General features: G+C 71.1%; 50 protein-coding genes. 28 read left to right on the forward strand and 22 right to left on the reverse strand.

Features of this window, described 5'->3' with window-relative positions:
* Positions 1-258 precede the first annotated feature (258 nt).
* Positions 259-2,958 carry an N-acetylmuramoyl-L-alanine amidase gene (locus ACIREE_RS00555; RefSeq protein ID WP_404144464.1) on the reverse strand — a complete coding sequence of 900 codons (2,700 nt, stop codon included), beginning with the start codon at positions 2,956-2,958 and terminating at the stop codon, positions 259-261.
* 200 nt (positions 2,959-3,158) lie between these two features.
* On the opposite strand from ACIREE_RS00555, the gene ACIREE_RS00560 reads away from it, so the two are divergent.
* The 4 genes from ACIREE_RS00560 (at position 3,159) to ACIREE_RS00575 (ending at position 6,194) form a co-directional block, all read left to right on the forward strand.
* A complete protein-coding gene (locus tag ACIREE_RS00560) occupies positions 3,159-3,758 on the forward strand; it encodes an RNA polymerase sigma factor (protein WP_404144466.1) in 600 nt (199 codons plus the stop codon).
* Positions 3,755-4,057, forward strand: coding sequence for a hypothetical protein (locus ACIREE_RS00565; RefSeq protein ID WP_404144468.1), 303 nt, complete (start codon positions 3,755-3,757; stop codon positions 4,055-4,057). The genes ACIREE_RS00560 and ACIREE_RS00565 overlap by 4 nt, the downstream gene beginning before the upstream one ends.
* Positions 4,058-4,377: 320 nt before the next feature.
* Positions 4,378-5,040 carry an RNA polymerase sigma factor gene (locus ACIREE_RS00570; protein WP_404144470.1) on the forward strand — a complete coding sequence of 221 codons (663 nt, stop codon included), beginning with the start codon at positions 4,378-4,380 and terminating at the stop codon, positions 5,038-5,040.
* Positions 5,040-6,194, forward strand: coding sequence for a hypothetical protein (locus ACIREE_RS00575; RefSeq protein WP_404144472.1), 1,155 nt, complete (start codon positions 5,040-5,042; stop codon positions 6,192-6,194). The genes ACIREE_RS00570 and ACIREE_RS00575 overlap by 1 nt, the downstream gene beginning before the upstream one ends.
* A gap of 274 nt (positions 6,195-6,468) precedes the next feature.
* On the opposite strand, the gene ACIREE_RS00580 is transcribed toward ACIREE_RS00575, so the two are convergent.
* Positions 6,469-7,062 (reverse strand): L,D-transpeptidase family protein, encoded by a 594-nt coding sequence (locus ACIREE_RS00580; protein ID WP_404145279.1) that lies wholly within the window; start codon positions 7,060-7,062, stop codon positions 6,469-6,471.
* 493 nt (positions 7,063-7,555) lie between these two features.
* Between ACIREE_RS00580 and ACIREE_RS00585 the strand changes: the two genes are divergently transcribed.
* Together ACIREE_RS00585 and leuE are read left to right on the forward strand one after the other, a co-directional pair.
* On the forward strand, positions 7,556-9,136 hold the full coding sequence (locus ACIREE_RS00585) for a methylmalonyl-CoA mutase (protein ID WP_404144474.1): 1,581 nt from the start codon (positions 7,556-7,558) through the stop codon (positions 9,134-9,136).
* A 65-nt stretch (positions 9,137-9,201) separates the two neighbouring features.
* On the forward strand, positions 9,202-9,861 hold the full coding sequence (gene leuE / locus ACIREE_RS00590) for a leucine efflux protein LeuE (protein ID WP_404144476.1): 660 nt from the start codon (positions 9,202-9,204) through the stop codon (positions 9,859-9,861).
* Positions 9,862-9,928: 67 nt separating this feature from the next.
* Here leuE and ACIREE_RS00595 read toward each other — a convergent pair whose 3' ends face one another.
* The gene (locus ACIREE_RS00595; protein WP_404144477.1) at positions 9,929-11,395 is read right to left on the reverse strand and encodes an FAD-dependent monooxygenase; all 1,467 of its coding nucleotides are present in this window, start codon (positions 11,393-11,395) and stop codon (positions 9,929-9,931) included.
* A 74-nt stretch (positions 11,396-11,469) separates the two neighbouring features.
* Between ACIREE_RS00595 and ACIREE_RS00600 the strand changes: the two genes are divergently transcribed.
* Positions 11,470-12,219 carry a TetR/AcrR family transcriptional regulator C-terminal domain-containing protein gene (locus ACIREE_RS00600; protein ID WP_404144479.1) on the forward strand — a complete coding sequence of 250 codons (750 nt, stop codon included), beginning with the start codon at positions 11,470-11,472 and terminating at the stop codon, positions 12,217-12,219.
* Here ACIREE_RS00600 and ACIREE_RS00605 read toward each other — a convergent pair.
* From ACIREE_RS00605 to ACIREE_RS00615, 3 genes are read right to left on the reverse strand one after another with little or no spacing between them, the layout of a single operon-like run.
* Positions 12,204-13,358 carry an acyltransferase family protein gene (locus tag ACIREE_RS00605; protein ID WP_404144481.1) on the reverse strand — a complete coding sequence of 385 codons (1,155 nt, stop codon included), beginning with the start codon at positions 13,356-13,358 and terminating at the stop codon, positions 12,204-12,206. The genes ACIREE_RS00600 and ACIREE_RS00605 overlap by 16 nt on opposite strands.
* Positions 13,355-14,749 carry a polysialyltransferase family glycosyltransferase gene (locus ACIREE_RS00610; RefSeq protein WP_404144482.1) on the reverse strand — a complete coding sequence of 465 codons (1,395 nt, stop codon included), beginning with the start codon at positions 14,747-14,749 and terminating at the stop codon, positions 13,355-13,357. The genes ACIREE_RS00605 and ACIREE_RS00610 overlap by 4 nt, the downstream gene beginning before the upstream one ends.
* A complete protein-coding gene (locus ACIREE_RS00615) occupies positions 14,746-15,723 on the reverse strand; it encodes a glycosyltransferase family 2 protein (RefSeq protein WP_404144483.1) in 978 nt (325 codons plus the stop codon). Before ACIREE_RS00615 ends, ACIREE_RS00610 begins: the two co-directional genes overlap by 4 nt.
* Before the next feature lie 198 nt (positions 15,724-15,921).
* Here ACIREE_RS00615 and ACIREE_RS00620 point away from each other — a divergent pair, with 198 nt between their 5' ends.
* From ACIREE_RS00620 to ACIREE_RS00635, 4 genes are all read left to right on the forward strand, one after another.
* Entirely contained in the window at positions 15,922-17,241 is a 1,320-nt protein-coding gene (locus ACIREE_RS00620) for a DUF6716 putative glycosyltransferase (RefSeq protein WP_404144484.1), read from the forward strand.
* 38 nt (positions 17,242-17,279) lie between these two features.
* Positions 17,280-18,590 (forward strand): cytidylyltransferase domain-containing protein, encoded by a 1,311-nt coding sequence (locus ACIREE_RS00625; RefSeq protein WP_404144486.1) that lies wholly within the window; start codon positions 17,280-17,282, stop codon positions 18,588-18,590.
* 12 nt (positions 18,591-18,602) lie between these two features.
* Entirely contained in the window at positions 18,603-19,571 is a 969-nt protein-coding gene (locus tag ACIREE_RS00630; protein WP_404144488.1) for an N-acetylneuraminate synthase family protein, read from the forward strand.
* Between the two features lie 70 nt (positions 19,572-19,641).
* Entirely contained in the window at positions 19,642-20,664 is a 1,023-nt protein-coding gene (locus tag ACIREE_RS00635) for a hypothetical protein (protein WP_404144490.1), read from the forward strand.
* 34 nt (positions 20,665-20,698) lie between these two features.
* Here ACIREE_RS00635 and ACIREE_RS00640 read toward each other — a convergent pair whose 3' ends face one another.
* The gene (locus tag ACIREE_RS00640) at positions 20,699-24,928 is read right to left on the reverse strand and encodes a CHAT domain-containing protein (RefSeq protein WP_404144492.1); all 4,230 of its coding nucleotides are present in this window, start codon (positions 24,926-24,928) and stop codon (positions 20,699-20,701) included.
* A gap of 161 nt (positions 24,929-25,089) precedes the next feature.
* Here ACIREE_RS00640 and ACIREE_RS00645 point away from each other — a divergent pair, with 161 nt between their 5' ends.
* The 10 genes from ACIREE_RS00645 to ACIREE_RS00690 all read left to right on the forward strand — a co-directional run bounded on the left by ACIREE_RS00645 (position 25,090) and on the right by ACIREE_RS00690 (position 36,350).
* On the forward strand, positions 25,090-25,449 hold the full coding sequence (locus ACIREE_RS00645; RefSeq protein WP_404144493.1) for a hypothetical protein: 360 nt from the start codon (positions 25,090-25,092) through the stop codon (positions 25,447-25,449).
* Positions 25,446-26,306, forward strand: coding sequence for a hypothetical protein (locus ACIREE_RS00650; RefSeq protein ID WP_404144494.1), 861 nt, complete (start codon positions 25,446-25,448; stop codon positions 26,304-26,306). Before ACIREE_RS00645 ends, ACIREE_RS00650 begins: the two co-directional genes overlap by 4 nt.
* Before the next feature lie 236 nt (positions 26,307-26,542).
* The gene (locus ACIREE_RS00655; protein ID WP_404144496.1) at positions 26,543-27,799 is read left to right on the forward strand and encodes an amidohydrolase; all 1,257 of its coding nucleotides are present in this window, start codon (positions 26,543-26,545) and stop codon (positions 27,797-27,799) included.
* A 218-nt stretch (positions 27,800-28,017) separates the two neighbouring features.
* On the forward strand, positions 28,018-29,079 hold the full coding sequence (locus tag ACIREE_RS00660; protein ID WP_404144497.1) for a BMP family protein: 1,062 nt from the start codon (positions 28,018-28,020) through the stop codon (positions 29,077-29,079).
* 224 nt (positions 29,080-29,303) lie between these two features.
* Positions 29,304-30,359: a BMP family protein gene (locus tag ACIREE_RS00665; protein ID WP_404144499.1), complete on the forward strand. Its 1,056-nt coding sequence runs from the start codon at positions 29,304-29,306 to the stop codon at positions 30,357-30,359.
* A gap of 208 nt (positions 30,360-30,567) precedes the next feature.
* Entirely contained in the window at positions 30,568-32,160 is a 1,593-nt protein-coding gene (locus tag ACIREE_RS00670; protein WP_404145281.1) for an ABC transporter ATP-binding protein, read from the forward strand.
* A 5-nt stretch (positions 32,161-32,165) separates the two neighbouring features.
* The gene (locus ACIREE_RS00675) at positions 32,166-33,290 is read left to right on the forward strand and encodes an ABC transporter permease (RefSeq protein WP_404145284.1); all 1,125 of its coding nucleotides are present in this window, start codon (positions 32,166-32,168) and stop codon (positions 33,288-33,290) included.
* Positions 33,290-34,558, forward strand: a complete 1,269-nt coding sequence (locus ACIREE_RS00680) for an ABC transporter permease (protein ID WP_404144501.1) — start codon at positions 33,290-33,292, stop codon at positions 34,556-34,558. Before ACIREE_RS00675 ends, ACIREE_RS00680 begins: the two co-directional genes overlap by 1 nt.
* Positions 34,555-34,953 (forward strand): cytidine deaminase, encoded by a 399-nt coding sequence (locus ACIREE_RS00685; protein ID WP_404144503.1) that lies wholly within the window; start codon positions 34,555-34,557, stop codon positions 34,951-34,953. The genes ACIREE_RS00680 and ACIREE_RS00685 overlap by 4 nt, the downstream gene beginning before the upstream one ends.
* A gap of 119 nt (positions 34,954-35,072) precedes the next feature.
* Entirely contained in the window at positions 35,073-36,350 is a 1,278-nt protein-coding gene (locus ACIREE_RS00690; RefSeq protein ID WP_404144505.1) for a thymidine phosphorylase, read from the forward strand.
* 92 nt (positions 36,351-36,442) lie between these two features.
* Here the strand turns inward: ACIREE_RS00690 and ACIREE_RS00695 are convergent, their stop codons facing one another.
* Positions 36,443-37,369, reverse strand: a complete 927-nt coding sequence (locus tag ACIREE_RS00695; protein WP_404144507.1) for an AEC family transporter — start codon at positions 37,367-37,369, stop codon at positions 36,443-36,445.
* Between the two features lie 91 nt (positions 37,370-37,460).
* Between ACIREE_RS00695 and ACIREE_RS00700 the strand changes: the two genes are divergently transcribed.
* Positions 37,461-37,889 carry an STAS domain-containing protein gene (locus ACIREE_RS00700; protein WP_404144509.1) on the forward strand — a complete coding sequence of 143 codons (429 nt, stop codon included), beginning with the start codon at positions 37,461-37,463 and terminating at the stop codon, positions 37,887-37,889.
* Here ACIREE_RS00700 and ACIREE_RS00705 read toward each other — a convergent pair.
* Together ACIREE_RS00705 and ACIREE_RS00710 are read right to left on the reverse strand one after the other, a co-directional pair.
* Positions 37,797-38,777, reverse strand: coding sequence for a sigma-70 family RNA polymerase sigma factor (locus ACIREE_RS00705; protein ID WP_404144510.1), 981 nt, complete (start codon positions 38,775-38,777; stop codon positions 37,797-37,799). The two genes, ACIREE_RS00700 and ACIREE_RS00705, sit on opposite strands and share 93 nt — an antisense overlap.
* 132 nt (positions 38,778-38,909) lie before the next feature.
* Positions 38,910-40,187 carry an MFS transporter gene (locus ACIREE_RS00710; RefSeq protein WP_404144512.1) on the reverse strand — a complete coding sequence of 426 codons (1,278 nt, stop codon included), beginning with the start codon at positions 40,185-40,187 and terminating at the stop codon, positions 38,910-38,912.
* A gap of 62 nt (positions 40,188-40,249) precedes the next feature.
* On the opposite strand from ACIREE_RS00710, the gene ACIREE_RS00715 reads away from it, so the two are divergent.
* Positions 40,250-41,233, forward strand: coding sequence for a LysR family transcriptional regulator (locus ACIREE_RS00715; RefSeq protein WP_404144514.1), 984 nt, complete (start codon positions 40,250-40,252; stop codon positions 41,231-41,233).
* Positions 41,234-41,277: 44 nt separating this feature from the next.
* Here the strand turns inward: ACIREE_RS00715 and ACIREE_RS00720 are convergent, their stop codons facing one another.
* Positions 41,278-42,036: an alpha/beta hydrolase gene (locus ACIREE_RS00720; RefSeq protein WP_404144515.1), complete on the reverse strand. Its 759-nt coding sequence runs from the start codon at positions 42,034-42,036 to the stop codon at positions 41,278-41,280.
* Positions 42,037-42,170: 134 nt separating this feature from the next.
* On the opposite strand from ACIREE_RS00720, the gene ACIREE_RS00725 reads away from it, so the two are divergent.
* Together ACIREE_RS00725 and ACIREE_RS00730 are read left to right on the forward strand one after the other, a co-directional pair.
* Positions 42,171-43,304 carry an adenosine deaminase gene (locus ACIREE_RS00725; protein WP_404144517.1) on the forward strand — a complete coding sequence of 378 codons (1,134 nt, stop codon included), beginning with the start codon at positions 42,171-42,173 and terminating at the stop codon, positions 43,302-43,304.
* A gap of 210 nt (positions 43,305-43,514) precedes the next feature.
* A complete protein-coding gene (locus ACIREE_RS00730) occupies positions 43,515-43,880 on the forward strand; it encodes an ATP-binding protein (protein ID WP_404144519.1) in 366 nt (121 codons plus the stop codon).
* Between the two features lie 69 nt (positions 43,881-43,949).
* On the opposite strand, the gene ACIREE_RS00735 is transcribed toward ACIREE_RS00730, so the two are convergent.
* The 5 genes from ACIREE_RS00735 to afsQ1 all read right to left on the reverse strand — a co-directional run bounded on the left by ACIREE_RS00735 (position 43,950) and on the right by afsQ1 (position 47,784).
* Entirely contained in the window at positions 43,950-44,150 is a 201-nt protein-coding gene (locus tag ACIREE_RS00735; RefSeq protein WP_404144521.1) for a PspC domain-containing protein, read from the reverse strand.
* A 90-nt stretch (positions 44,151-44,240) separates the two neighbouring features.
* Complete coding sequence (locus ACIREE_RS00740; RefSeq protein WP_404144523.1) at positions 44,241-44,783, reverse strand: VanZ family protein; 543 nt, start codon at positions 44,781-44,783, stop codon at positions 44,241-44,243.
* 102 nt (positions 44,784-44,885) lie between these two features.
* A complete protein-coding gene (locus tag ACIREE_RS00745; protein ID WP_404144524.1) occupies positions 44,886-45,497 on the reverse strand; it encodes a hypothetical protein in 612 nt (203 codons plus the stop codon).
* 32 nt (positions 45,498-45,529) lie between these two features.
* Positions 45,530-47,110 (reverse strand): ATP-binding protein, encoded by a 1,581-nt coding sequence (locus ACIREE_RS00750; RefSeq protein WP_404144526.1) that lies wholly within the window; start codon positions 47,108-47,110, stop codon positions 45,530-45,532.
* Positions 47,107-47,784 (reverse strand): two-component system response regulator AfsQ1, encoded by a 678-nt coding sequence (gene afsQ1, locus ACIREE_RS00755; protein WP_363196826.1) that lies wholly within the window; start codon positions 47,782-47,784, stop codon positions 47,107-47,109. Before afsQ1 ends, ACIREE_RS00750 begins: the two co-directional genes overlap by 4 nt.
* A gap of 214 nt (positions 47,785-47,998) precedes the next feature.
* On the opposite strand from afsQ1, the gene ACIREE_RS00760 reads away from it, so the two are divergent.
* Complete coding sequence (locus ACIREE_RS00760; RefSeq protein ID WP_404144527.1) at positions 47,999-48,781, forward strand: SigE family RNA polymerase sigma factor; 783 nt, start codon at positions 47,999-48,001, stop codon at positions 48,779-48,781.
* A gap of 210 nt (positions 48,782-48,991) precedes the next feature.
* Here the strand turns inward: ACIREE_RS00760 and ACIREE_RS00765 are convergent, their stop codons facing one another.
* A complete protein-coding gene (locus tag ACIREE_RS00765) occupies positions 48,992-49,627 on the reverse strand; it encodes a uridine kinase (RefSeq protein ID WP_404144529.1) in 636 nt (211 codons plus the stop codon).
* 127 nt (positions 49,628-49,754) lie between these two features.
* Between ACIREE_RS00765 and ACIREE_RS00770 the strand changes: the two genes are divergently transcribed.
* Entirely contained in the window at positions 49,755-50,156 is a 402-nt protein-coding gene (locus ACIREE_RS00770) for a hypothetical protein (RefSeq protein ID WP_404144531.1), read from the forward strand.
* A 25-nt stretch (positions 50,157-50,181) separates the two neighbouring features.
* Here the strand turns inward: ACIREE_RS00770 and ACIREE_RS00775 are convergent, their stop codons facing one another.
* Both ACIREE_RS00775 and ACIREE_RS00780 read right to left on the reverse strand, forming a co-directional pair.
* Positions 50,182-51,636 (reverse strand): DHA2 family efflux MFS transporter permease subunit, encoded by a 1,455-nt coding sequence (locus tag ACIREE_RS00775; protein WP_404144532.1) that lies wholly within the window; start codon positions 51,634-51,636, stop codon positions 50,182-50,184.
* Positions 51,637-51,674: 38 nt separating this feature from the next.
* Complete coding sequence (locus tag ACIREE_RS00780; RefSeq protein WP_404144534.1) at positions 51,675-52,268, reverse strand: NADPH-dependent FMN reductase; 594 nt, start codon at positions 52,266-52,268, stop codon at positions 51,675-51,677.
* A gap of 162 nt (positions 52,269-52,430) precedes the next feature.
* Between ACIREE_RS00780 and ACIREE_RS00785 the strand changes: the two genes are divergently transcribed.
* On the forward strand, positions 52,431-53,180 hold the full coding sequence (locus tag ACIREE_RS00785) for a TetR/AcrR family transcriptional regulator (RefSeq protein ID WP_404144536.1): 750 nt from the start codon (positions 52,431-52,433) through the stop codon (positions 53,178-53,180).
* 75 nt (positions 53,181-53,255) lie between these two features.
* Here ACIREE_RS00785 and ACIREE_RS00790 read toward each other — a convergent pair whose 3' ends face one another.
* The 3 genes from ACIREE_RS00790 to deoC are packed head-to-tail and all read right to left on the reverse strand — an operon-like array spanning position 53,256 to position 56,612.
* Positions 53,256-54,197 carry an aldehyde dehydrogenase family protein gene (locus ACIREE_RS00790; protein WP_404144537.1) on the reverse strand — a complete coding sequence of 314 codons (942 nt, stop codon included), beginning with the start codon at positions 54,195-54,197 and terminating at the stop codon, positions 53,256-53,258.
* Entirely contained in the window at positions 54,190-55,644 is a 1,455-nt protein-coding gene (locus ACIREE_RS00795) for an aldehyde dehydrogenase family protein (protein ID WP_404144538.1), read from the reverse strand. The genes ACIREE_RS00790 and ACIREE_RS00795 overlap by 8 nt, the downstream gene beginning before the upstream one ends.
* A gap of 5 nt (positions 55,645-55,649) precedes the next feature.
* Complete coding sequence (gene deoC, locus ACIREE_RS00800) at positions 55,650-56,612, reverse strand: deoxyribose-phosphate aldolase (protein WP_404145287.1); 963 nt, start codon at positions 56,610-56,612, stop codon at positions 55,650-55,652.
* Positions 56,613-56,725: the final 113 nt, after the last annotated feature.

The raw sequence follows: 56,725 nt of genomic DNA on the forward strand, positions 1-56,725 counted from the left end.
ACCTGCACTTGCACGGATCCACTGCACTTGCACGGATCCACTGCACTTGCACGGATCCACTGCACTTGCACGGATCCACTGCACTTGCACGGATCCACTGCACTTGCACGGATCCACTGCACTTGCACGGATCCACTGCACTTGCACGGATCCACTGCACTTGCACGGATCCACTGCACTTGCACGGATCCACTGCACTTGCACGGATCCACTGCACTTGCACGGATCCACTGCACTTGCACGGATCCAACTGGATTGCTACGGCGCCAGGTTGGTGCCCAGGCGGGCGCCCGCCGGAGTGCCGAGCGTGGTGTTGTTGAAGGTCTTGGTCGAGGTCAGACCAGGACCGGAGCTGTTGCTCGGTACGTACATCAGGGTGCCGTTGCCCGTGTCCTCGCCCGCCGTGCCGATGACCAGGTCGGCGCGGCCGTAGCCGGAGAAGTCGCCGAGCGCGACCGCCGTGCCGAGGTTGTCGTTCGTCTCGGTCGAGCCGGGGACGCCTTCGGTGTCCTGCGTGATGGCGATCGCGCCGGTGCCGGTCAGACCGGTCGACGAGCCCTTCAGGAGCAGCGACGTGCCCGCGTTGGAGCGGTTCGAGGTACGGGTGATGTCCTCGTTCGGGGCGCCGGTCAGGACGTCCGCATAACCGTCGAGGTTGTAGTCGCCGACCGCTACCGACCAGCCCATCGCGTCGCCGGACTCGGCGGCGCCCGGCACGCCGGACGTGGACTGGCTGACGGTCTTGGCGCCCGTCGCGGTCAGGCCGGTGGCGGCCACGCCCTTGACGAAGGTGACCTGGCCGCCGGCCGCCGCGTCGGACTCGGCCGTGTAGGGCTGGCCGATGACGATGTCGTCGACGCCGTCACCGTTGATGTCGCCTGCGCCGATGGAGCGGCCGCCCTTGACGGTCAGTGTGGCCGCCTTGCGCAGGCCGCCCGCGCCGCCCTTGTACCAGGTGACGCGGCCGACGCCGGTGGAGTCGCGGTAGTTGAGGGCGACGTCCGCGTAGCCGTCCTGGTTGAAGTCACCGGAGGTGGCGTCCGCGTTGGCCAGGTTCGCCTCGGATGACGTGATCGTCGAGTCGCTGTCCCAGCCGTCGCCGTAACGGGCCATCCAGGTGCCGCCGAGGCCGGTGGAGGCGGCGAACACGTCGGCCGTGCCGTCCGCGTTGAAGTCGCCGACGGCCACCGCCGAGCCGAACCGGGCGCCCGTCAGGTCGTAGCTCGCGTCCATGTTGATGCCGAAGCCGGTGGTGAAGCCGGGACCGTACAGAACGGTGGCCGCGCCGCGGTTCGCGTGGCCCGAGGTGTCGTCCTCGCCGGGCTGGCCGACCACGAGGTCGGTGTAGCCGTCGCCGTTGATGTCGCCGGTCGCGGTGGCGGCGCCGAACTCGTCGCCGGACTCGGCCGCGCCGGGCATCTCCCCGGCCTGCGAGATGACCTTCTTGCCGGTGGCGCTCGGACCGCCCGAGGTGCCCGGGACGACGACGACCTGGCCGCCGCTCGCGCCCTTGGGCACGCCCGTCACGATGTCCGCGGTGGCGTCACCGATGACGTTCTGCGAGGCCAGGGAGTGCGAGATGCCCGGCGTCGCGGCGAGGGCGGCGATGCGGGAGAGCTTCGGGTACAGGTTCGCGCCGGGGCACAACGTGGCGTTGGTGTCCTTGTGGCCGAAGACGCGCGGCAGGGTGATGGTCTTGCCCAGGGCGACCTTGTTGCCGTCGACGTTCAGATCACCGGCGGACGTCAGCGTGACGTTGCCGGTCGGTGAGATGCCGTATTGGCCGAACTTCCAGGCCACGACGCGGGCGATCGCGTCGAGCGCGGCCTTGGTGGGCTTCGCCGTCTCGAAGTTGCCGATGTAGGAGATGCCGACGGTGTCCGTGTTGAAGCCGTAGTCGTGGGCGCCGTGCACCGGCAGGTCCATGCCGCCGGTACGACCCTCGAAGATCTGGCCGCAGCGGTCGACGACGAAGTTGTAGCCGAGGTCGTAGTAGCCCTTGGAGACGTGGTCCTGCTGGATCTGGCGCAGGCGCTCGGCCGACTGGGAGCAGGGGAACTGGTTGTCCGCGTCGACACCGGTGTGGTGGACGACGGCGGCCTTGATCTCCGTGTCGTACGTGGGAGTTCCGTCGTGCGCGAGGCCAGGCCCCCACACCGACTGGGGGATGATCGCCGGCTTGACGACCGTCGAAGGGCGGGCGGTCGGGACCGTCTCGGTCGGCGTCGGCGTCGGGGACGCCGGGTCGGACGAGGCGGGGGCGGTCGGCGTGGTGGTGCCGGTGGCGGTGGGCGTGGTGTCCGGCGCCGTCGGGGTGCCTGCCGTGGTGGGGGAGCCCGTCGGGGTGGCGGTGTCCTCGCTGTACGCGGCCGGCCGGGCGAGGTCGGCGGCGGTGGGCCCGGTGCCGGGGTCGATGAGCTTGACGTCCATGCCGGCGGGCAGGTCGGAGGCGCTGCCGTCCTTGGCGACCACCCGGACCTCGACGCCGTCCGCGTCGTCCTCGGTCGGCACCGACGCGGTACCGCCACGGAGCGCGGAGTTCTCGCGCTCGGCGCCGTCGGCGTCGTTCGTCTCCTTGGGCAGGGTCGTCCAGCCGCCCCAGTCGCCGCTGGCCGCGTCGCGCGCCCGGAACTGCGCCGTGCCGTCGATCTCGGCGTCGGGGTCCTGCCACGTCACCGACACGGCACTGAAGGTCCCGGTCGACTTCTGCGGCACGACCTTGCGGTCGCCCTTCGTCTCCATCTTCACCGTGTGGACCGCCGCCGCCCGGTGCGCGGCGGCCTTGGCCGGGACGACCGGGTCGGCGGCCATGGCGTACGTCGCCGCGCCGGCACCGCCGAGCACGACCGCGCCGACCGTGATCCACGCTCTGCGCTTGAGACTCAACGGCTTGTACGCGTGCGAATTGCTCGCGTTCTGTTGATTACCGCGCGAATGTCGCGGGCTCAAATACCCCACCCCTTGCAGAAGTTCACAAAAGCCCCGCGCTCCGCGGGTAGATGTCCTGTACAGCGCAGGACCAACGAGCGGCGTCACACGTTGCACAACTGTGTCGCGCGTCACAGCGGTACCTCGCGGCGGGGGCCGCCGGAGCGACTGTGACGTTTCCGCGGGTGGGGGCGCAGTTCATCGTGGGAACGCGGACTCCGGATGCGTGGGTGTCCTCGAAGTCGTACGAAGAGGGAAGCGGTAGGAAGCGGTTGGGCCAAGGAGACGGGGAGCTGGGCGCGGCCGTGGCACGGGCCCAGGCCGGCGACGAGGCGGCCTTCGCCGTGGCCTACCGGATGGTGCAGCCCGGGCTGCTCGGATATCTGCGCGGGCTCGTCGGTGACGAGGCGGAGGACGTCGCGGCCGAGGCCTGGCTGGAGATAGCGCGGGATCTGGGCCGCTTCCGCGGGGACGGGGCCGGGTTTCGCGGGTGGACGGCGACCATCGCCCGGCATCGCGCCCTCGATCTGCTGCGCCGTCAGAAGGTGCGGCCACAGCCCTCCGCGCTCGAACGGGACGTGCTCGACCTGCCCGCGGCGCAGAACACCGCCGAGCAGGTCTTCGAGATCCTCTCCACCGAACGCGCCCTGGCCCTCCTCGCCGCTCTCCCGCGCGACCAACGGGAGGCGGTGCTGCTGCGCGTCGTCGTCGGCCTCGACGGACCCGCCGCCGGCCGTGTCCTCGGCAAGCGGCCCGGTGCCGTGCGCACGGCGGCGTATCGCGGGCTGAAGCGGCTCGCGCGACAGCTCGGGGTCGAGGGGCGCGGATGACGGACGAACCCTTGCCCACGGACCTCGCCCCCGGCGGACGGGCTTCCCTCGGCGGACGGGCTTCCTCCGGAGGGCCGGCTTCCTCCGGAGGGCAGGCTTCCCTCGGCGAGCTGCTCGCCGCTGCTGTCCGTCCCTGCGCGCCGGACGCCGACGGGGCCGGGGAACTGCGGGCGCTCGCCGCGTTCCGCGCGGCGCGCGATGGCGGGGCGGTGGTCGCGCGCCCTCGCCGCGGCGACGACTGGCGCCCCCGTCGCAGCGGCGCGCACCGGCCGGCGGAGACCGCGGAGGGGCCCCGGTAACTGCCCACCGGGGGAGGGGAATTCGGCCATCGGGGCGCGGCCTGAAATACGGGACGGCCGAGGTCGCCACCCCCCACAGGAGAGACCCCGGCCGCCGCGCGGTACGGGTCGCGAGCGGCCCGTACTCTCTTCAGCGCCGGGGATGCGTTTTCTGTCACACCCCGCTGCGTGACCCGCTAGTTGCCTGTTGTACAAACATGGACGTGGGGGTGTTTCAGGCCGTAGCGTGCTGATTCGCGCCGGGGGCGCACACCTTTGTACGGGCGCAGGTTCATACGGGGCACAGGGGCTTTCACGGCCGGGGCAGGCAGGTACTGGGAGTGCTGGGGGACGACGCGGAGCTGACCGCCGCGGTGCTTGCGGCACAGGACGGGGACGAGACCGCGTTCCGGACTGTGTACCGCGCCGTGCACCCGCGCCTGCTCGGGTACATACGCACGCTCGTCGGCGACCCGGACGCCGAGGACGTCGCCTCCGAGGCCTGGCTGCAGATAGCCCGTGACCTCACCCGCTTCGAGGGCGACGCCGACCGGTTCCGCGGCTGGGCCGCCCGGATCGCCCGCAACCGCGCGCTCGACCACATACGCATGCGGGGGCGCAGGCCCGCCGTCGGCGGCGACGAGGCCGAGCTCACCGGCAGGCCCGCGCTCTCCGACACCGCCGACGAGGCGCTGGAGTCCCTCGCCACCGGCACCGCGATGCATCTGATCTCCCAACTCCCGCAGGACCAGGCCGAGGCCGTCGTGCTCCGCGTCGTCGTCGGCCTCGACGCGAAGAGCGCCGCCCAGACTCTCGGCAAGCGGCCCGGAGCCGTCCGCACCGCCGCGCACCGCGGTCTGAAGCGGCTGGCCGAACTGCTCGGCGCGGACCCGATGACCTCCGTTTCCCTCGATGCCGTACCGCACCAGAGGCAGTCGAGCAGCCGCCCGGTGACGTCCGCCGGTGTGACGCATTCGCGTACGCGGACGCAGAAGGACATGTGATGGCCGACGAGCACGACAAGTGGCTGGACCGCGACGCGGCGGAGCGCCTGCTGCGCGGGGAGTCACTGGAGGCCGTCGCCGACGACGACATCCGGCGGGCCGGACGGCTCGTCGCCGCGTTCGACGCGCTGACCGCGCTTCCGGCCGGACCCGACGGTGAACTCCCCGGTGAGGACGGGGCGTTGAAGGCTTTCCGGGAGGCCCGAGCGGTCTCTGCCGTGGACGACGCCGTGGACCCTTCCGGTTCGGTGGCCGACCGCGCCGGGCGCTCCGCCGGACCCGGGCGACACCGCGCCGGCGCATCAGGAGCGCCGGTACCGGCCGAGCCGGGGCGCGCCGTCGTGGACGGCCCGCGCTGGGGACGGCCGGTGCGGTTCGCGGTGGCCGCCGCGCTCGCCGCGTGCATGGCCGGCGGGGTCGCCGTCGCCGCCGGGACCGGGGTGCTGCCCTCGCCGTTCGGCGGTGGCGGTGACCCGGCGCCGGCCGCCTCCGTGTCGGGTGCGGCCAGCCCCGACCGACCGCTCGTCTCGCCCTCGCCGGGCGGCACGGACCGCGACACGGTCCTGCCCGACGGCTCCGCGACCCCCGACGGCGCCGGCTCGCCGAGCGCGGGAAACAGCGGGGAGAGACCCGAGAGCAAGGACTCGACCCGCACGCCTGCCCCCGACGCCACCCGCAGAGGCAGCGCGTCCGAGGGGATGCGCCGCCGCATGATCGAGGCCTGCCTCAGGTACCGCGGCGGCGATCTCGGCGCCGACGAGCGGCGGCGGTTGCGTGACTCCGCGAAGAGGTACGGCCGCAGCACCGCGGACATCGGCCGGTTCTGCGACCGCGTGCTCGGACGTTCCGGCGGCTCTTCCGACGACTCCGAATTCGGGTTTACCGGACCAGACGGATCGGACGGAGCCAACGGCCCGGGTGGCCCGAACGGTTCGGACGGCCGTGGCGACGGCCAGGACGGCGACGAGGACGACGACGCCGGCAATGGCGGCGGTAGCGGTAATGGTGGCGGTGGCGGTGGCGGGGAGAACGTCGGCTACCACCCGATCGCGCCCGCGCCCTCGCCCCCGCCCTCCCCTGATCTGTCCTACAGCGCCTCGCCCGAACTGCCGACCGCGACGGCGACGCCCACGCCCTCCCCGTCCGCGTCGTAGCGCGGCCCTCCTCCGTCCTGACCTGCGCTCTGACTGGGGTCCTGACCTGCGCAGACACAAATCCTCAAAAGAGTTGCGCGACAGGTGTGACATTTTTTGAGGACGGGACGCAGTACTGAGTAGCCGACTGGTCATCGGCCGTGCACGAGCCGGGGTTCCCCCCGTACCTTCGGCTCTGTGCCACTGGCGTGGGTGGGACAGGTTCCCCCGGTCCCACCCACGCCGCCTAAGTCCTCCGGACGTCTCACCGGTGAACGTCTCACCGGTGAACGTCTCACCAGTAGATGACGACCTTGTCGCCGTTCCGGACCTGGGCGAACAGGCTCGCGATCTTCCCTTCGTCCCGTACGTTCACACAGCCGTGCGAGGCGCCGCTGTAGCCGCGGGCCGCGAAGTCCGACGAGTAGTGCACGGCCTGGCCGCCGCTGAAGAACATCGCGTAGGGCATGGGCGTGTGGTAGATCGTCGAGACGTGGTGCCGGGACTTCCAGTACACGTGGAAGACGCCCTCGCGGGTGGGCGTGTACTGCGAGCCGAACCGCACGTCCGTGGTCATCAGCCGCTTGCCGTTCACCATCCATGACACCGTCCGGCTCGTCTTGCTGATGCAGAGCACGCGCCCGGTCATACAGCGCGGATCGGGCGCGGCCGCGGGCTGACCGCCCGATGCGTACAGCTCGTCGCGGGTCGGCTCGTGCGTCATCTCCAGCAGTCGCTGCCAGGTGACGGTGTCGGTGGTGCCGGTGCGCGGCAGGCCGCGCTTGCCCTGGAACCCCCTGACCGCCTCGGTCGTCGCGGGGCCGTACGTCCCCGTCGGGGTGGCGGAGAGCCAGGCGACCTGACGCAGCCGCGCCTGCAGCCCGCGCACCTGCTTGCCCTCGTCGCCGGGGGCGAACAGGGTCTTGGGAGCGGGAGCCGTCGACGCCACGGGCGAACCGGACGAACCTGACGGGCGGGACGGCTTGGCGTCCCCCGGAGCCGTGGCCGAGTGCGAGGCGGACGGCGCCGACGGCGCGGAGGGCACGGTCGGCGCGGACGCGGCCGGAGCCGACGGGCGCGTGCCGACGCCGCCCGGCCCCACCGCCTGCGCCGAGCAGCCGCCGACCAGGGCCAGCACCCCGGTCGCCGCGAATGTTCTCCGTATGACAGCTGTCCGCATGACGTCCCCCGCCTGCCGCGCCGGTCTCTCTTGTCACCACAGATGCTGCCCACGTCGGAATGGTTGCGAACAAGGGCCGGACAGCGGGTACATCTCCGGGCAGGGCTGGTAAGCAAGGCCCTGAGCACCCACGCAAGCACAGACACGACCAACAGACACGACCAACAGACACGATCAGTCGGCAGATCCTGGAGGCACAACCATGGCGCGCGAATCCGAGTCGGGACTGCCCATCGAGCCGGTGTACGGCCCGTCGGCGTTGGAGGGCTGGGATCCGGAGCGGCAGCTGGGGGAGCCGGGCGCGTATCCGTTCACGCGTGGTGTGTATCCGTCGATGTACACGGGCCGCCCGTGGACGATGCGCCAGTACGCGGGATTCGGTACGGCCACCGAGTCCAACGCCCGGTACAAGCAGCTGATCGCGAACGGCACGACGGGGCTCTCGGTCGCCTTCGACCTGCCGACCCAGATGGGTCACGACTCCGATGCCCCGATCGCCTCGGGTGAGGTCGGCAAGGTGGGTGTGGCGATCGATTCGATCGACGACATGCGGGTGCTGTTCGGCGGGATCCCGCTGGGCAAGGTCTCCACCTCGATGACGATCAACGCGCCGGCCGCGCTGCTCCTGCTGATGTACCAGCTGATCGGCGAGGAACAGGGGGTGGCCGCCGATCAGTTGACGGGCACGATCCAGAACGATGTCCTCAAGGAGTACATCGCGCGGGGCACCTACATTTTCCCGCCCAAGCCCTCCCTGCGGCTGATCGCGGACATCTTCAAGTACTGCCGGGCCGAGATCCCGAAGTGGAACACCATCTCGATCTCCGGCTACCACATGGCCGAAGCGGGGGCCTCGCCCGCGCAGGAGATCGCCTTCACCCTCGCCGACGGCGTCGAGTACGTCCGGACCGCGGTCGCTGCCGGGATGGACGTGGACGACTTCGCGCCGCGTCTGTCGTTCTTCTTCGTGTCCCGCACCACGCTCCTCGAAGAGGTCGCCAAGTTCCGGGCGGCCCGGCGGATCTGGGCGCGGGTGATGCGTGAGGAGTTCGGCGCGAAGAACCCCAAGTCGCTGATGCTGCGCTTCCACACCCAGACCGCCGGGGTGCAGCTGACCGCGCAGCAGCCGGAGGTGAACCTGGTCCGCGTCGCCGTCCAGGGCCTGGCCGCGGTACTCGGCGGCACGCAGTCGCTGCACACGAACTCCTTCGACGAGGCCATCGCCCTGCCCACCGACAAGAGCGCGCGCCTGGCCCTGCGCACCCAGCAGGTTCTCGCCTACGAGACGGACGTGACGGCCACCGTCGATCCGTTCGCCGGCTCCTACGTCGTGGAGAAGATGACCGACGAGGTGGAGGCCGCCACCCTGGCACTCATGGCACGCGTCGAGGACCTGGGCGGCGCCGTGGCCGCGATCGAACACGGCTTCCAGAAGGGCGAGATCGAGCGGTCGGCGTATCGGATCGCGCAGGAGACCGATGCCGGTGAACGCGTCGTGGTCGGCGTCAACCGCTACCAGCTCGACACCGAGGAACCCTACGAGCCGCTGCGCGTCGACCCTGCCATCGAGGCCCAGCAGGCCGCACGCCTCGCCGCCCTGCGCGCCGACCGGGACCAGCCCGTTGTCGACCTCGCGCTCGCCGCCCTGAAGAAGGCCGCCGAGGGCGACGACAACGTCCTCTACCCGATGAAAGACGCCCTGCGCGCCCGCGCCACCGTCGGCGAAGTCTGCAACACGCTGCGCGAGGTGTGGGGCGCCTACGTCCCCTCCGACCGGTTCTGACCAGCGATCTTCCGGCAAATGAAACCCCTGGGCGCAGGGCCGGGCGGCTGTGCGACACTCCGCTCATGCTGGGTGTCATAGATCTACCGACCTATCTCGCGGGTACCGTCCTCATCGTCCTCCTCCCGGGGCCGAACTCGCTGTACGTGCTCTCCGTCGCCGCCCGTCGCGGCGTACGCACCGGATACAAGGCCGCTGCCGGTGTCTGGTGCGGCGACACCGTCCTCATGACGCTGTCCGCCGCCGGTGTCGCCTCCCTTCTGCAGGCCAACGCCGTGCTGTTCGGGATCGTGAAGTACGCGGGTGCCGGCTATCTGACCTGGCTCGCGGTCGGCATGCTGCGCGCCGCCTGGTCGCTGTGGCGGACCCGCCGCGAGCGGATCGCCGCCGCCGAGGCCGGTCTCGCCGAGGCGCCCTCGCCGCAGGAGCGGCCCTTCCGCAGGGCCTTTGTGATCAGCCTCCTCAACCCGAAGGCGATCCTGTTCTTCATCGCCTTCTTCGTGCAGTTCGTCGACCGCTCCTACGCCTACCCCGCCGTCTCCTTCACCGTGCTCGGCGCCTTCGCCCAGATCGCGAGCGTGCTGTACCTGTCGGCCCTGATCTTCAGCGGCACGAGGCTCTCCGCCGCCTTCCGGCGCCGCAAGCGGCTGTCGGCCGGCGCCACCTCGGCCGCCGGGGTGCTGTTCCTCGGGTTCGCGGTGAAGCTGTCGCTGGCCAGCGTGTAGACCTCCGGCGGGCCGGACGCCTCCGACGGGGGCCGGAGGCGTCCGGCGCCCCCGACGGCCGCCGACCTCACCGCGTCCCGGTGCCGACCCCGATCTCCGCCAGGTACGCCACCGCTCCGTCCGCCGTCTCCCCGGCCCACGCCACATATCCGTCCGGCCGCACCAGGAACACGCCCGAGCCGTACGTCTCGTACGCCGGAATGCGTGCCGCCCGTATGAACTCGCCTTCCAGGGGTGGCAGTTCGGCCTCCGTGCCCACCGCCAGCAGTGTCCAGTGCGGGCCCCGGAAGAGGTCGAACAGCCGGGTCCCGCCGCGCCGCCCGTCCGGGGCCCGGTCGCCGGCCCGCAGCGCTCCCTCCGGAAGGCCCGTCCGGGTCTCCCGGGTCAGCGTCGACTCCCGGTAGCCGATGCCCAGTTGCTGCACCTCCTCGCCGCGCTGCACCGGCATGCCGTTCGCCCCGGCGCGGTGGATGCGGGTGCTGATGCCGAGGATGTCGGCCGCTATGGGCAGCCGTTCCTCCTCGTACGTGCCGAGAAGCTCCTGCGGGGCGCCGGACAGGACCGCCGCCAGCTTCCACGACAGGTTGTACGCGTCCTGCACGCTCGTGTTCAGGCCCTGGCCGCCCGCGGGGGAGTGGATGTGCGCCGCGTCGCCCGCCAGGAAGACCCGGCCCTCGCGGAAGCGGTCCGCCATGGCCGCGCGCGCCCGGAAGTCCGAGGCCCAGATCGCGTCGGCGATGTGCTCCTCAAGGAGCGGCGTACGGGACGCGAGAAGCTTGGCCACCCCGGCCGGTGAGGTGTCGGGGACCGCCGTCTCGTCCACGTACTGCGCGGCCAGCTGGAAGAGGCGCCCGTCGTCCGACGGCAGCGGGCAGAACGCCACGCCACCCTCCGGCGCCTTCGGCCATATGTGCCAGTGCGTGTCCGGGACCGGCGCGTCCCGCGTCACCCGCACGTCCGCCACCAGCATCGGCTTCGGGTCCACGGTCTCGCCCGTCATGCCGATGCCGAGCGCCCTGCGCACCGTGGAACGGCCGCCGTCGGCCGCCACCACGTACCCGGCGCGTACCGCCGAGCCGTCCTCGAACGTCGCCGTCACCCCCTCGGCGTCCTGCTCCAGGCCGCTCAGTCCCGTGCCGAAGCGGACCTCGCCGCCCAGCTCCCGCAGTCGCGCGTACAGCACCTCCTGCGTGCGGGCCTGCGGTACCAGCCACGCGTTCGTGAAAGGCGCCTGCTCGGACGGCTCGGTGCGCTTGAGCATGTCCCACTCCTGGCCCGGCTCGTCACCCTCCCAGGCCAGCATCGTCGGGTACTCGGTGCCCGCCGCGTAGATCGCGTCCAGCACCCCGAGGTCGTACAGCACCTCCTGTGGGCGCGGCTGCAGCCCCTTGCCGCGCGAGCCCGGGAACAGGCTCTCCGCCCGCTCCACCAGCATCGCCCGGACCCCGCGCCGGGCCAGATCCGCGGCCAGGACCAGGCCGGTCGGGCCCGCGCCCACGATCAGGACATCCGTCGTATCCGTCGCCACCGTCATCACCGCCACCTCTCCTTAACGACGTTAAGCTCGATGTGTCCGAGCATGACCTTAACGGCGTTAAACTGTCAAGCGTGGCCGAGCAGAGAAACCCGAAAGAGCAGAAGAGCCCCGCAGAGCCGAAAAGCCCCGCAGAGCCGAAAAGCCCCGCAGCGCAGAAGAGCCCGCGAGAGCCGAAGAAGGCCAAGCTCGACAAGGCGTACGTCGCCGACACCGCGCTTGACCTGCTGAACGACGTAGGCCTCGAGGGGCTGACGCTGCGCGCCATCGCCAAGGAGCTGAATGTGCAGGCGCCCGCCCTGTACTGGCACTTCAAGAACAAGCAGGCGCTGCTCGACGAGATGGCGACAGTGATGTTCCGGCGGATGACGGAGGCCGGAAAAGAGGTCGGCTACGAGCCCTCCGGCGCCTGGCAGGAGTGGCTGGTGCAGGGCAGCCGGCAGCTGCGCGGCGCGCTTCTGCGCTACCGCGACGGCGCGAAGGTCTTCAGCGGCTCACGGTTCACCGGGACCGACCACGGACCGGAGTTGGAGGCGAACCTGCGCCGTCTCATCGAGGCCGGATTCACCCCCGACCAGGCCGCCTGGGCGAGCACGACGGCGTACATGTACACGCTCGGCTTCGTCACGGAGGAACAGGGCGTGCAGCCGCTGCCCGGCGAGCGGCGCCCCGGCTACGACGTGGACGAGCGCGCCGAGATGCTCGCCGACTACCCGCTCGCCGCCGCCGCGGGAGGGCAGCTGTTCGCGGCGTACGACGAGCGGTTCGAGGAAGGGCTGCGGCTGATCGTGGCGGGGATCGAGGCGCGCTACGGAGTGCGCTGAGGCGTGGGCCCCCGGTTCAGCGCCCGGCGCAGCAGCGGCGTCGCCCACTCCTCGACGTAACGGTTCAGCAGCCAGGCGAGCGTCAGCATCACGCCGATCGTCGCCAGGAAGGTGGCCCACGACGGCAGGCCGACGTGCCGGTGCAGGGCTTCGATCGTCACCCAGCCCAGGTGCTCGTGGACCAGGTAGAAGGGATAGGTGAGGGCGCCGGCGACCGACAGCCATCGCCAGTTCGCCCATGCCGTCCAGCCGACCGCGATCGCCGTCACCGCGGCGAAGCCGAGCGTGATGACGGCGATGATCCCGAACGAGGTGCGGTACGAGAAGAAGTCCGGGTTCGGGGCGTGCCACAGCCGGTCGACGGCGTAGTGCTGCCCGATCAGCCAGCTCACGGCGACGATGCCCCACGCCGTCACGTCACGCCGGTCGCGGTGCACCAGGTAGAGGCCGATGCCGCCGATGAAGAACGGGGCGTACTCGGGCATGAGCGCGAGGGTGAGCAGGGGCTCGCCCGTGGCCTCGGCGAGTGCCGCGGCCAGGGTCCACACCGCGCAGAACAGCACGACGCGGTGCCGGGTCGCGCCCGGCAGGACGACGCACAGCGCGAACAGCGCGTAGAAGCGCAGTTCGGCCCAGAGGGTCCAGCACACGCCCAACACCCGGTCCACACCCAGGGGTTGCTGGAGCATGGTCAGGTTCACCAGCGCGTCGCTCGGCGAGACCGTCTTGTAGACCACGACGGGCACCGCGAAGACCGCGGTGACCAGCACGATCGCCACCCAGTAGGACGGCAGCAGGCGGGACGCGCGCGAGGCGAAGAAGGAACGCAGGGGCCGGCCCCAGCCGCTCATGCAGATCACGAAGCCGCTGATGACGAAGAAGATCTGCACGCCGAGACAGCCGTACGCGAACCAGCCGTGCAGGGACGGGAACTGGGTGCGCGGCGAGGTGCCCCAGGCGTGCGACACCTCGCCGTCGCGGCCGCCGTAGTGGTACGCCGCGACCATGAGCGCGGCGATCAGACGCAGGCCGTCGAGGGCGTACAGGCGCGGCGCGGCCCGCTTCGGCCGTGCGGGTGCGGCGGTCTCCGGCTCGGGTGCGGGCATGGGGAGCGCGGGGGTCGGGTCGGTGAGGGTCATCCGAGCGCGGCCCGCTTGAAGGAACGGGCCCGTTTGGCGACCCTGCGCACCGCCGCGTTGCGGGGGATGAACGCGAGCTGTGACGGGACGGCGCCGGGCAGCGCGAGGGAGGTGAGGCGGCGGCGCTTGAAGTACCGCCACGTGTGCGCGTCCAGGCGCGTCGAGAGATAACGCTCGGCCGCGGGGCGCAGACCCGGATAGATCTTGGCCTGCATCGCGAAGCCGACCGCCCGCAGGAGATCGGTCAACTCGGCCAAGGGCAGGGGATGTTCCTGTGATTGGACACCGGGGCGGTCGTCGAGATCGGGCAGCAGCGCATCGACGATCGTGACCGGGACCCGGTTGCTGTTCTGGTACGGGGCGAGCCGGTCGAGGAGCGTGGTCGTGCCGACCCGGGCCACCGGAATCCCGTACAGCGCCGACGCGGTGAGCAACGCCGTCGAGAAGCAGCCGACGACGAGCGCCGGGCGCATCCGCTGATAGATGACCTCGGCGAGGACCGGGGTGTCCAGGACGGTCAGCTCGATGCCGAGCCGCTCCGCCTCCTTCTCCAGGGTGCGCGACCAGCGGGCCGGGGCCGTGGGGTGCGGCTTGAACACGATCTGCCGGTGCCCCAGTTCGGACGCGCCGCGCATCATCCGTACATGCAGACCCTCTTCCTCCTCCGCCGTGAGGATGTCGAGGGCGGAGAGGTACTGGCCGAGCAGCAGGGCGGGTTCGCCGTCGAGGTGCGGCAACTCGTCCGTCGCGTCGCCGAGTTCGGCGAGGACCTTGACGAAGACCTCCGTCGGTACGATCTCGGGCTCGACGCCGAACTCCGTGAGCAGCAGCGGCTTGAGGCCCGGCACCAGGTCGAGGTGGAGGAGGCGGCGCACGCGGGTGCCGACCAGCGGGTCGATCTTGTTGCGGGTCGGGCCGTAGCTCATCAGGCCGTCCGCGTACACGTCGACCGGGGCGCCCGTGAAGATCTGCGCGACAGCCATCGCCGGGTTGACCTGGATGGACTCGACGGCCAGCTCGATGTCGTCGTCGCCGAGGCTCCAGAGCATCCTCAAATGCCGTTCCCACAGCGGGAGATCGTCCGCTCGGGGCGTCCAGCCGCCGGGATGGAACGGGGAGATCGCCTCGTTCCAGGACAGCACATCGTCGAAGCGGCCGCGCAGCAGCTCGAAGCCGGGCATCTCGTCGACGGCCGGGGTCGTCTCGGGTGTCGCCGCGTTGTTGGCGACCAGCAATATCGTGCGGTCCGCGGGGGCGAACCGGTCGGCGTCCAGCGCGGCCGCGAGCGTCGCGGTGCCGTACAGGGTCGAAGCGAGCAGGATGCGAGTCGTGCGCTTCGCCGTGCGATCGGTCGTGTGCTCCGTCGCGTGCTGGGTCGTGTGCTTCGTCATGCGGCGTTCTCCGTGCTCACCGGGCGGCGACGCAGCCGGCGCAGCCGCGTGGCGCGCTCGACGTCCATCGAGTCGAGCGCTTCGTCGAGCACCTGCTGCGGCATGCGTTTGAGCGCCGCCGCGCTGAGGGACTTCAATTTGCGCGCCACGGGCGGTTCGAACCTTTCGATGGATCCCAAGTGGTGGGAAATGATGGCGCAATACGTGCGCACAGCCTTCGGCAGCAGCTGGTCGGCATCCCGGTCCTGTGCCGTTTCCCGTACGACCTGGTCGAATGCGCGAATGAAATCGAGCTGGCGCACGTCACCGATCTGGGTGAGCGACGAGGCGACACCGCGCCGGTAGAAAACACCCAGCAGACTCACCGCGGCAAAGGATTTCGCCTCGCGGTGCAGCCGCCAGATCCACGGCCGGTCCTCCGCGGTGCGCAGCCCGTCGGTGAAGTGCAGCAGCCCCTCGTCGGCGAGGCGCCGGTGGTACATGCCGGCCCACGCGTACGCGTAGTCGACGGACGTCGAGCGGTCCGCGGGCAGGATCGCCTCGCGCGGATCGAGGACGACGCCGCGCCTGCCGTGCGGCACGCGGTGGATCGTGCGGGCCCGCGCCGTGCACTGCACATGGTCCGTGCGGACGAAGTCGCAGCCCAGGCCCTCGATGGCGGACAGGAGCTGGGGGTAGTAGCCCGGCGCGAGCCAGTCGTCGCCGTCGAGGAATGTCAGGTATTCGCCCCGTGCCGCGTCCAGTCCTGTGTTGCGGGCGGTGGCGAGTCCCCCGTTCTGTTCGTGTCGCACGACGACCGCGCCGGGCAGCTCGCGCTCGGCGCGCGCGAGAATGTCCGGAGTCTCGTCCTTGGAGCAGTCGTCGACGAGAATGAATTCGAAGTCGTCGCGCGCGTTCGCTCGCAGACTTCTCAGAGTGTCGGGTGCATATTGCTGCACGTTGTAGAACGGCACGATGACGGAGAGCTTGACCACGTCCGTGACGTTAGGCGGCGGCCCGGCATTCGTCTTGACCGGGAACTTGATACCAGGTGAACGACGTGTGGCGGGACCGTGAACCAGCCGCTCCGCATGGCATTTCCCGGGCCGATTCGCCATTCGTCGGTGTGCTGTTAACCCTTTGTTGCACTCCGGTTGGGCCGTGGCTCGAAATGGCTTCCTAACTTTCTCGGTGTGCCAGCAAGTACAGCCGAGCAACGGCGGATCGCCGTACTCGCAGACTCCGACACCCGATGGAAATGGGGCGCGCTCACCGCGGCCCGTCTCACCTCCGACAGCGCCGACAGCGCCGCCCTTGACGGGTTCCTGCTGCGGGGCCGCGCCACCCCCACCCCCCGCCAGCTCACCGAGGTCGGCGTCCGCGCCGACCGGCTGCGCGAGGTCACCGCGGTCGAGTTCCTGCGCGAGATGGAGCGCGAGCCCGACGCGTACGACGTGGTCGTCCTCGCCCTCGTGGGCGGCGCCGTCCAGGCTGTACTGCACGGACTCGCCCACGCCTGGCGCGACGCGGCGAAGCGCCCCGTCGTCGTCACCGGCTACGTCGGTGTCGTCTACGAGAAGCTCACCGACGGGCTGCTGCTGCGGCACGGCGCGGACGTGGTGCTCGCCAACTCCCGGTACGACGCGGAGCGGTTCCGCACCGTGTACGAGGGGGTCGGCGCGGACGCCGCCGCGGTGACCGAGTGCGCGCTGCCGTTCCTCGGCGGCGACACCTACCAGGACGTACACGACCCGTACACGGTGGTCTTCGCCGCGCAGCCGTCCGTGCCGGACACCCCGGCCGACCGGATGTACCTGCTCGACCGCCTGGTGCGGCATGCCCGAGCCCACCCCGAGCGCGAGGTGCTGCTCAAGCTGCGCAGCAAGCCGGGCGAGCACACCACGCACATCGAGGAAGTCCCGTACCAGAAGCTGGTGCAGCGGCTGACTCCGCCGCCCAACTTCCGTCTGGTGTACGGAAACATGGGCGAGGTCCTCGACCGTACGGATCTGCTGGTCACGGTCAGTTCCACGGCCGCGCTCGAATCCCTGCACCGGCGCGTGCCCACCGCGCTGCTCACCGACCTCGGGGTGCGCGAGGCGCTCGGCAACCACCACTTCACCGGCTCCGGCTGCCTGGTCTCGTGGGACCAGCTGGACGCGGGCGAGCTGCCCGAACCGGACCCCGCGTGGGTGGCCCGGCAGGGCGTCGCCGCCGACGGCTCGTACGAGAGCGCCTTCGACGGGGCGCGCGCCAAGGTCGCCGAGCTCCTGGCACGCCCGCGGCAGGCCCCCCTGAAGCCGTACTACAGCCGCACCACCGCGCCCGGCTACCTGCCGCGCATCCTCGCCCGCCACCACCTGGGGGCCGACGGCAGCCCGCTGCCCGGCGCGCCCGCGGCCGACCAGGAGCCCGGCGCCGTACGCCAGATCGTCCGCCGGGCCGCCCGCGGCGCCTACCGGCACGGCGTGCAGCGCGTCGCCCCCGTGATCCGGCGGATGGGCGAGCTGTGAGCACCCCCCTGAACCGACTCCCCGAAGGAGCCCCCCACATGACCGACCCGGAAGCGGGCCAGGCGACCCCGGTCCGCCGCGTCCTCGCCGTGATCCCCGCCCGCGGCGGCTCCAAGGGGGTGCCGGCCAAGAACCTCGCCCAGATCGGCGGCGTGCCCCTGGTGGCCCGCGCCGTGCGCGAGTGCCTCGCCACCCGGCAGGTCACCGACGTCGTGGTCTCCACCGACGACGAGGGCATCGCGGCCGCCGCGCGGCAGGCGGGCGCCGAGGTCGTCACCCGGCCCGCCGCCATCGCGGGCGACAAGTCCAGCTCCGAGGCCGCCGTGCTGCACGCCATGGACGCGCACGAGGCGCTGCACGGCGCGGCCGTGGACGTCGTCCTGCTCGTGCAGTGCACCAGCCCCTTCATCGCCCGCGAGGACGTCGACGGCGTAGTCCGCGCGATCGTCGAGAACGGGGCGGACAGCGCCCTGACCGTCGCCCCCTTCCACGGGTTCGTGTGGCGGGACGGCTCGGACACGATCGACGAGGCGAGGGCGATCGCCGCCGCGCGGTCCGCCTCGCTCGGCGGCACCGACACCCTCGTCACCGAGGCGCCCGCGACCGCCGGCGGCTACGGCGTCAACCACGACAAGTCCTTCCGCCAGATGCGCCAGGACCGCCCCCAGGACCTGCTGGAGACCGGCGCCGTCTACGCGATGGAGGCCACCGGCTTCCGCCGCCACGAGCACCGCTTCTTCGGCCGCACCGAGCTGGTGCGCACCGACCCCGCCAAGGTCCTGGAGATCGACGACCCGCACGACCTGGCCCGCGCCCGCGCGCTGGCCCCCCTCTTCGACGCGTCGCACGAGACGGCCCTCCCCACCCGGGAGGACATCGACGCGGTCGTCCTCGACTTCGACGGCACCCAGACCGACGACAGGGTGCTGATCGACTCCGACGGACGGGAGTTCGTCACCGTGCACCGCGGTGACGGCCTCGGTATCGCGGCCCTCCGCAGGAGCGGCCTGCACATGCTGATCCTGTCCACGGAACAGAACCCGGTGGTCGCCGCCCGGGCCCGGAAGCTCAAGATCCCGGTCCTGCACGGCATCGACCGCAAGGACCTCGCACTGAAGCAGTGGTGCGAGGAGCAGGGCATCGCGCCGGAGCGCGTGCTCTACGTCGGCAACGACGTCAACGACCTCCCGAGCTTCGCCGTCGCCGGCTGGCCCGTGGCGGTCGCGAGCGCCCATGACGTCGTACGCGGCGCCGCACGCGCGGTCACCACCGCCCCCGGTGGCGACGGCGCGATCCGAGAGATCGCCAGCTGGATCCTCGGCCCTTCTCTCGACTCCCTCAACAAGTAAGGAACGCCCCCCATGTCTGCACAGTCCGCCCAGAACTCCCCGTTCGATGTCAACTCCCGTCTGCGTACCTTCGGTTCGCGCACCGCGGGCCCCGGTCACCCCGTCTACATCACCGGTGAGATCGGCATCAACCACAACGGTGACCTGGACAACGCGTTCAAGCTGATCGACGTCGCCGCCGAGGCCGGCTGCGACGCCGTCAAGTTCCAGAAGCGCACCCCCGAGATCTGCACCCCGCGCGACCAGTGGGACATCGAGCGGGACACCCCCTGGGGCCGGATGACGTACATCGACTACCGTCACCGCGTCGAGTTCGGCGAGGACGAGTACCGCCAGATCGACGAGCACTGCAAGAAGCGCGGCATCGACTGGTTCGCCTCCCCGTGGGACACCGAGGCCGTCGCCTTCCTGGAGAAGTTCGACGTCCCCGCCCACAAGGTCGCCTCCGCCTCGCTCACCGACGACGAGCTGCTGCGCGCCCTGCGCGCCACCGGCCGCACCGTCATCCTCTCCACCGGCATGTCGACGCCGAAGCAGATCCGCCATGCGGTCGAGGTCCTCGGCTCGGACAACATCCTGATGTGCCACGCCACGTCCACGTACCCGGCGCAGGCCGAGGAGCTCAACCTCCGCGTCATCAACACCCTCCAGGCCGAGTACCCGAACGTCCCGATCGGCTACTCCGGCCACGAGACCGGCCTGCAGACGACCCTCGCGGCCGTCGCCCTCGGCGCCACGTTCGTCGAGCGCCACATCACCCTCGACCGCGCCATGTGGGGCTCGGACCAGGCCGCCTCCGTGGAGCCGCAGGGCATCACCCGCCTCGTCCGCGACATCCGCACCATCGAGCAGTCCCTCGGTGACGGCGTCAAGAAGGTCTACGAGTCCGAGCTCGGCCCGATGAAGAAGCTGCGCCGCGTCGCGGGCGTCGTCGCCGAGTCGGAGATCGCCGTCGCGGCCGGTGAGCCGGTCGGCGTCTGATCCGCAACTCCTCGGCGGCCCGGCGTGGTTGACCACGCCGGGCCGCCTCGGCGTCCCTGGGGAGGGCCGCATGACCAGCAGTACCCTGTGCTTCGTCGAGAGCCCGGTGCAGCTCCTCAACGTCCTGGAGTGGGCACACCACGACCGGACCACCGCGACCGTGGTGGTGCTCTCGCCCACCGACCCGATGACCCGCGGCCAGCTGCGCCGCATGGCCGAACTCGCGCGCGAGGAAGGCCATTCGGTCCGCTGGGAAGAAGCACGCGGCGGTCCGGGCGCGCCCTTCCAGACCGTCGGCGGCCTCGCGGGGCCGCTGCGCACGGCCGACCGCGTGGTGATCGGCGACCCGTTCTCCCGCTACGTACAACTGCTGCTGACCATCACCCGGGCCCGCGACCTCGTCGTCGTCGACGACGGCACCGCCACCATGGAGTTCATCTCCCAACTCGCCCGCGGCGAACGGCTCGTGCGCTGGCACCGGCGCGGCGGCAGACCGAGCCCCCGCGACCTGGCCTTCGGCCCCGTCTCCTCCGCGGCCCGCCGCAAACTCACCCCCCGCCCCGGCCACCGCACCGTGTCCGTGTTCACCTCCATGCCGGTGGACGAGGTGCCCGACGGGGTGACGGTGACCGCGAACGACTACGCCTGGACCCGCGCCCGTTTCGGCCCGCCCCGGCTGACCCGCGGGTCCGACCTGGTCGGAACGTCCCTGGTGGAGACGGGAGTTGTCGACCTCGACCGGTACCTGGAGGCCGTCCGCGAGCTCGCCGTGGCACACGGCGCCACCCGCTACTTCGCCCACCGCCGCGAAGCCGCCGACAAACTCCACCGCCTCGCCACCGAGACCGGCCTGGAGGTCGTCCGCCCCGACCTCCCCCTCGAACTCATCGCCCGCCGCGGCCCCATCGGCCGTACGATCCTCAGCTTCCCCTCGACGGTCGTGCACACGCTGCCGATCGCCCTGCAGGGCACGGGCGTGAAGGTCGCGGTCTGCGAGATCGACCCGGCCTGGCTCACCCAGGGCGTCTCCGACCACGCGCAGGGGTTCCTCGCGGACATCGCCGGGTCCGCGCGCGGAGTGCGCACCGTGTGAGGCCGCGGACGCCCGCCCGGGGCCCCGGGTGCGGTCACGGGCCCATGTGCAGATAGGGCGCCCAGAGCCAGGGGCTGTGCGGATAGCGGTCCCGCAGGTCGCGAGTGGCCCGGTGCACCGCCTCGTACGGCGGGGTGCCACGGGCCGCCTCGGCGTACACGGCCTGCGTCGACCGGGTGGCGTCGCCGTCGGCCACGTCCCACAGCGTGGCGATGACGTGCGTGAATCCGGCGAGCTGGAAGGACGAGGCGATGTGGTGTGCCTCGTCGGCGAGGCGCTCCGCGCCGGACGCCGAGCCGCACGAGGCGAGGAACGCGAACTCGCCGTCGAGCAACTGAGCGGAGACGTCCGGCACGGACAGCGGACCGTCGTGCAGGACCAGCGCGTTCGCGGACGTGCCGAGGAAGCTGCTCTGCGTGTGACAGGCGAAGTGCACCCAGGAGTGCAGGCGCAACCCGTCGAGGACGGCCTGCTTGGTCGCGGCGGCGCCGCTGAGCACCGTCGTACGGGGGAACAACGCGGCCAGTGCCCGGCCGTCCGCGGCCGTGTGTGGCAGCGGCGGGTGCCCCGGCAGGTCGGGGGTGGCCACGACCAGGAGCCGTGCGGCGCCGGAGTGGTCGGCTGTCGCGCGGGGTGCCGAACGGGGTTTGCGGGTGAGGGAGTTGAGTGTCGTCGTGTACGACGACATCACGTAGTCGGCGACACCGTGCGGCGCGCCGTCACCGTAGCGTCCTGCCGCGTGCAGCGGCAGAAAGCTCATCAGGCCGGTGGGGCACCACCACAGCCGGGGCAGCGGGTCCGTGCCGTCCGGCCGCAGATTCAGCTCGCGCAGCACCGGTTCGGCCACCGACTCCCACAGCCAGGCCAGCATCTCCTGGACGGTCTGCCCGGCCTGCCAGCGCTCCAGCGCGGGCCGGTCCACCGCGTGCAGCAGGCCGGTCGCCTCACGGAAGTCCAGATACCGCATGAGGGTGGGCTCCAGCGTGACCCCGGGCAGCGGGACGACCCGTGCCTCCCCCGCGACGACGACGATCGCGTCGCTGCGCGTGGTCGCGAGGTTGACGACCACCACGGGGCCCGCCGCGGACAGTGCCGCCAGGTCGCCGGCCTGCGGCCGCAGGAAGCTCGCGAAACCCGGCAGGCGGCGGATCTCGTCGCGCACCCGCTCCCACGCCCGGACCGTCAGCCGGTGCGTGTCCCGCTCAGGGCCAGGCACGCTCTCGCGCACGCCGCTGTCGAGCCCGGCGCGCGGTGCCGTCATGGCCGCACCGAGCCGGGCGAACTCGTCGGCCAGGCCCGCGTCCCGGCGGCGCAGGTCCGACAGGTCGTGCCGGGTCTGCGTGACCTGGCCGAGCAGAATGCCCCTGCCGCGCTCCAGGACGTTCAGTGCGCGCAGGGGATCGCCGAGGTGCAGCGCGCAGGCCGCGGCCTCGCAGGCCAGTGACTGGTGTTCCGAGAGCAGGAGCTCACTGTCGCCGAGGCCGAGCCGGTGCCCCACCAGGCGCGGCAGCAGATCTACCGCGGCCTCGTAGTGATCGGCCGCGGCCGCCCAGTCGTGGGCGGCGGCCGCGGCACGCCCCGCCGCCGCTGCGGCCCTCAGCCGGTCCGGCAACGGGGCGTCGGAAGAACGGTGCACCTCGGCGTCGAGCGTGATGGCCTCCGCCACCGCGGCGGGATCGGCGCGCCGCCGCAGTACGTGCGCCAGGTTCAGGCGGGCCGCGGACCGCGCGACGCCGTCGGTGTCGGCCCGGGCCACGGCCTCCCGGGCGACGGCCTCCGCCTCTGCGAGCACCGCGTCCCGCTGCGCCGACGGCGTCTCGTCGTACTCGTGCACGGCCCCCAGGGCGCCGACCAGATTGCTGCGCCACAGCGCTTGATCGGGGTCGTCGGGCGGGCCCGTCCTGAGGGCCTCCCGCAGCAGTTCCGCGGCCTCCCGCGCGTCGCCCACGCTGTGCAGCTCGCGGGCCCGACCCAGCAGCACCACCGCCAGGTAGGACAGTGAGACGCAGTGCGCCTGACTGCCCGCGGTACGCAGGGCCAGCGCTCCCCGGGCGAGCTCCACGACGGAGTCCAGTTCGTGCTCGTACATCTCCAACGGTTCGGCGAGCAGCCCGGCGGGAAGGTCGGCACCCCCGGCGCGGGCCTCGCGCGCCAGAGCCATGAAGCGGGTGAACTGCTTGGTGTGGAGCAGCCGCGCCTCCGCGAGCCGGGCCATGGCGTCCGGTGTCGTACGCCAGGACTCCGGGAACGTCGTCACTTCCTCCAGGACGTCCATGGCCTCGAGGAGTGCCGCGCCGTCCCGCGTGGCCTCGTAGTGCGCGACCAGTGAAGTGCCAAGGATCAGAGCCGAGTTGGCGTACAGGAACGAGCCCGGCGCGCAGTGCTGGACCGCGGCGCGGCAGACCGGCATCAGCTCGTCGAGCAGGCGCGGATCCCGCGTCCTGGTGAACGCCGTGGCCAGCGCGCTGGCGCTGAAATAAAGCACTTCGCCCCGCTCGGCCTCGCCCAGGGCCGGATCGGCGAGGTGGGCGCGCGCCAGCTCCAGGGACATGTCCAACACCGCCTCGTCCCGGGTGAGTTCGTACTGCATGCGGTACGAGGCGATGAGGTGGGACCGTGCGCGTCGAACCTCCGGATGGGCCGCGGGCAGCACGGCGATGAGGGACTCCAGCAGGTCGCGGCCCTCCGCGACGGCCTCGAGGTCGTCGCCGAGACGGCCGCGCAGCGTCAGCGCCTCCGCCAGCGCACCGGTCCGCTCGAACCGCTTCGGATCGGCCGGCCCCGTCAACGCCAGTGCCCGGCGTTGCAGCGCGATCGCGCGGTCGGCATCCGCGAGGTCGCCGGTGGCGTCCGCCGCGTCGTGATAGGACAGCGCGGCGTTCTCCATGAGCAGCGGATACTCGGGTGCGTCCGGGGCCAGCGCCCGCGCGGCCGCCTCGTTGATCCGCGCGGACTCCCGTACCGCCTCCATGTCCCGCAGGACGAGGGCCTTCGCCCGCAGCACGTTGCCCAGGCAGGACAGGACGGTGATGTCGTCCGGCGCCGTCTCCTGCGCGCGCCGCGCCCACTTCTCGGCCTCGGCGACGTCGGCGCGCGGGTCGGGGGCGGCCTCGCCTTCGGCGCCGGGTTCGCCGTTCACCGCGTCGTGGGCACGGGACTTGAGGGCGTTGGCGAGCGACGCCATCCGCAGCGCCCCGCCCGGATCCTCGCCGCGCGTGCCGCCGACCGTGTCGCGCAGGACGTCGATGGCCTCGTCCAGCGCGGCCGCGTCGTGGGTCGCCGCGTACGTCATCCGCAGGCACAGGCCGAGGTCCGCCAGGTGGGCGAGGCGCCGGGCCGCGTCCACCGCGGGCGCCTCGGCCAGCACCCGCAGCGCGCGGGCCCGGGCCCGCAGCAGCTCGGGCTGCCCTTGGGCGATGGCCGGCGGGAGCACGGTGTCGAGCATCTCGAGGAACCTGAGCGAGTGCGCGTCGGTGGGATCGCTGCCCGCGGCCAGCCGTTCCAGATAGGCCGCGGCCCTGACCGCCGCCGACGGCATGTGTGGCGAGGGCCGCGCGGCCAGATGGGAGTTGATGAACCCGAACGCCAGCCGCAGACGGCCCTCCTGGAGCGCATCCGGTCCCTCCGCGGCGGCCTCGCCCAGGTCCCACGCGGCGGCGGCCGCCGCCAGCAGCCGCGGGTGGCTCTGCGCCGGGTGCCGCGAGTCGCCTGTACAGACCGTTACGAGGCGTCTGCCGAGGGCGTGCAGCATGCGTACGGAGTTCTCGTCGTCCCCCGGGTCGCCGGTCGGCTCCGCGAGGGCGCCGACGACCTGCTCGGCCAGGGAGGCCGCCCGATCGAGCGCCTCCTGACCGCCCTCGCGCAGCTCCTCGAGCGCCGCGCCGAGCAGGGCGATCGCGCCCCGCAGCGCCTGCGCGCTCCGCGCACTCTCTGTGCTCTCCGCGTTCAGCGCCTCCAGGGCGGGACCGGGCAGGGAATCCGGCGGGACCACGTTGTGCAGGGGCCGCAGAAAAGCCAGACAGTAGGCGAAGTCCTCGCTGTCGTCTCCCTGCTGGGCACCCTCTTGCCGGGCGACGCACCGCAGCCAGTGGTACCAGCCGAGGGTCAGCGCGGCGTCGGGAAGCAGCCCCCCGTCGGACGCGGACTCGGAGACGATCCGGGCGGCCTCCGCGTCCGCGTCGGCCCCCAGGACCTCCGTGGGGTCACGAGTGGAGACGAACCGGTCAAGTCGGGCCCGCAGGGCGGCGAGTGACGATTGCTGCATGGTTCCCCCGTCGGGGCCCGTGGGCCCGTAGCATCGTTGCGCAACAACGCTAGCCGTCGTGCTAGGGCCTGTCGTCAAATTCCCGTCGTCGCCCGGAGAGCGGCCCTGTCGCGGGGCAGACGGGAATTTGACGACAGGCCCTAGGGGGAGGAAAAGGCCGCATGGGCAGCGCAGCCGAGGTCGCGGCATGGTGCGAGGCCGTGCCCCTGCTGCTCCGTCTCGCCGCCGCACAAGGGCGCACCACGGAGGCCGAAGAGCTCGTACGGGACCTTCGTGACGGCGCTGACGCGATCGGCCGACTCGCCGAGCTGGGAAGGCAGTTGGGGGTGCCCTCGATCGGCGCGCGGGCGGTGACAGGAGTCCCGGGAGTGTCGCCGGGCGTACCGGTCGACGGTCTGTACGTCTGCCCGGGAGGCCGCTGCACGCGGGACTGGGTGCGGGCACCGGGAGTGCCGACGCCCGAGTGCCACGTGTTCGGCGTGCCGTTGGAGCCCGCGCGGCCGCTGCGGCACCCCCGGTGAACCCGTTCCTGAACGAGCTGGCCCGTCATCTCGCCGGGAAGTGGCTCTCCCTGCTGGTGCTGCCGGGGGCGCTGTTCGGCGCCGTCGCGGCCGCGGCCTGGCGGATGCGGTACGGGCGATGGGCCGGTGCGGAAGGGCTCGTGGCCGACCTGCGCGACGGCGCCGTCACGGGTGCCGGGCTCGCCGCGCTCGTCCTCGCCGCGCTGCTCCTCGCGGCCGCCGCGGGCCTCGCCGCCGGGGCCGCGGGACGGTCACTGCACTGGCTGTGGCTGGGACAGTGGCCCGGCCGCACCGGCGACCCTCTCACGCGCCTGCGCCACCGCAGGTGGACCCGGGCACAGGAGAAGTACGGGCAGGCCCTGCGCGAGGGCGCACCGGACCCGGTCCTCGCCCGCCTGGCACAAAGGCGCAACGACATCGCGCTGGCACCGCCGTCCCGGCCGACCCGGATGGGCGACGAGATCGCGGCGCTGAGCATCCGGGTCGACCTCGAGTACGGGCTCGACCTGGAGTTCGGCTGGCCCCGGCTGTGGCTGACCCTGCCGGAGGAGGCGCGCGCCGTGCTCGACGCGAGCAAGGACGCGCTCACCAGGGCGTCCGCTCTCGCCGGTTGGGGCGTGCTGTACACGCTGACGGGGCTCGTGTGGTGGCCCGTCGCGCTCCTCGGCCTCGGCACACTGCTCACGTCCGTCGCGCGGGGCCGCTCGGCCGTGACGCAGCTGGCCCGGCTGATGGAGTCGGCGGTCGATCTGCACGGCGTGGCCCTCGCCACGGCCCTGGGCATCGACACCCCGGAGGGCCGGCTCACGCGGGAGACGGGGCGGGCGGTGACCGGGCGCATCCGCAAGGGAGCCTGACGAGGCACCGCCGTACGAACCTGGCTTGCGCAGGATACGTACGGAATTTCGTACGCCGACAGGGGAACGGTTCGGCGCCGGGGGAAGAAGCCCCAGGTGAGCGCAGGTGTAAAGAAAATTAATACCCATCTCAACCGATCCACACGCCTGGCACCGCAAGATTTCTTACGTCAACCTGGCTGAACTTTTGTTGATCGACCGTTAGTTGGCCCATGCATCGCCCTACCCTTCATGGGGTGAACCAGTTGACGTCCCGAGAGTCCGAGGCCGACCAGCCGGGGGAATCCGCCCCCGGCAATGCGCTCCCGGGCGGCCTGCCAGAAGCCCTCCGCGCCGAGCTCGTCGCCTTCCGGCGCGACCTGCACATGCATCCCGAGCTGGGAAACCAGGAGTTCCGTACCACCGCAGTGCTCAAGACCCGCCTGGAGAAGGCCGGGCTCTCGCCGCGCGTGCTCGGGATCGGCACCGGCCTTGTCTGTGACATCGGGACCGGCACCGAGACCGGGGAGTGGGAAGGTGGGCGCGGCATGCTCGCGCTGCGTGCCGACATCGACGCGCTGCCGATCCCGGACACCAAGGCGGGCTGCGCGTACCGGTCCACCGTCCCGGACCGCGCGCACGCCTGCGGCCACGACGTGCACACCACGGTCGTGCTCGGCGCGGGCCTCGTCCTCGCCGAGCTGCACCGCCGCGGCGAACTCCCGCACCCGGTACGGCTGATCTTCCAGCCCGCCGAGGAAGTGCTGCCCGGCGGCGCCTCGGACGTGATCGAATGCGGCGCCCTCGAAGGTGTCCGCACGATCGTCGGCGTGCACTGCGACCCGAAGGTCGACGCGGGGCGCATCGGCCTGCGGTACGGGCCCATCACCTCCGCCTGCGACCGGCTCGAGGTCACGCTCGACGGCCCCGGCGGACACACCGCGCGCCCGCATCTCACCACGGACCTGGTGATCGCCGCCGCGAAGGTCGCCGCCGACGTCCCGGCGCTGGTCGCCCGCCGCGCCGACGCGCGCTCCGGGCTCTCGGTGACCTGGGGCCGCCTGGAGACCGGGCACACGTGCAACGTGATCCCGCAGCACGCCGAACTCTCCGGCACGGTCCGTTGCCTGGACCTCGACACCTGGCGCGAGGCGCCGGACCTGGTGCACGGCGCGGTCCAGGAGATCGCCGACCTGTACCGCGCCAAGCCGGTCGTGAACTATGTGCGCGGAGTCCCGCCGGTCGTCAACGACCCGGCGGTGACCGACCTCCTCCGCAGCGCCATGGCCACCCGCCGCGGCGCGGACTCCATCGAGGACACCCAGCAGAGCCTGGGCGGCGAGGACTTCTCCTGGTACCTGGAGCACGTCCCCGGCGCGATGGCCCGGCTGGGCGTGAAACCCCCGGAGGACCGCACATCCCGCGACCTGCACCAGGGCGACTTCGACGTGGACGAGGAGGCGATCACGGTGGGGGTGGAGCTGTTCACGGCGACAGCACTGATGGACATCTGAAGCCCGCTCAAGCCCCTGCGGCGATCGAGCAGCGGGGTCAGGGGCAGAGCCCGGTGACCTCGGCTCGATCGCCGCCGCCCAGCGAAACAAGGACGTAACACCCCCCGGCACGATCGGATAACGGCGGAGCCCACCCGCTTCCGCCCCTCCTTCTACGCGCGTTACGCTCCGCCGAACTCAGCGCCCCACACGGCGTGTTGACGAAGGAGCAGTCCATCATGCGTCGATCTCGCACGACCCGGCTCACGCACCTGGCCGTGGCCGTCACCGGCCTCGCCCTCGCCGCCACCGCATGTGGCGGCACCAGCGCCGACAAGGCGGGCGACGAGGCGAAGGACAAGAACCTCGGACTGGCGATCTCCTACGACGTCGGCGGGCGCGGCGACCAGTCCTTCAACGACGCCGCGTACTCGGGCATGGTGAAGGCGGACAAGGAGTTCGGCTACAAGAGCGACGACCAGGAGCCGAGCGACGGCGAGAGCGATGCCGACAAGATCGCGCGGCTCGGCTCGCTGGCCAAGTCGGGCTACAACCCGGTCATAGGCGTCGGCTTCGCGTACGCGCCCGCCGTGAAGGCCGCCGCCGCGAAGTACCCGAAGACCACCTTCGGCATCATCGACGACTCCACCATCGAGGCGAAGAACGTCGCGGACCTCGTCTTCAGCGAGGAGCAGGGCTCCTACCTGGCCGGTGTCGCGGCCGCCAAGGCGACCAAGACGAACACGGTCGGCTTCGTGGGCGGCGTGGACGTGCCGCTCATCCACAAGTTCGAGGCCGGCTTCGTGCAGGGCGTGAAGGACACCAAGCCGAAGGTCAAGGTCGAGAAGCAGTACCTGACCGAGACCGCCGAGGAGGGCGGCTTCTCCAGCCCGGACAAGGGCAAGACGGCCGCCGAGGCGCAGATCGAGAAGGGCGCGGACGTGGTCTACCACGCGGCCGGCCTCTCCGGTCAGGGCGTCATCCAGGCCGCCGCCGCGAAGAAGGTCTGGGCCATCGGCGTCGACTCCGACCAGTACAACCAGAAGCCGCTGGCCGCGTACAAGGACTACATCCTGACCTCCGCGACCAAGGACGTCGGCCGCTCCGTGTACGAGCTCGCCAAGTCGGTGCACGACAAGAAGCCGCTGTCCGGGGTGACCCGCTTCGACCTGAAGGCGGGCGGCGTCGGCATCACCGACACCAACCCGAAGTACAAGGAGATCGCGGGTCTCGCGGATGCCGTGGCAAAGGCGAAGCAGGACATCATCGACGGCAAGGTGACGGTGGCCACCAAGCCGTAGCCCGCCCCCGCCGCACCACGCTTCGCACCACCGGCGCGCCCCGGATCCCTCGCGGACCCGGGGCGCGCCCGTATGTCCGTACAAGATCGCTTCCGGCCGCTTTCAGTACGGACGCATAACAGTCTGACGGAGGGGGTTCAATGCGCGTTCTACGCGCGTTAATCTGCGGCGAAGCCAGCGCCGTCCGGTCCGTCGTCGGTGCTTGTACACAAGGAGCTCATCCCATGCGCCGGGTTTCCCGAATAGCGCTCGCAGGCACTGCGACCGTTGCTCTCGCCGCTTCTCTGTCCGCCTGTGGCGGCACCTCCAGCGACGCCGCAAGCAAGGAGAACGGCGGCAAGTCCAAGGGTATTGCCATCGCGTACGACGTCGGCGGCCGTGGCGACCAGTCGTTCAACGACGCCGCGTACGAGGGCATGAAGAAGGCCGAGAAGGAATTCGGTTACAAGGGCGAGGACCAGGAGCCGACCGACGGCGAGACGGACGCGGACAAGACCGCGCGTCTGGTGTCCCTGGCCAAGTCGGGCTACAACCCGGTCGTCGGGATCGGCTTCGCGTACGCGCCCGCCGTGAAGGCGGCCGCGGCGAAGTACCCGAAGACCACCTTCGGTGTCGTGGACGACTCGACGGTCCAGGCGAAGAACGTCGCGGACCTCGTCTTCAGCGAGCAGGAGGCCTCCTACCTGGCCGGTGTCGCGGCGGCGAAGACCACCAAGACGAACACGGTCGGTTTCGTGGGCGGCGTGGACGTGCCGCTGATCCACAAGTTCGAGGCCGGCTTCGTGCAGGGCGCGACGGACACGAACCCGAAGGTCAAGGTCGTCAAGCAGTACCTGTCCGAGACCGCCGAGGAGGGTGGCTTCTCCAGCCCCGACAAGGGCAAGACGGCCGCCGAGGCGCAGATCGAGAAGGGCGCGGACGTGGTCTACCACGCGGCCGGTCTCTCCGGTCAGGGTGTCATCGAGGCCGCCGCCACCGCGAAGGTCTGGGCGATCGGCGTCGACTCCGACCAGTACAGCCAGAAGCCGCTGGCCAACTACAAGGACCACATCCTCACCTCGGCCACGAAGAACGTGGCGTCGGCCGTGTACAACCTGGCCAAGTCGGTTCAGGACGGCAAGCCCGAGACCGGCGTCATCACCGGCGACCTGAAGTCGGGCGAGGTCGGCCTCGCCGACTCGAACCCGGAGTTCTCGGGTAACGATGCGATGCAGAAGGCGCTGAAGGCTGCCGAGACCGGCATCACCAGCGGCAAGATCAAGGTCAAGAGCAAGCCGTAACCACGGGGACATGAGTGGGGGACGGGGTGCGGGAGGTCTCGGAGACGGGACACGACCGCACCCCGTTCGCGGCGGGGCCAGCCTCCGCGCCGGGCGAAGCCACGCAACTCGCGTGCGATTCGCCCGAATTGACCGGCTCGCGTCCACTTCGTACTGCCGTAGGGGCTCTACGCGTGTAGAAGGCCCCCGTCTCCCAGGAGAGTGCGCCATCACCGCGTCCAGCAGCCCGCCGGCCGTCGAACTGACCGGCATCACCAAACGCTTCCCCGGCGTCGTCGCCAACCACGACATCCACCTCACCGTCCACAAGGGCACCGTGCACGCCCTCGTCGGTGAGAACGGTGCGGGCAAGTCGACGCTGATGAAGATCCTCTACGGCATGCAGAAGCCGGACGAGGGCACCATCGCGATCGACGGCGAAGCCGTCTCGTACTCCTCGCCCGCCGACGCCATCGCGCGCGGCATCGGCATGGTCCACCAGCACTTCATGCTCGCCGACAACCTCACGGTCCTGGAGAACGTGGCGCTCGGCAGCGAGAAGCTCTACGGGATCGGCGCCCGCGCCCGCCGCAAGATCCTGGAGATATCCGAGCGGTACGGGCTCGGCGTGCGCCCCGACGTCCTCGTCGAGGACCTCGGCGTCGCCGACCGGCAGCGCGTCGAGATCCTCAAGGTGCTCTACCGCGGCGCCACGACGCTGATCCTCGACGAGCCGACCGCCGTGCTCGTGCCGCAGGAGGTCGACGCACTCTTCGACAACCTGCGCGAGCTCAAGGCCGAGGGCCTGTCCGTCATCTTCATCTCGCACAAGCTCGGCGAAGTCCTCTCCGTGGCCGACGAGATCACCGTCATCCGGCGCGGCACGACGGTCGGCACGGCCGTCCCCGCCGAGACCACGCCCCGCCAGCTCGCCGAGCTGATGGTCGGCTCCGAACTGCCCACCCCCGAGACCGCCGAGTCGACCGTCACCGACCGGCCGGTGCTCACCGTCAAGGGCCTGCGCCTCGACGCCGAGGGCGGGCGGCCGCTGCTCGACGACATCTCCCTCACCATCCACGCCGGTGAGGTGCTGGGCCTCGCGGGCGTCGAGGGCAACGGCCAGACCGAGCTGATCGAGGCACTCATCGGCCTCAAGGGCGCCGACTCCGGCACCATCGAGCTGGCCGATACGGAGATCACCTCCTGGGCCACCCGCAAGCGCCGCGAGCAGGGCATCGGCTACATCCCCGAGGACCGCCACCGGCACGGCCTGCTCCTGGAGTCGCCGCTCTGGGAGAACCGCATCCTCGGCCACGTCACCGAGAAGCCGAACGCGCGCGGTGTACTCCTCGACCTCAAGGCGGCGCAGGCGGACACGCGCCGCATCGTCGAGGAGTACGACGTGCGCACCCCCGGCATCGACGTCACCGCCGCCTCGCTGTCCGGCGGCAACCAGCAGAAGCTGATCGTCGGCCGCGAGATGAGCCACAACCCGCGCTTCCTCATCGCCGCCCACCCGACGCGCGGCGTCGACGTCGGCGCGCAGGCCCAGATCTGGGACCAGATCCGCGAGGCCCGCCGCGAAGGCCTCGCCGTGCTGCTGATCTCCGCCGACCTGGACGAGCTGATCGGCCTCTCCGACACCCTGCGCGTGATCTACCGCGGGCGGCTCGTCGCCGACGCCGACCCGGCCACGATCACGCCGGAGGAACTGGGTTCGGCGATGACCGGCGCGGCCTCCGGCCACCTGGAACACGTAGACCCTGCAGAAGAAGACGCCGCCGAGGTGCCCGCGGCTCGGCAGCCGGAGGACAAGTCCTGATGGCCATGAAGAACAAGTTCGACAAGGAGCGGCTGCTCCTCGGTGTCTCGGGGCCGGTCATCGCCCTGCTGACCGCCGTCGTCCTGACCTCGATCGTGCTGCTCGCCTCGGGCAAGTCCCCGATCGAGCCGTACAGCATCATGTTCGAGCAGGCGACGTTCTCCGACGTGCAGGTCCTGATCATCAACCAGGCCGGCATGTACTACCTCGCCGCGCTCGCGGTCGCCATCGGCTTCCGCATGAACCTCTTCAACATCGGTGTGGACGGCCAGTACCGGCTCGCCGCCGTGGTCGCCGCGATCGTCGGCGCGAAGGTGGCGCTGCCCGGCTTCGCGCAGGTCCCGCTGCTGATCATCGTCGCGATGCTCACCGGCGCCATGTGGGCCGGTATCGCGGGCATCCTCAAGGTGACGCGCGGCGTCAGCGAGGTCGTCGCGACGATCATGCTGAACTCGATCGCGTCCAGCGTCATCGGCTACCTGTACCTGCCCGACGTCTTCGGCGTCCAGGTCGGCAACAACAAGACGACCGGCATCATGCACGAGTCCGGCTGGTTCCCCGGCATCAACATGGGCGAGGGCGTCGGCGAGATCTACGGCTTCGTCGTCATCGCCGCGCTGCTCGGCGTCGCCTACTGGTTCGTCCTGAACCGCACCCGCTTCGGCTTCGACCTGCGCGCCACCGGCGCCTCGGAGTCGGCCGCCGCCGCGTCCGGTGTCGACGCCAAGCGCATGGTGCTGACCGCGATGCTCGTCTCGGGCGCGCTCGCCGGCCTCGCCGGTCTGCCGCTCCTGCTCGGCGACACGCACACGTACTCCCTCACCTTCCCGACGACGATCGGCTTCCAGGGCATCACCATCGCCCTGCTGGGCCGTAACTCGCCGGTCGGTATCGCCTTCGCCGCGCTCCTCATCTCCTGGCTGGAGAAGGCCTCGCAGGAACTCGACCTGCGCGGCTACGACAAGGAGATCGCGGTGATCATGCAGGGCATCATCACCATCGCCGTCGTCGTCTCCTACGAGGCCGTACGGGTCTGGGGCCAGCGCCGCCAGCAGCGCCGGGTCGGCATCGAACTCGCCGTCGCCGCCGGTGAGAACACCAGCGAACTCAAGAAGGAGGTCGCTGCCTGATGAGCACGGCTACGGTCCTCGACAAGAAGCCCGCGTCACCGCCCGCACCCGGCGGCCGCCGCAAGCTGTCCCTGCCCGTCCTGATGATCATCATCGCGGGCGTCCTTGCCCTCACATCCCTCGTCCGTCTGATCACCGACGCGGACGGCATCACGAACGTCAGCCAGATGGCGACGGCCCTGCAACTCGCCGTCCCCATCGGCCTCGCCGGCCTCGGCGGCCTGTGGGCCGAGCGCGCGGGCGTGGTCAACATCGGTCTCGAAGGCATGCTGATCCTCGGCACGTGGTTCGGCGCCTGGGCCGGTTACCAGTGGGGCCCGTGGGTCGGCGTGCTCGTCGGCATCATCGGCGGCGCCATCGGCGGCCTGCTGCACGCCGCCGTCACGGTGACCTTCAACGTCAACCACATCGTCTCCGGTGTGGCCATCAACATCCTCGCGCTCGGCGTCACCCGCTACCTCTCCAACTTCGCGTTCGAGGGCGTCGAGGGCGGCACGACCAAGCAGTCCCCGCCCGTCGACTCGCTCGGCACGGTCACGGTCCCCGGCCTCTCCGACTGGCTCACGACCCTGAACGAGAAGCACTGGTTCTTCGTCTCCGACATCGCGGGACTCCTCGGCGGCCTGGTCACGGACCTCTCGCCGCTGACGATCATCGCGGTCGCGCTCATCCCGTTCACCTGGTGGGCGCTGTGGCGCACGTCGTTCGGCCTGCGGCTTCGCTCCTGCGGCGAGAACCCGGTCGCGGCCGAGTCGCTCGGCGTGAACGTGATCAAGTACAAGTACCTGGCGGTCATCATCTCCGGCGGCCTCGCGGGCCTCGGCGGTGCCTTCCTGTCGATCGTCGCGAACCCCTTCTACCTGGAGGGCCAGACCGCAGGTAAGGGTTACATCGGTCTGGCGGCGATGATCTTCGGCAACTGGATGCCGGGTGGACTCGCCCTGGGCGCCGGCCTGTTCGGCTACACCGACAGCCTCAAGCTGCGCGGCGGCACCGAGAACGTCCACGCGCTGCTCCTCCTTGTCGCGCTGCTCCTGGTGATCGGCGCCGTCTGGATGCTGGTCAAGAAGAAGTACATCGCCGGTGTCGTCTGCGCCGTCGCCGCCGTCGGAATGGGAGCCTGGTACGCCACCACCGACGACGTGCCGACCCAGCTCGTCACCGCGACGCCGTATGTCGTCACGCTGCTGGTGCTGTCCTTCTCGGCCCAGCGTCTGCGCATGCCGAAGGCGGACGGCCAGCCGTACCGGAAGGGACAGGGCCAGTGATCTCCGAGGCCGACTGGAAGACCCTGCGGGAAGCGGCCACCGAGGCCATGTCCCGCGCGTACGCCCCGTACTCGGGCTTCCCGGTCGGCGCGGCCGCCCTCGTCGACGACGGCCGCACGGTCTCCGGCTGCAACGTGGAGAACGCCTCGTACGGCCTCGGCCTGTGCGCCGAATGCGGTCTCGTCTCGCAGCTCCAGGCGACCGGCGGCGGCCGGCTGACGCACTTCACCTGCGTCGACGGCAAGGGCGACATCCTGATGCCGTGCGGCCGCTGCCGCCAGCTCCTCTACGAGTTCGGCGGCCCGGAGCTGCTTCTGGAGACGGCGTCGGGGGTGCGGCCGCTCGGCGAGATGCTGCCGGACGCGTTCGGCCCGGAGCATCTGGACGACAAGTAACTACAGGGCGGCCCCGCCGAGTTGGCGGGGCCGCCTTACTCAGCCGTATCTATGCGCGTAGAGTCGGCGGTCAGTGATTTTCCGTATTCCGCTGCATTCCGCTACCGGGAGGAAGTGCCATGGACGTCATCTCCGTCATCCGTACGAAGCGGGACCGCGGGCGGCTCAGTGACGCGCAGATCGACTGGGTCGTCGACGCGTACACGCGCGGGGCCGTCGCCGATGAGCAGATGTCCGCCCTGGCCATGGCGATCTTCCTGAACGGCATGGACCGCGCCGAGATCGCCCGCTGGACCGCCGCGATGATCAACTCCGGTGAGCGGATGGACTTCTCGGTGCTGGCGCGCCCGGCCGCCGACAAGCACTCCACCGGTGGCGTCGGCGACAAGATCACGCTGCCGCTCGCCCCTCTGGTCGCGGCGTGCGGCGCGGCCGTACCGCAGCTCTCGGGCCGGGGCCTCGGCCACACCGGCGGCACGCTCGACAAGCTGGAGTCGATCCCCGGCTGGCGCGCGGACATCACCAACGACGAGATGATGCGCACCCTGGAGGACGTCGGCGCCGTCATCTGCGCGCCCGGCAGCGGGCTCGCCCCCGCCGACAAGAAGCTCTACGCGCTGCGCGACGTCACCGCGACCGTGGACTGCATCCCGCTCATCGCCTCGTCGATCATGTCGAAGAAGATCGCGGAGGGGACGGGTTCGCTGGTCCTGGACGTGAAGGTGGGCACCGGCGCCTTCATGCAGGAGCTGGAGCAGGCCCGCGAACTCGCCCGCACGATGGTCGGCCTCGGCGCCGACCACGGCCTGCCGACCGTGGCCCTGGTGACGGACATGAACACCCCGCTCGGCCTGACCGCGGGCAACGCGCTCGAAGTCCGGGAATCCGTCGAGGTGTTGGCGGGCGGCGGCCCCGCGGACGTCGTCGAGCTCACCCTCGCCCTCGCCCGGGAGATGCTGGACGCGGCGGGCCTCAAGGACGCCGACCCGGCGAAGGCCCTCGCCGACGGCTCGGCGATGGACGCGTGGCGCCGGATGATCGCGGCCCAGGGCGGCGACCCGGCCGCGGCGCTGCCCACGGCCCGCGAGACGCACGTGGTGACGGCCCCGTCCTCGGGCGTCCTCACCCGCCTCGACGCGATGGGCGTCGGCCTCGCCGCCTGGCGCCTGGGCGCGGGCCGCTCCCGCAAGGAGGACCCGGTACAGGCCGCCGCCGGCGTCGAACTGCACGCCAAGCCCGGCGACGCCGTGAGCGCGGGGCAGCCTCTGCTGACCCTGCACACGGATACCCCGGAGCGGTTCGCGTACGCGCTGGAGTCCCTGGAGGGGGCGTACGACATCGCGGCCGCGGGGACGGAGTTCTCGGCGCGCCCGATTGTGCTGGAACGTCTCTCCTGACCTGCGGTTTTCCCATTCGGGTAAACGGGATCGGTGGGCTGCCGCCGGTCCCGCTCACCGTGGTGTGGTGGCCCGTGCTCTGAGAGCCTGAGTCACCCCAGCAGCGCCGCCACCACCACAAGCACCGGCACCGAAGCCATCGTCGACAGCAGGATCGACTCCCGGGCCAGGCGTTCACCGACCCCGTAGTGGCTCGCGTACGTGAACAGGTTCTGGGCCGCCGGGAGCGCCGACGTCACCACGACGTCCAGCAGGCGATCGCCGTGCAGGCCGAAGACGAACGACGCGAGGGCCCACGCCGCGACCGGTTGCCCCACCGACTTCAGGACCGTCGACAGCAGCACCGGCACCCGCTCCACCCCGCGCCCGCCCGGCCAGGAACTCCCGCACAGCGAGATGCCGAACGCGATGAGGATCGCCGGGACGGACATGTTCGCGATCAGTTCCAGCGGGTCGAAGACGGGGGAGGGGACCGTGACGCCCGCCGCGGAGACCAGCACCCCCGCCAGCGCGCCGATCGCGATCGGGTTGCGGAACGGGGTGAGCAGCCGCTGCCCCCACGTCTGCCGGGTCCCGGACGACTCCGCGAGGTCGAGGATCGTCAGGGCGACCGGCGTCACGATGATCTGCTGGAAGAGCAGGACCGGCGCCACGAGCGAGGCGTCACCGAGGACGTACACCGCGATCGGGATACCCAGGTTCCCCGAGTTCACGTAACTCGAGCAGAGCGCGCCGATCGTGGTGCGGCCGACACCCCAGCCGCGTACGACACCCACCGCGATGAAGACACCCGCCATCGCCGCCGTGGAGACCGCCGTGACCAGCAGGCTCGGCGACAGGATCAGGGACAGGTCCGCCTTGGCCAGCATCGTGAACAGCAGCGCGGGGGTGGCCACATGGAAGGCCAGCTTGGTCAGGACCTCGCGGCCGCCCTCGCCCAGATAACCGCGCCTGCCGATGACATAGCCGACCGCGATGACAATGGCGATGACCGCGAACCCGTTGAGAACCCCTTGCACGGGTCCCACCCTCGGACGCGGGGTAACCGCAGGTCAACGTTGATCCACGTCAACGTGATCCACTCCACGCCGCCCTCCACGGCCGACCGCGATGAATTCCGGCCGGACGCACGGTCTGCTCTACGTGACCGCCTCCTCGTCTCCTCCTGTCGTGGTGGTCGCCGGGCCGATCGGGCCCGGCGACGCGCCCCAGTTGTGCGACCGCGTCCGCGCCGCCCAGGAAAGCGCCCCGGGCGACGGTCCCGAACGCGGTCCGACCGTCATCTGCGACGTCTCCGGCGTGACCAGCACGGACCTCGCCACCGTCGACGCGCTCGCCCGCATGCAGCTCGCGGCCCGCCGGGCGGGGGGACGGATACGGCTGCGCGATCCGTCCCCGAAGCTGCTCCTGCTCCTGCGGCTCGCCGGGCTCGACGAAGCGCTGGGCTCAGGCGGGCAGCCGCTCGGGGACGCCGAACAGCGGGAACCACCGCTTGCCGAGGTCCAGGAAGCAGTGGAAACCGGCGATCCGGCCGTCTGAGATCTCCAGCACCTGGATCGCCCAGGGCACGAACCCACCGCTGTCCGGGTCCGGCTTGTAGTGGGCGAACGCCGGCGTCCCGTTCGCCACCACCGGCAGCAGGCGCGAGCCCGCGCACTCGTGGCCGAGCGTCGTCATGAAGCCCGTGATGTCCGCCGTGCCGCGCAGCCACAGGTCGAACGGCGGCATCGTCATGATGGCGTCCTCGGCGAGCAGCTCGGTCAGCGCCTTCATGTCGTACCCCTCGAACGCCGCGACGTAGCGGTCGAGCAGCTTCTGCTGTTCGGCGTCGAGAGGGTTCGCCGTCGAGGAGTCGGCGGGCGGCGCGTCCGCGAGCGTCGAACGGGCCCGCTGCAGCGCGCTGTTGACCGACGCGACCGAGGTGTCGAGCAGCTCGGCGACCTCGCTCGCCTTCCACGCGAGGACCTCGCGCAGGATCAGCACCGCCCGCTGCTTCGCCGGCAGTTGCTGCAGGGCCGCGACGAACGCGAGCCGTACCGACTCCCTGGCCACCGCCGCCTCCGCCGGGTCGTGGAGCGTCGGCAGCACGCGACTGTCCGGCATCGGCTCCAGCCACACATTGTCCGGGCGCGGGCTCAGCGCGGCCTGCGCGAGCGGGGCCGCCGCCGTCAGGTCCATCGGACGGGCCCGCTTGTTCCCCGCGTTCAACGAATCGAGGCACACGTTCGTCGCGATGCGGTACAGCCAGGAACGCAGCGAGGAGCGGCCCTCGAACTTGTCGAAGCTGCGCCAGGCCCGCACCATCGTGTCCTGCACGGCGTCCTCGGCCTCGAACGCCGAACCCAGCATCCGATAGCAGTACCCGGTCAGCTCGACCCGGTGCTTCTCCAGGTCGTCGAGCCCGGCTTTCGTCGCGGTGTCGCTCATCGTCCAACGCCCCCATCGCCGCTGTGAGTCCCAGGACTCCGAAAGCTACCGCAGCCCACTGACAACGGCCCCCGGACCCGCGAAACGCGCAGGTCGGAGGGCCGATGACGGAACCCCTGAGGCAGTAGTCGTTCAGTGTGCGGCGATCGTGCCCGCCGGCGTACCGCGCCGCTGCGCGCGAGCCGCGTACGTGCCCCACAGCGTGACCGAGACGACGCCGAGCACGGCCACGACACCCAGGGCCACCGTGCCCGCCCAGCCCCCCGCGTGGAAGGCGACGGCGCCGACGGCCGAGCCGACGCTGGAGCCGATGTAGTACGCGGACTGGTACAGCGCGGAGGCCTGCGCCCGGCCGTGCGTGGCGGTGTGGCTGACGGACGACGACGCCGTCGCGTGCCCGGCGAAGAAGCCCGCCGTGATCAGCACCAACCCGAGGAGGATGAGCGGCAGTTGAGGTACGAGGGCGAGCAGCAGGCCCGCCGTCGTCGTGCCCGCGGCCAGGTACAGCGTGCCGCGCCGACCGAGCCGCGCGACCAGCTTGCCGGCCGCCGCCGAGGAGACCGTACCGACGAGGTACACGAGGAAGATGGAGCCGACGACGCCCTGCGGCAGGGAGAACGGGGCGGCCGTGAGCCGGTAGCCGATCACCGTGTACACCGCGCCGAACACCAGCATGAACAGCGCGCCGATCACATACAGGCGGCGCAGCAGCGGGTTGGCGAGGTGGCTGCCGACGGTCCTTGCCAGGGCGCGCGGGCGCAGCGAGCCCGGCGTGAAGTGGCGCGGCGCGGGCAGCAGCATCCGGAACGCGACGGCGCACGCCACCGCGATCACGCCGACGGTACCGACGGCCGCCCGCCAGCCCCACTCCTGTGCGATCCAGCCGCCGATGACGCGGCCGCTCATGCCTCCGATGGAGTTGCCCGCGACGAACAGGCCGATGGCCGTGACAAGCGCCTTCGGCCGCACCTCCTCCGCGAGATACGCCATCGCGGAGGCGGGTAGACCGGCGAGCGCCGCGCCCTGCAGTACGCGCAGCGCGATCAGTACGCCGAGGTTCGGTGCGAAGGGGACGAGCAGCCCCACCGTGACGGCCACCGTCAGGGAGGCCGTCATCACCGTGCGCCGCCCGAACCGCTCGGACAGCGCGCTCAGCGGCAGTACACACAGCGCGAGCGCGCCGGTCGCCCCGGAGACCGTCCAGCTCGCCGCGCTCGCGCTCGCCCCGAAGCCCGCGGAGACGAGGGGGAGCAGCGCCTGCGTCGAGTAGAGCAGGGCGAACGTGGCGACACCGGCGAGGAAGAGGGCGAAGCTCATGCGGCGGTAGCCGGGCCCGCCCGGGCGCATGCGCGTATCAGTGGATTCGGCGGTCTCGGGAGATACGACGGATACGGCAGAGGCAGCAGGCATGCAATGAACGTAGGACTCCATGATTCATGCGTCCAATGCATGAACGCCCCATAATCGTTCCCATGGAGCATCAGCACAGGTCACACGCGCCACTGTCACGCATCAGTGACGCAGAAGACATGTCGAGCGACGCGATCGTCCGGCTGCTCGCCCCACGGCTCGCCTACTTCGCCGGGGTGGCCCGCACCGAGCACGTCACGCGCGCCGCGCACGAGATGCAGGTCCCGCAGTCGACGCTGTCGCGCGCCATGGTGCGGCTCGAACACGACCTGGGTGTCGACCTGTTCGCCCGCCACGGCAGGACCGTCTCGCTCACCCCCGCGGGCCGCACCTTCCTCACCTCCGTGGAGCGGGCGCTCGGCGAGGTCGAGAAGGCCGCCGAGTCCGTACGCGCCGACGCCGACCCCGAGTCCGGCAAGGTGGCCTTCGGCTTCCTGCACACCATGGGGACGGAGACGGTGCCGGGGCTGATCCGCGCCTTCCGCGCCGACCACCCCCGCATCCGCTTCAGCCTCGTCCAGAACTACGGCGAGGCGATGCTGGAGCGGCTGCGCGCAGGGGAACTCGACCTCTGCCTGACCTCGCCCGTGCCGGACGCCCCCGGCCTGGTCGCCCGCCGCCTCGACGAGCAGCGGCTGCGCCTCGTCGTCCCCGAGGACCACCGCCTCGCGGCCCGCAAGCGGATCCGGCTCGCGGAGACCGCCGACGAGTCCTTCGTGACCCTCGAACCCGGCTACGGTCTGCGCCGCATCACCGACGACCTGTGCGCGGAGGCGGGCTTCACGCCCCGGATCGCGTTCGAGGGCGAGGAGGCCGAGACCCTGCGCGGGCTCGTCGCGGCGGGTCTCGGCGTGGCCCTGCTGCCGCCACCGGCCGTGCCCCGTCCGGGAGTTGTGGAACTGGCGGTCACCGGACAGCGCGCGGTCCGCGAGATCGGCGTGGCCTGGCTGGACGGACATCCGGACACGCCTCCCGTGGCGGCGTTCAAGAAGTTCCTGCTGTCACGACGCGGCAGGCTCCTGCCGGAACACGTGTCCGCCGGGTGAGGGACGCCCGGCGCATTGCTCGCGGCCAGTACTCACCCGGTGGACTACTGGTCGAGCGACCGGCCGAACCCCGACGCCAGCGGCATCCGCAGCCCCAGCGGTGGTGGCGCCGCGAGCGCGTCCTGCAAGGGGCGGGAGAAGGGATGGTTGAAGAGGGTGCCGAGCACGAAGTCGACGGCCAGCGCGGTGACTTCGGCGCGGTGCTGCGCGAGCCGGTGACCGTCGGAGTGCACCTCGAAGCGGCACACGTCACGGTTGGCCTTCTTCGCCCGCCCGGCGAACCGGAACGACAACTCCGGGTCGGTGCGCCGGTCGTCGGTGCCGTGCACGATCAGCACCCGCCGCCCCGCGAGCTGTTTCACCGGTTCGGGTGTCGCTGCGACATCGTCCTCCGGCAGCCAAGGGGCGAGCGCCAGCACGGAGTTGACGGCCGTGTGACCGCCCGCGTGCAGCGCCGCGCGGCCGCCCATGTCGGCGCCGACGAGGCAGATCGGCACGTCTCCGTAGCGGCGCACCACCTCGCCCGCGGCCCACTCGGCGTCCCGCGCCGTCTCGGCCTGCGCCCCGTTCCAGCCGCGGTGGCGGTAGTGCACGACATGCGTGACCAGGCCCTCGTCCCGGCCGGAGCGCGCGAGACGGCGCGCGAGCGGCCGCAGTGCCGCGGTCGACAGGGGAGAGGGCCTGCGGGTGGACGTCCGCTCGCCCGCGGGGAGCAGCAGCACCACGCCGCCGACCGCACCGGGCACGGGTCCGACCGCCTTGCCGAGCCTCGCCTCGCGGACCGGCGTCGCTTGCTGCTGCATGACAGAACAGTGTCAGAAGCGTTGATGTACGCCACCCGTCCGCAGGGTCACTGTTGAGTATCAACGGATCACGCCTTCGCACTTCTTCTCGGCGAACCCGCGCGATCTACGCGCGTAGGAGTTAGAGTGCCGAAATGACGAGCCAGACCACCGCGCACCCCAACGGCCCCCGGGTCGCGACCTCGGAGCAGATCCGCCGCGCCCCCAAGGTGCTCCTGCACGACCACCTCGACGGCGGCCTGCGCCCCGGCACGGTCGTCGACCTGGCCCGCGAGCAGGGCTACGAGAACCTGCCGGAGACCGACCCCGACAAGCTCGGCATCTGGTTCCGCGAGGCGGCCGACTCCGGCTCCCTGGAGCGGTACCTGGAGACGTTCGCCCACACCTGCGCCGTCATGCAGACGCGCGAGGCACTCGTGCGGGTCGCCGCCGAGTGCGCCGAGGACCTCGCCGAGGACGGTGTCGTCTACGCCGAGATCCGTTACGCGCCCGAACAGCACCTGGAGCGGGGCCTCACCCTCGAAGAGGTCGTCGAGGCGGTCAACGAGGGCTTCCGCGAGGGCGAGCGCCGCGCGAAGGCGAACGGCCACCGGATCCGGGTCGGCGCGCTGCTCACCGCGATGCGGCACGCGGCCCGCGCCCTGGAGATCGCCGAGCTCGCCAACCGCTACCGCGACCTGGGCGTGGTCGGTTTCGACATCGCGGGCGCGGAGGCGGGCTTCCCTCCCACCCGCCACCTCGACGCGTTCGAGTACCTCAAGCGGGAGAACAACCACTTCACGATCCACGCGGGCGAGGCCTTCGGCCTGCCGTCCATCTGGCAGGCACTGCAGTGGTGCGGCGCCGACCGGCTCGGTCACGGCGTGCGCATCATCGACGACATCCAGGTCGCCGACGACGGCACGGTCGAGCTCGGCCGCCTCGCGAGCTACGTACGCGACAAGCGCGTGCCGCTGGAGATGTGCCCGACGTCCAACTTGCAGACGGGCGCGGCCAGTTCGTACGCCGAGCACCCCATCCGCCTGCTGCGCGAGCTGCGCTTCCGCGTCACGGTCAACACGGACAACCGCCTCATGTCGGGTACCTCGATGAGCCGCGAGTTCGAGCACCTGGTCGACGCGTTCGGGTACACGCTGACGGACTTCGAGTGGTTCACGGTGAACGCGCTGAAGTCGGCCTTCATCCCGTTCGACGAGCGCCTGGCGATGATCGACGACGTCGTCAAGCCCGGCTATGCCGCGCTCCGCTCGGAGTGGCTCTTCAAATAGATCCTCGGGTCAACGTGGGGTTGACGGAGAGCGGAGCCTCGCCGTCCGACCTTCACCGAGCCCCTCTCACCCACCTGACCTGCGGTTAAGCCCTCCGAGTCGGGGGCCGTCAGGACCGGTGGCGCGAGGTCGGCAGTAACTCCTTGGTGATGTTGCGTGTTTGCCGGGCACGGAACCGCATCCCCAAGGAACCAAGGAACAAAGGACCCCATGAAGCAGTCTGCTGCCAAGACCCTCGGTGTTGCCGCTCTCGGTGTCGCCTTCGCCGCCGCCGGTGCCGGTGCCGCGAACGCCGTCGCCCTGCCCGACACTGCCGGAGCCCTCAACTCCGTGACCTCGGGCCTCCCCCTGGAGCAGGCGTCGAGCGTGCTGCCCGCCGGTGGCCCCGAGGCCGTGTCCGCTGCGCAGAGCGCCCTGGGCAGCGGCCTGACCGCCGCCCAGCCCGTCGTCGAGAAGGTCGCGCAGGGCGCCACGGAGGGCGACCCGGTCACCGGTCTGCTCGGTGGCCTGCCTGCCACGAAGAGCCTGCCCACGCAGGGCCTGCCGGTCGGCAGCGGCCTGCCGGCCCTCGGCTGACCCGGCGCACGACGAAGGGGCGCACCCGCTGCTCGCGGGTGCGCCCCTTTTTGCGTACGGTCACGCGCGTCACCAGGCCTGACGGGCCTTGTTCTCGCCGGGCAGCAGGATCCACAGCGCGAGGTAGAGCAGGAACTGCGGGCCGGGCAGCAGACACGACAGCACGAAGATCACGCGCATCGTGGTCGCGGAGGTGCCGAAGCGCCGTGCCAGCGCTGCGCACACTCCGCCGATCATCCGTCCGTTGGTGGGGCGGGCAAGGGCGGTCATGGTGGGCTCCTTCGCGAACCTTCGTAGGGGTGCTTACGTCTGGTGCTTACGTATTCGAAGGTACGGTCACGAAGGGCGCGAAGCGTCAGCTCACGGGGCGACGCCGACCCTGGTAATCGTCGGGGTCGGACCCTGAGCCGACTCCTTCCGGGGGAGGGGAGCCCCCTCCGACCTGCGGCGGAGCCGGGCCCGGAGCGTGGGCACCACGGCGAGGTGCGCAAGGGCCACGCCCATGGTGTTCAGCAGCAGCGAGTCGACATCCACGACCTGCCCGGGAACCCCGGTCTGCAGCAGTTCGATGCCGAGCGAGATCAGCGCGCCCGCCGTGACCGTGCGCACCAGCGAACCCCATACCGACACCTGGAGACGGCCACCCGCGAGCGGCAGCAGCACACCGAGCGGTGCGAGCAGGGCAAGGCCCTCACCGATGCGCTCGGCGCCCTCCTGCCAGCCGAGCGCCAGATCGGCCCTGATGCCGGCCAGCGGATGCAGGTTCGCCGCGCTGACCCAGGGCACGTCGAGCGGGCGCAGCATGACCCATGCGACGAGCAGGAGGTGCACGGCCAGGAGAACGAGCCCTGCCGTACGGAAGCGGATGGCGGCCCCGTGGCCGCCCAAGCTGTGGCGCTGCACGCCCCCCAAGACGCCCGGGGCGGGAGGATCGGTTCCGGGGGGCCCGCGGAGAGCTGGGTCACTATGCGAACGGCGCCGCGCCGCCCTCCCCGGGCGAGGGCCCTAGCTCACCGTCTCGGCAGGGGCGGGCAGCTGTCCTGGACGGGCTTTCACCGCGTCCGAGCACTCGTAGCTGCGCAGCGGGTCGTCGCCCGGGCCGCCGAGGGCCACGTGCGCGCCGTCGTCCGTCGCCACCTTGCTGTTCGCGAATGTGCAGACGATCTGGGCCAGGGCGTACGGGGACAGGTCGTCCGGCGGGGTGTTCAGGCGCAGCGCGTCCGCGGGATCGCCGCCGCGCGGGCCCGAGACCTTCAGGTGGAGGCCGACGTCCGTGGTGTATCCGGCCTGCTTCTCCGCCGCCGTCAGCGGCTTGGACAGCTGCGCGAGGAGTTCCTGGGCGACACCGACCCGTTCGGAGGTCTGGTCGCGTCGCACGGTGACGGTCCGGTCGACCGTCACCAGCTGCGACGTACAGACGAGGAACACCTGCACGTCGAACTCGCCGGCCGTGCGGGCTGCCACACCGTCCGCGCCGGACTGTGAGCAGCCCACGCGCGTGGGGGCGGCGCCGAACTCGGTGGGCACCTCCGTGGACCGGATCCCGCATCCGGACAGCAGCACCGCCGCAAGCCCGGCAAGCCCGGCCAGTACGGTCAGCCGTCCGCGACGCCCCATGGGACGCGTTCCCTGACGCCTGCGTCGAGGCCTCAACTGACGGCACCGCCTTCCGTGGAGTCCTTGGCGTCGTCGGCGTCGTCATCCGCGTCGTGCTCGCCCTCGGCGTCCACCGGCAGCCGGAGCGTGAACACGGCGCCGCCGTCAGGGCAGTTGGCGGCGGTGATCTCGCCCCCGTGGATATGGGCGTTCTCCAGGGCGATGGACAACCCCAGGCCGCTGCCCTCCGACCGCGGCCGGGAGGCGCTCGCCTTGTAGAACCGGTCGAAGACGTGCGGCAGCACGTCCTCGGGGATGCCGGGCCCGTGGTCGCGTACGGCGATGACGAGTTCGGTGCCCTCGTGCTCCGTCCGTACGGAGACGCGCACCGGGGAGCCGCCATGCTTGAGGGCGTTGCCGATGAGGTTGGCGAGGATCACGTCGAGGCGGCGCGGGTCGAGACGGACCATGTTGCCCCGCTCGGCGTCGAGGTCGACGGCGTCCAGCCAGGCGCGGGCGTCGATGCAGGCGGTGATCTGGTCGGCGAGGTCGACGTAGTCCACGACGAGCCGGGCGGTGCCCGCGTCGAAACGGGTCACCTCCATGAGGTTCTCGACCAGGTCGTTGAGGCGCCGGGTCTCGCTGACCACGAGCCGGACCGCGGGCTCGATCATCGGGTCGACGGACCCGGTCTCCGCGTCGAGCTCCTCCTCCAGGACCTCGGTGACGGCGGTGATCGCCGTCAGCGGCGTACGGAGCTCGTGCGACATGTCGGCGACGAAGCGGCGCGAGGCCTCGTCGCGCCCACTCATGTCGGCGACCTTCTTCTCCAGGTTCTCGGCGGTCTTGTTGAACGTCCGCGACAGCTCGGCGAGTTCGTCGGTGCCGGACACCCGCAGCCGGGTGTCGAGCTTGCCCTCGCCGAGCCGCCGCGCGGCCACGCCGAGCCGGTGCACCGGCTTGAGCACGGTGGTCGCGGCGGCCTGCGCGAGCAGCGCCGAGCCGATCAGCGCGAGCCCGGTGGCGATCCCCAGCGACCAGGCGAGGGAGTTGAGATCCTTGGCCTCCGGTTCGAGCGACTTCAGCAGGTAGCCGGTCGGTCCGCCGTCCACCTTCGCGCCGCCCACCAGGTACGGGGTGTCGTCCTGCGTGGTCCGCTGCCAGTACAGGTGGTACGGGTGCTTGTTGTTCTCGGTGGTGCGCTGCTTCTTCTCGACCGCGTCCTGCAAGGAGTCCGGTACGTCGGCGAGCGTGAAGGCGTCGAGATCCGAATTGCCCACCACCCGGCGGCCGTTCTCGTCGGTGCCGATGAGCAGCACGCTGAAGTGCTGGCTGCTGTTGGCCATCAGGTCCGCCGCGTGCTGCAACTCGCCCTGTGTGGGGTGTTCGGGCAGCACGGCGGCCCGGTTCTGCATCTCCTGCCGGAAGTCGCTGAGCGTCGAGTCCTGGGTCCGCGTCAGCACGGCCTCGCGGTTCAGCCAGTACGCGATCCCGGACGCGGACACCGCGGCCGTCAGGGCGACCAGTGCGAACACCACGACGAGGCGCAGGCGCAGGCTGGTGAAGCGCAGGCCGGCCAGTATCGCCCTCTTCGCCGCGGCCCAGCCGCGGAGCTTGTCGTGCGGCTGTGTCACTGAGGCGTGTCCAGCCGGTAGCCCACGCCGCGCACGGTACGGATCAGGGTCGGCGACGACGGCACGTCCTCGATCTTCGCGCGCAGCCGCTGCACGCAGGCGTCGACGAGCCGCGAGTCACCGAGGTAGTCGTGCTCCCAGACGAGACGCAGCAACTGCTGCCGGGACAGCGCCTGCCCGGGACGGCGGCTCAGCTCCAGGAGCAGCCGCAGCTCGGTGGGGGTCAGCTGCAGATCCTCACCGTTCTTGGTGACCGTCATCGCGGCGCGGTCGATGACCAGCGAGCCGAACGACGCCGCGTCATTGGCCTCCCGCTCGCCGCGCCGCAGCACGGCGCGGATACGGGCGTCGAGGACCCGGCCCTGGACGGGTTTGACCACGTAGTCGTCGGCCCCCGACTCCAGGCCCACGACCACGTCGATGTCGTCGCTGCGCGCGGTGAGCAGGATGATCGGCAACTGGTCCGTGCGCCGGATGCGCCGGCACACCTCGAACCCGTCGATGCCGGGCAGCATCACATCGAGGACGATCAGATCGGGCCGCTGCTCGCGCAACAGCTTCAGACCGTCCTCACCGGTGGCAGCGGTAGCCACCCGATGGCCCTGGCGGGTCAGTGACAGCTCCAGGGCCGTGCGGATGGCGTCGTCGTCCTCGATCAGCAACAGGGAAGGCACGAGCGCCATTCTGGCCCATCGGAGGCCTTTAGTTCGACCGCGGGAGTGCTCCCACACCCGACCCGCACAGCCGGAGCCGCTGTGACAGGTCTGTGACAGTCGACGGACACCGTCATGAAGTGACCCGGGCAAGCTTTTGGACATCGCAGCGAAAGACGGCGATGAAGCAAGGAACGAATGACGGAAGTCCGGACTCCACGACGGGGGGCGCGAGATGAACACGCTGCACAGCACCACATCAACCGCAGTTGTCACGCGCCTGCACGACCTGGGCCGTACCGAGCGTCACGAGAAGTCCGGTGCCGTGAGCGGGCGGGGGTGCGCTCGCGGCACCGGGCGTCACAACACCGTGTACATGACGGTGGTCGACACGGTGGCCGACACAGTGATCGACGCACACAAGGCGGTGACCGACGAGGCCGCTCACGGGGGAGCCGCGTACAGGGAGGAATCGGGGGAGCAGCGAGCGTCCCTGTCGGAGGCCGAGTTCACGGCCTACGTCCAAGAGCGCCGCGCCTCCCTGTACGCAACCGCCTACCACCTGACCGGCGACCGGTTCGAGGCCGAGGACCTGCTGCAGAGCGCGCTGTTCTCGACGTACCGGGCCTGGGAGCGGATCAGCGACAAGGCCGCGGTCGGGGGCTACCTGCGCCGCACCATGACGAACCTGCACATCAGCGCGTGGCGCCGCCGCAAGCTGAACGAGTACCCGACCGAGGAGCTGCCGGAGACGGCGGGCGACACGGACGCGATGCGCGGCACGGAGCTGCGCGCGGTGCTGTGGCAGGCGCTGGCGCGCCTTCCCGAGCAGCAGCGCACGATGCTCGTGCTGCGCTACTACGAGGGCCGTACCGACCCGGAGATCGCGGAGATCCTCGACATCAGCGTCGGCACGGTGAAGTCGAGCATCTGGCGGTCGCTGCGGCGGCTGCGGGACGACGAGGTCCTGAGCTTCGGCCGGGACCAGGAGGAGTGCTTCGGGGAGCTTGTCGCCTGAGGCGCCATTCCCTCTGGGGGGAGGGGACCCTGCTCGGGGGAGCGGAGTCGGCACGGGAGAGCGGTATCCGGGGGGATCACGGGGGATCGCTGCGGAGGGGGTGGGGAGCGGGATCAGAAGGCCGGGGGGCCCTTCTGCTCCCGCTTCTCTTTTGTGCGCCCCGCGCTTCTTACGAGGTGGTCCGCGCTTCTTGCGAGCGGCCTGCGCCCCTTACGAGGTGGCCCGCGCCTTGACGCACCGGCCGGCTGCCGCGGCCGCCAGGCGGCCGAGGGCTTCCTCCGTGCCGCAGGCGTGCGCACCGAGTGCCACCTGGCGGGCCACGATGGATCGCTCCGCGCGCATCAGGCGCCAGCCGCGGCGCAGCAGGAACGGGACCGACTTGCGGCCCTCCTTGAGGTCGCGGAGCAGTCGGCGGCGGAACGTCGTCGAGGGGCGGCCGCGCAGGCACAGCGCGTCGGCCAGTACGCCGAGCTCCCGGCAGCGCTCCACGATGTCCGCCGCGAAGATACCCTCCGCGATGAACAGGGGCGTGCGTTCGATGTCGAGCGCCTCTTCGCCCACCCGTGCGCTGGTGGCGAGGGAGTAGACCGGGACGTTGGTCCGGCCCTTCTCGCAGAGCGCGACGATCGCGGCGAGCGCCGTCTCCGTGTCCCAGGACGCCGGAGAGTCCCAGTCGATGTCCGAACTGCCCAGGACCAGCGGCAGTGTCGGGTCGTCACCCTCCTTGTAGAAGTCGTCGAGACACAGCACGGGAAGCCCGGTAAGGGCGGCGAACGACGACTTTCCGGAGCCGGAGGGCCCTGCCAGCAGGACGACCCGGGTCGGTATCGGAGGATGCGAACTCACGAGAGACCAGTGTGAGGCATGGATGCCCCGACGCCGAGCCCGCGTGGTGACGTTGTGGCACGCGCCACTTCAACTACGCTAAGTGGTTCTGTCGTTACCCGAACCGGAAGGCCGAGGCGTAAAGATCATGGCCCGACACGCAGACCGCAAGAACCCGATGCCGACGTCCGGCGCCCGTCGCGCCCTGTTGCGCGCGGGCCTGACCGTGACCGCCGCCGGTGCGGCCGTCGCAGCCGGCGCCGTGACCGCGAGTGCCGCGCCGGCCGGCGGGGCGGACACGGTGACTCCCGTCCAGATCCTGGCGTCGGCGGTCCACTCCTCGACCTCGTACGGACTCGGCCCCGCCAAGAACCTGAAACTCAACCCGCTGGCCGGCACGGGCTCCGACCCCCTGGACAACGCGGTGGGCACCCAGATCGCGGACTTCAAGCCGATCAGCACGGCGGTGCTCACCGGCCCGCTGGCCTCGGGAAGTTCACTCTCCGAGCTGCCGGTCATCGGCGCCGCGACCGGCATCCTGCCCGGCTGACCGACCCGGGGCCCTTCCGACGGCCCTATCCGTCGGCCCCGGGTGCGGTGCGTGTCCGCAGCGGCGTCTCGCGCACCGCCCAGGCGACGGCGAACGCCGCCGCGCACAGCACCGCCGTGCCGAGGGCCACGCCGTGCAGCCCGTCGACGACGCTCGCCCGGAACGCGGCCGGGCGCGCCCCCTCCCGCACCCGCCCCGCGTAGACCGAGCCGAGCACCGCCACCCCGAGCGAACCGCCGACCGTGCGCAGCAGGGTCTGGGTGCCGTTGGCCGCTCCCAGGTCCCGTGGCTCGGCACTGTTCATGGTGATCAGCATGGCCGGCTGCATCAGGCAGCCGAGGCCTGCGCCGAGGAGCAGGGGCAGTCCTGACGCCGCCCACGCCGGGGTCCCGGTGCCGAGCAGGAGCAGGGCGAGCGCGCCCGCCGTCGCCAGCGCGCCGCCCGCGATCGGGTAGCGGCGGTAGCGCCCGCCCACGCTCACCCGGCGGCCGATCAGCAGTTGGGCGGCCATCATGCCGAGCATCAGCGGAAGCAGCAGTAGTCCGCTCTCCGTCGCCGACATGCCGCGTACGAGCTGCATGTACTGCGGCAGGTAACTGGCGGCCGCGAGCATGGCGGCCCCCGAGGTGAAGCTCAGGATCTGCGCGACCGTGAAGTTCCGGTCGTGGAAGAGGCGGGGCGGGATCACCGGCTCGGCCGCCCGCCGTTCCGCCCGCACGAACCCCGCGAGCGCCCCCGCCGAGACGAGCGCGAGCCCCAGGATCTGCGGTGACGTCCACGCGTACGTCGTTCCTGCCCAGCTCGCCAGCAGCGTCAGGGCGAGGATCGTCGCGGTGAGGAGCCCCGCGCCCGCCAGGTCGATACGGGCCCGGATCCGCTGCGTGCGTACCCGGACGCCGGCTCCGATGATCGTGAGGGCGACGGCGCCGACCGGGAGGTTGACGTAGAACACCCAGCGCCAGTTCAACTGGTCGGTGAGGAAGCCGCCGATCAGCGGGCCGCCGATCATGGCCGCGGGCAGCAGGACGCCGATGAGTGACTGCGCGCGGCCGGCCTCGGCCGGGGTCAGCAGCGTTCCGATGAGTGAGAGCGCGCCGACGAACAGGCCGCCCGCACCGATGCCCTGGAGGGCCCGGAAGGCGATCAACTGCCCCATGTCCTGGGCGAGTCCGCACAGCACGGAGCCGACGAGGAAGACGGTGATGGAGGCGAGATATCCGCCCTTGCGGCCGTAGAGGTCGCCGAGTTTTCCCCACAGGGGCGTGGAGACGGCGGCGGTCAGCAGGTACGCCGTCACCACCCACGACAGATGGGTGAGACCGCCCAGGTCGGCGACGATGATGGGCAGCGCCGTGCCGACGACGGTGCCGTCGAGGGTGGCGAGCACGATGCCGAGCAGCAGGCCGAGGAGCACCGTGCGGGACGGCGCCGCATCGGCCTTCTCTCCACTGAATCCGGTGGTCTCCGTACGTATGGTCATGGCTCCCCCTGAGGTTTCCGATGCTTGTGGACGGGGCGTCAGGCCGCGTACGGGCGGGCCGACTTGGCGTCACGCAGTGCGTGGGCCCACCAGGCGAGCTGGTCGAGCATCGCCTTGGCCGCGGTGTCCACCGCCGGGTCGTCGACGCGGCCGTCCGCCTCGAACGCGCCGTAGGCGTTGTGGAAGCTGACCGTGTTGCGGATGGTCATGGCGTTCAACTCGGCCATCACGACGCGGAGTTGCTCGACCGCGCGCAGACCGCCGGACAGGCCGCCGTACGACACGAACGCGATCGGCTTGCCGTGCCACTGCTCGTTGTGCCAGTCGATCGCGTTCTTCAGGGCCGCCGGGAAGCTGTGGTTGTACTCGGGAGTGACGAAGACGAACGCGTCGGCGGCCGCGAGGCGCGGCGAGACCAGAGCGAGCGCCTCCACGGTCTCGGCCGGTGCGTCCTGGCCGAAGGCGGGCAGGACGGTGGGCAGCGGGGTCTCGGTGAGGTCGACGACATCGGCGCGCAGGTCGTCGCGCTGCCCGAGGTGCCCGGTGAGCCACTTGACGACCACGGGTGCGAAGCGTCCCTCACGGGTGGAGCCGACGAGGACGGCGATACGGAGCGGAGTGCTGCTGGACATGGTGGGCCCCCTGGAAACGGTGATGGCGTACGGCGGGAACGGTGATGGCGTACGGCGTGATTGTGTACGGCGTATCTCCTGGCGTACAACGTACACAGCAATGTGTACGGCGTCTACTGGGGATACGCTGTACGCACAACATCGAGTGAGAGGGGTCGCGCCGTGGCGGCACGGAAGGACGAGGGCGGCAAGGGTGAGAGTCGGCTGGTCGAGCCCTCGCTCTGGGAGCGTCTTGAGCGGCCCGCACCCACGCAGCGCGCCTCACTGACGCTGGACCGGATCGCCGCGGCGGCAGTGGAGCTGGCCGACGAGGAGGGCGCCGCCGCCGTCACCATGCGGCGCCTCGCCACGAAACTCGGGGTCGCACCCATGGCCGCGTACCGGCATGTCTCGGGCAAGGGCGATCTGTGGGCGCTCATGTTCGACCGGGTCTCGGCCGGGCTCACGGTGCCCGACGAGGTGGCGGACTGGCGCGAAGTGCTGGGCTCCTTCGCCCTGCAGACGCGGGAGTTGATGCTCCGGCACCCGTGGCTCGGGCAGGTGCCGACGCCGCTGATCCAGCTCACTCCGGCCCGGATGGCCGTCGCCGAGCGGCAGTTGAGGGCGCTGACCGGCCACGAGCTCGACGCCGACTCGATGATGGCCGCGTTCCGCACGGTCGGCGCGTTCGTCCACGGCTCGACGCAGGTGGAGATCGCGTTGCGCCAGTACAAGGAGGAGCACGGCTGGGAGAGCGGTACCGAGACCCGGCAGGCGCTCGCGCCGCAGATGAACTACCTGATGGGTACCGGTCGTTACCCCACCTACAAGGAGTACGCCCTCTCCGCGAAGCGCAAGGACGACCCCGCCTGGGAGTTCGCGTTCGGCCTCGACTGCGTCCTCGACGGCATCGCACAGCGCCTCGGCATCTGAGGATCTCCGGAAAAGGGTGCGGCCCCGGCCCCTCCTGGACGGAGAAGGGGCCGGGGCCGCACGGGCCGGGCGGTTCTAGTACGAGGAGCCGGAGGCGCCCAGCGAACCCGTCGGGTGCCAGACCGTCTTGGTCTCCAGGAACTGCGTCAGACGGTCCGTGCCCGGGTCCGCGGAGAAGTCCTCCACAGGCTGGGGACGGCGTACGCGCTTCAGGTTGTCCGCGGCCGCGATCTCCAGCTCCTTCGCGAGGGCCGGGCCGGCGCCGGTGAGGTCGATGCCGTTCACGTCCTGGTGCGCGGCGAGGGACGGCGCGATCTCCGACGCCTTGCCGGACAGGATGTTCACCACGCCGCCCGGCAGGTCGGAGGTGGCGAGCACCTCGCCGAGGGAGAGGGCAGGGAGCGGCGCCTTCTCGGACGCGATCACGACCACCGTGCTGCCGGTGGCGATGACCGGGGCGATCACCGAGACGAGCCCGAGGAACGACGACTCCTGCGGCGCGACGACGGCGACGACACCGGTCGGCTCCGGCGTGGAGAGGTTGAAGAAGGGCCCGGCCACCGGGTTGGCGCCGCCCACGACCTGGCCGATCTTGTCGGTCCAGCCCGCGTACCAGACCCAGCGGTCGATCGCCGCGTCCACGACCGCGGCCGCCTTCGACCTGCTCAGGCCCTCTGCCTCGGCGACCTCGCGCACGTACTGCTCGCGGCGGCCCTCCAGCATCTCGGCGACGCGGTAGAGGATCTGCCCGCGGTTGTACGCGGTCGCGCCGGACCAGCCGCCGAACGCCTTACGGGCGGCGACCACCGCGTCACGGCCGTCCTTGCGGGACGCGAGCGGCGCGTTCGCCAGCCACTTGCCGCTCTTGGAGTCGGTCACTTCGTACACCCGGCCGCTCTCGGAACGCGGGAACTTCCCGCCCACGTACAGCTTGTAGGTCTTGAGGACGGACAGTCGCGTCGACTCGGAGTGCATGGCCTTCTCGGACTTCTCGGCCTTCTCGGATTTGTCAGACATCGAGGTACGCCTCCAGGCCGTGGCGACCGCCTTCGCGGCCGAAGCCCGACTCCTTGTAACCGCCGAACGGCGAGGTCGGGTCGAACTTGTTGAACGTGTTGGCCCAGACGACCCCGGCCCGCAGCTTGCCCGCGACGGCCAGGATCCGCGAACCCTTCTCGGTCCAGATGCCCGCCGAAAGCCCGTACTGGGTGTTGTTGGCCTTGGCGACGGCCTCCTCCGGCGTGCGGAAGGAGAGCACCGAGAGGACCGGGCCGAAGACCTCGTCACGGGCGATGGTGTGCGCCTGCGTGACGTTCGTGAACAGCGTCGGTGCGAACCAGTAGCCCGCGGAGGGCAGTTCGCACGGAGCGGACCAGCGCTCGGCGCCCTCCGCCTCACCGGTCTCGGTGAGCGCGGTGATCCGGGAGAGCTGCTCGGCGGAGTTGATCGCGCCGATGTCGGTGTTCTTGTCGAGCGGGTCGCCGAGGCGCAGCGTGGACAGACGCCGCTTCAGGCTGTCCAGCAGCTCGTCCTGGATCGACTCCTGGACGAGCAGGCGCGAGCCCGCGCAGCAGACCTGGCCCTGGTTGAAGAAGATGCCGGTGACGATGCCTTCGACGGCCTGGTCGAGGGGGGCGTCGTCGAAGACGATGTTGGCGCCCTTGCCGCCCAGTTCGAGCGTGGCCTTCTTGTCGGTGCCCGCGATCTGCCGGGCGATCGCCTTGCCGACGGCGGTGGAGCCGGTGAAGGCCACCTTGTTCACATCGGGGTGCGCGACCAGCGCGGCGCCCGCGTCGCCGTATCCGGGCAGGATGTTGACGACGCCCTTGGGCAGCCCGGCCTGGCGGCAGATGTCCGCGAAGAACAGCGCGGACAGCGGGGTCGTCTCGGCGGGCTTGAGGACCACCGTGTTGCCCGTGGCGAGCGCCGGGGCGATCTTCCACGCGAGCATGAGGAGGGGGAAGTTCCAGGGGATGACCTGGCCGGCGACGCCGAGCGCCTTCGGGTCAGGCCCGAAGCCCGCGTGGCCGAGCTTGTCCGCCCAGCCCGCGTAGTAGAAGAAGTGCGCCGCGACGAGGGGGAGGTCCGCGTCGCGCGTCTCCTTGATCGGCTTGCCGTTGTCCAGCGTCTCCAGGACGGCGAGCTCGCGGCTGCGCTCCTGGATGATGCGGGCGATCCGGAACAGGTACTTGCCGCGCTCCGCGCCGGGCAGTGCCGACCACGTACCGAATGCCTTCCGCGCGGCCCGCACGGCCCGCTCGACGTCCGCCTCGCCGGCCTGCGCGACCTCGGAGAGGACTTCCTCGGTGGACGGCGAGACGGTCTTGAAGACCTTGCCGTCGGCGGCCTCGGTGAACTCGCCGTCGATGAACAGCCCGTAGGACGGGGCGATGTCGACGACCGAACGCGACTCGGGCGCGGGCGCGTACTCAAATGCTTTTGCTGCGTGTGCTGCGTTTGTCATGGCGATCAGTCCACCGTCACGTAGTCGGGACCGGAGTAGCGGCCTGTGGAGAGCTTTTGGCGCTGCATCAGCAGGTCGCTCAGCAGGCTGGAGGCGCCGAACCGGAACCAGTGGTTGTCGAGCCAGTCCTCGCCGACTGTTTCGTTCACGATCACCAGGAACTTGATGGCGTCCTTCGAGGTGCGGATGCCGCCGGCGGGCTTCACGCCGATCTGTACGCCGGTGGCCTCGCGGAAGTCGCGCACGGCCTCCAGCATCAGCAGCGTGTTGGCGGGGGTCGCGTTGACCCCCACCTTGCCGGTCGAGGTCTTGATGAAATCGGCCCCGGCCAGCATGCCGATCCAGCTCGCGCGCCGGATGTTGTCGTACGTGGACAGCTCGCCGGTCTCGAAGATGACCTTGAGCCGGGCGGCGCCGGAGGCCTCCTTCACGGCGCGGATCTCCTCGTAGACCTTCATGTACTTTCCCGCGAGGAAGGCGCCGCGATCGATGACCATGTCGATCTCGTCGGCCCCCGCGGCGACGGCCTCGCGGACGTCGCCGAGCTTGACCTCGAGGGCGGCGCGGCCGGCCGGGAAGGCGGTGGCGACGGAGGCGACCTTGACGCCCGAGCCGGCGACGGCCTCCTTCGCCGTGGCCACCATGTCCGGGTAGACGCAGACGGCGGCGGTGCGCGGGGCGGTCCGGTCGGTCGGGTCGGGGTGGACGGCCTTGGTGCCGAGCGCCCGGACCTTGCCCGGGGTGTCGGCGCCCTCGAGGGTCGTCAGGTCGATCATCGAGATGGCCAGGTCGATGGCGTACGCCTTCGCCGTGGTCTTGATGGAACGGGTCCCGAGCGCGGCGGCGCGGCCCTCCAGGCCCACCGCGTCGACGCCAGGCAGTCCCTGGAGGAATCGGCGCAGGGTGGCATCGGAGGCGGTGGCGTCGGCCAGCGCGTGGCCCTTGGCGGGGGCGGGTGCAGTGGGCATGGTCACGAGGGGAGCATATCTACGCGCGTAGCGGCTGTATAGGGGGGTGGTTCTGCTCGGCTCTTCTGTGCCCGCACCCGGCGATGGTGCTCGGCCCCGGGGCTCTGCCCCGG

This window comes from Streptomyces sp. NPDC102467 (genome assembly GCF_044765445.1).
Taxonomy (GTDB): domain Bacteria; phylum Actinomycetota; class Actinomycetes; order Streptomycetales; family Streptomycetaceae; genus Streptomyces.

What these genes read in the sequence shown, in the direction of transcription:
- ACIREE_RS00565 (WP_404144468.1), top strand. Translation starts at nt 3,755, where the DNA reads ATGACGGACGAACCCTTGCCCACGGACCTCGCCCCCGGCGGACGGGCT.
- ACIREE_RS00575 (WP_404144472.1), top strand. Translation starts at nt 5,040, where the DNA reads ATGGCCGACGAGCACGACAAGTGGCTGGACCGCGACGCGGCGGAGCGC.
- ACIREE_RS00585 (WP_404144474.1), top strand. Translation starts at nt 7,556, where the DNA reads ATGGCGCGCGAATCCGAGTCGGGACTGCCCATCGAGCCGGTGTACGGC.
- leuE (WP_404144476.1), top strand. Translation starts at nt 9,202, where the DNA reads ATGCTGGGTGTCATAGATCTACCGACCTATCTCGCGGGTACCGTCCTC.
- ACIREE_RS00595 (WP_404144477.1), bottom strand. Translation starts at nt 11,395, where the DNA reads ATGACGGTGGCGACGGATACGACGGATGTCCTGATCGTGGGCGCGGGC.
- ACIREE_RS00605 (WP_404144481.1), bottom strand. Translation starts at nt 13,358, where the DNA reads ATGACCCTCACCGACCCGACCCCCGCGCTCCCCATGCCCGCACCCGAG.
- ACIREE_RS00610 (WP_404144482.1), bottom strand. Translation starts at nt 14,749, where the DNA reads ATGACGAAGCACACGACCCAGCACGCGACGGAGCACACGACCGATCGC.
- ACIREE_RS00625 (WP_404144486.1), top strand. Translation starts at nt 17,280, where the DNA reads ATGACCGACCCGGAAGCGGGCCAGGCGACCCCGGTCCGCCGCGTCCTC.
- ACIREE_RS00630 (WP_404144488.1), top strand. Translation starts at nt 18,603, where the DNA reads ATGTCTGCACAGTCCGCCCAGAACTCCCCGTTCGATGTCAACTCCCGT.
- ACIREE_RS00635 (WP_404144490.1), top strand. Translation starts at nt 19,642, where the DNA reads ATGACCAGCAGTACCCTGTGCTTCGTCGAGAGCCCGGTGCAGCTCCTC.
- ACIREE_RS00640 (WP_404144492.1), bottom strand. Translation starts at nt 24,928, where the DNA reads ATGCAGCAATCGTCACTCGCCGCCCTGCGGGCCCGACTTGACCGGTTC.
- ACIREE_RS00645 (WP_404144493.1), top strand. Translation starts at nt 25,090, where the DNA reads ATGGGCAGCGCAGCCGAGGTCGCGGCATGGTGCGAGGCCGTGCCCCTG.
- ACIREE_RS00660 (WP_404144497.1), top strand. Translation starts at nt 28,018, where the DNA reads ATGCGTCGATCTCGCACGACCCGGCTCACGCACCTGGCCGTGGCCGTC.
- ACIREE_RS00665 (WP_404144499.1), top strand. Translation starts at nt 29,304, where the DNA reads ATGCGCCGGGTTTCCCGAATAGCGCTCGCAGGCACTGCGACCGTTGCT.
- ACIREE_RS00675 (WP_404145284.1), top strand. Translation starts at nt 32,166, where the DNA reads ATGAAGAACAAGTTCGACAAGGAGCGGCTGCTCCTCGGTGTCTCGGGG.
- ACIREE_RS00680 (WP_404144501.1), top strand. Translation starts at nt 33,290, where the DNA reads ATGAGCACGGCTACGGTCCTCGACAAGAAGCCCGCGTCACCGCCCGCA.
- ACIREE_RS00690 (WP_404144505.1), top strand. Translation starts at nt 35,073, where the DNA reads ATGGACGTCATCTCCGTCATCCGTACGAAGCGGGACCGCGGGCGGCTC.
- ACIREE_RS00700 (WP_404144509.1), top strand. Translation starts at nt 37,461, where the DNA reads ATGAATTCCGGCCGGACGCACGGTCTGCTCTACGTGACCGCCTCCTCG.
- ACIREE_RS00705 (WP_404144510.1), bottom strand. Translation starts at nt 38,777, where the DNA reads ATGAGCGACACCGCGACGAAAGCCGGGCTCGACGACCTGGAGAAGCAC.
- ACIREE_RS00710 (WP_404144512.1), bottom strand. Translation starts at nt 40,187, where the DNA reads ATGCCTGCTGCCTCTGCCGTATCCGTCGTATCTCCCGAGACCGCCGAA.
- ACIREE_RS00715 (WP_404144514.1), top strand. Translation starts at nt 40,250, where the DNA reads ATGGAGCATCAGCACAGGTCACACGCGCCACTGTCACGCATCAGTGAC.
- ACIREE_RS00720 (WP_404144515.1), bottom strand. Translation starts at nt 42,036, where the DNA reads ATGCAGCAGCAAGCGACGCCGGTCCGCGAGGCGAGGCTCGGCAAGGCG.
- ACIREE_RS00725 (WP_404144517.1), top strand. Translation starts at nt 42,171, where the DNA reads ATGACGAGCCAGACCACCGCGCACCCCAACGGCCCCCGGGTCGCGACC.
- ACIREE_RS00730 (WP_404144519.1), top strand. Translation starts at nt 43,515, where the DNA reads ATGAAGCAGTCTGCTGCCAAGACCCTCGGTGTTGCCGCTCTCGGTGTC.
- ACIREE_RS00735 (WP_404144521.1), bottom strand. Translation starts at nt 44,150, where the DNA reads ATGACCGCCCTTGCCCGCCCCACCAACGGACGGATGATCGGCGGAGTG.
- ACIREE_RS00745 (WP_404144524.1), bottom strand. Translation starts at nt 45,497, where the DNA reads ATGGGGCGTCGCGGACGGCTGACCGTACTGGCCGGGCTTGCCGGGCTT.
- ACIREE_RS00760 (WP_404144527.1), top strand. Translation starts at nt 47,999, where the DNA reads ATGAACACGCTGCACAGCACCACATCAACCGCAGTTGTCACGCGCCTG.
- ACIREE_RS00770 (WP_404144531.1), top strand. Translation starts at nt 49,755, where the DNA reads ATGGCCCGACACGCAGACCGCAAGAACCCGATGCCGACGTCCGGCGCC.
- ACIREE_RS00775 (WP_404144532.1), bottom strand. Translation starts at nt 51,636, where the DNA reads ATGACCATACGTACGGAGACCACCGGATTCAGTGGAGAGAAGGCCGAT.
- ACIREE_RS00780 (WP_404144534.1), bottom strand. Translation starts at nt 52,268, where the DNA reads ATGTCCAGCAGCACTCCGCTCCGTATCGCCGTCCTCGTCGGCTCCACC.
- ACIREE_RS00790 (WP_404144537.1), bottom strand. Translation starts at nt 54,197, where the DNA reads ATGTCTGACAAATCCGAGAAGGCCGAGAAGTCCGAGAAGGCCATGCAC.
- ACIREE_RS00795 (WP_404144538.1), bottom strand. Translation starts at nt 55,644, where the DNA reads ATGACAAACGCAGCACACGCAGCAAAAGCATTTGAGTACGCGCCCGCG.
- deoC (WP_404145287.1), bottom strand. Translation starts at nt 56,612, where the DNA reads ATGCCCACTGCACCCGCCCCCGCCAAGGGCCACGCGCTGGCCGACGCC.